This is a genomic window from Providencia sp. LY12 (assembly GCF_057621555.1).
The window spans coordinates 1153428-1211098 of the sequence record NZ_CM172594.1 but is presented as its reverse complement, the minus strand read 5'-3'; the positions used below and the strand labels follow the sequence as shown (position 1 = coordinate 1211098).

The 57671-nt window shown below is 43.2% G+C and carries 43 protein-coding genes, 7 tRNA genes, 3 rRNA genes and 1 other annotated feature (2 of these 54 cut by a window edge); of the genes, 18 read left to right on the top strand and 35 right to left on the bottom strand.

All coding sequences use genetic code 11. The annotated features are described in order from the left end of the window. Window positions 1-825, top strand: the 3' portion of a protein-coding gene (lipA, locus tag ACY3ZI_RS05470) for a lipoyl synthase (RefSeq protein ID WP_036947707.1). 141 nt of this gene lie to the left of the window's left edge; the window shows 825 of its 966 coding nt (coding positions 142-966); the start codon falls outside the window, past its left edge; its stop codon occupies window positions 823-825. Between the two features lie 187 nt (window positions 826-1012). On the opposite strand, the gene cspE is transcribed toward lipA, so the two are convergent. Together cspE and ACY3ZI_RS05460 are read right to left on the bottom strand one after the other, a co-directional pair. Continuing rightward, on the bottom strand, window positions 1013-1222 hold the full coding sequence (gene cspE, locus ACY3ZI_RS05465) for a transcription antiterminator/RNA stability regulator CspE (protein WP_006662336.1): 210 nt from the start codon (window positions 1220-1222) through the stop codon (window positions 1013-1015). A 216-nt stretch (window positions 1223-1438) separates the two neighbouring features. After that, window positions 1439-1897, bottom strand: a complete 459-nt coding sequence (locus ACY3ZI_RS05460; RefSeq protein WP_006660933.1) for a methylated-DNA--[protein]-cysteine S-methyltransferase — start codon at window positions 1895-1897, stop codon at window positions 1439-1441. A 297-nt stretch (window positions 1898-2194) separates the two neighbouring features. Between ACY3ZI_RS05460 and nrdH the strand changes: the two genes are divergently transcribed. The 8 genes from nrdH (at window position 2195) to emrB (ending at window position 11465) form a co-directional block, all read left to right on the top strand. Further along, entirely contained in the window at window positions 2195-2422 is a 228-nt protein-coding gene (gene nrdH / locus ACY3ZI_RS05455) for a glutaredoxin-like protein NrdH (RefSeq protein ID WP_036947709.1), read from the top strand. 11 nt (window positions 2423-2433) lie between these two features. Continuing rightward, entirely contained in the window at window positions 2434-2862 is a 429-nt protein-coding gene (gene nrdI, locus ACY3ZI_RS05450) for a class Ib ribonucleoside-diphosphate reductase assembly flavoprotein NrdI (protein ID WP_036947711.1), read from the top strand. Continuing rightward, window positions 2855-5002: a class 1b ribonucleoside-diphosphate reductase subunit alpha gene (gene nrdE / locus ACY3ZI_RS05445; protein WP_211887933.1), complete on the top strand. Its 2148-nt coding sequence runs from the start codon at window positions 2855-2857 to the stop codon at window positions 5000-5002. The genes nrdI and nrdE overlap by 8 nt, the downstream gene beginning before the upstream one ends. A 13-nt stretch (window positions 5003-5015) precedes the next feature. After that, complete coding sequence (nrdF, locus tag ACY3ZI_RS05440) at window positions 5016-5987, top strand: class 1b ribonucleoside-diphosphate reductase subunit beta (RefSeq protein WP_487376357.1); 972 nt, start codon at window positions 5016-5018, stop codon at window positions 5985-5987. A 143-nt stretch (window positions 5988-6130) separates the two neighbouring features. Then, entirely contained in the window at window positions 6131-7330 is a 1200-nt protein-coding gene (locus ACY3ZI_RS05435; RefSeq protein ID WP_487376355.1) for an MFS transporter, read from the top strand. Window positions 7331-7990: 660 nt separating this feature from the next. Further along, on the top strand, window positions 7991-8506 hold the full coding sequence (mprA, locus tag ACY3ZI_RS05430; protein ID WP_036947719.1) for a transcriptional repressor MprA: 516 nt from the start codon (window positions 7991-7993) through the stop codon (window positions 8504-8506). A gap of 223 nt (window positions 8507-8729) precedes the next feature. Then, the gene (gene emrA, locus ACY3ZI_RS05425; protein ID WP_211887931.1) at window positions 8730-9908 is read left to right on the top strand and encodes a multidrug efflux MFS transporter periplasmic adaptor subunit EmrA; all 1179 of its coding nucleotides are present in this window, start codon (window positions 8730-8732) and stop codon (window positions 9906-9908) included. A 57-nt stretch (window positions 9909-9965) separates the two neighbouring features. After that, on the top strand, window positions 9966-11465 hold the full coding sequence (gene emrB / locus ACY3ZI_RS05420) for a multidrug efflux MFS transporter permease subunit EmrB (protein WP_051422531.1): 1500 nt from the start codon (window positions 9966-9968) through the stop codon (window positions 11463-11465). A gap of 82 nt (window positions 11466-11547) precedes the next feature. On the opposite strand, the gene ACY3ZI_RS05415 is transcribed toward emrB, so the two are convergent. Beyond that, entirely contained in the window at window positions 11548-12681 is a 1134-nt protein-coding gene (locus ACY3ZI_RS05415; RefSeq protein WP_211887930.1) for a tRNA/rRNA methyltransferase, read from the bottom strand. A gap of 173 nt (window positions 12682-12854) precedes the next feature. On the opposite strand from ACY3ZI_RS05415, the gene ACY3ZI_RS05410 reads away from it, so the two are divergent. The 4 genes from ACY3ZI_RS05410 to ACY3ZI_RS05395 all read left to right on the top strand — a co-directional run bounded on the left by ACY3ZI_RS05410 (window position 12855) and on the right by ACY3ZI_RS05395 (window position 18394). Beyond that, entirely contained in the window at window positions 12855-13556 is a 702-nt protein-coding gene (locus tag ACY3ZI_RS05410) for a tRNA-uridine aminocarboxypropyltransferase (protein ID WP_211887929.1), read from the top strand. A gap of 244 nt (window positions 13557-13800) precedes the next feature. Then, entirely contained in the window at window positions 13801-16446 is a 2646-nt protein-coding gene (locus ACY3ZI_RS05405; protein ID WP_249215362.1) for a bifunctional acetate--CoA ligase family protein/GNAT family N-acetyltransferase, read from the top strand. 159 nt (window positions 16447-16605) lie between these two features. Then, on the top strand, window positions 16606-17961 hold the full coding sequence (gene pssA, locus ACY3ZI_RS05400; RefSeq protein ID WP_487376349.1) for a CDP-diacylglycerol--serine O-phosphatidyltransferase: 1356 nt from the start codon (window positions 16606-16608) through the stop codon (window positions 17959-17961). 88 nt (window positions 17962-18049) lie between these two features. Next, window positions 18050-18394, top strand: coding sequence for a YfiM family lipoprotein (locus ACY3ZI_RS05395; protein WP_036947732.1), 345 nt, complete (start codon window positions 18050-18052; stop codon window positions 18392-18394). A gap of 159 nt (window positions 18395-18553) precedes the next feature. Here the strand turns inward: ACY3ZI_RS05395 and ACY3ZI_RS05390 are convergent. The 9 genes from ACY3ZI_RS05390 to rluD all read right to left on the bottom strand — a co-directional run bounded on the left by ACY3ZI_RS05390 (window position 18554) and on the right by rluD (window position 29022). Next, window positions 18554-18630, bottom strand: a tRNA-Asp gene (locus ACY3ZI_RS05390). Window positions 18631-18686: 56 nt separating this feature from the next. Beyond that, window positions 18687-18802: ribosomal RNA gene (rrf, locus tag ACY3ZI_RS05385) — 5S ribosomal RNA — on the bottom strand. A 135-nt stretch (window positions 18803-18937) separates the two neighbouring features. Beyond that, window positions 18938-21843 (bottom strand): 23S ribosomal RNA (locus ACY3ZI_RS05380). Between the two features lie 334 nt (window positions 21844-22177). Beyond that, window positions 22178-22253: transfer RNA gene (locus ACY3ZI_RS05375), tRNA-Ala, on the bottom strand. Between the two features lie 133 nt (window positions 22254-22386). Further along, window positions 22387-22463 (bottom strand) — tRNA-Ile (locus ACY3ZI_RS05370). A 65-nt stretch (window positions 22464-22528) separates the two neighbouring features. Continuing rightward, window positions 22529-24067: ribosomal RNA gene (locus tag ACY3ZI_RS05365) — 16S ribosomal RNA — on the bottom strand. The 16S, 23S and 5S rRNA genes sit together here with 3 tRNA genes alongside, the layout of an rRNA operon. 544 nt (window positions 24068-24611) lie before the next feature. Beyond that, window positions 24612-27185, bottom strand: a complete 2574-nt coding sequence (gene clpB, locus ACY3ZI_RS05360) for an ATP-dependent chaperone ClpB (protein ID WP_036949859.1) — start codon at window positions 27183-27185, stop codon at window positions 24612-24614. Between the two features lie 125 nt (window positions 27186-27310). Then, complete coding sequence (gene yfiH / locus ACY3ZI_RS05355) at window positions 27311-28045, bottom strand: purine nucleoside phosphorylase YfiH (protein ID WP_036949856.1); 735 nt, start codon at window positions 28043-28045, stop codon at window positions 27311-27313. Beyond that, window positions 28045-29022: a 23S rRNA pseudouridine(1911/1915/1917) synthase RluD gene (gene rluD / locus ACY3ZI_RS05350; RefSeq protein WP_036949853.1), complete on the bottom strand. Its 978-nt coding sequence runs from the start codon at window positions 29020-29022 to the stop codon at window positions 28045-28047. The genes yfiH and rluD overlap by 1 nt, the downstream gene beginning before the upstream one ends. 137 nt (window positions 29023-29159) lie before the next feature. Between rluD and bamD the strand changes: the two genes are divergently transcribed. The 3 genes from bamD (at window position 29160) to pheA (ending at window position 32086) form a co-directional block, all read left to right on the top strand. Further along, window positions 29160-29888: an outer membrane protein assembly factor BamD gene (gene bamD / locus ACY3ZI_RS05345; protein ID WP_036949850.1), complete on the top strand. Its 729-nt coding sequence runs from the start codon at window positions 29160-29162 to the stop codon at window positions 29886-29888. Window positions 29889-30270: 382 nt separating this feature from the next. After that, complete coding sequence (gene raiA / locus ACY3ZI_RS05340; protein ID WP_036949847.1) at window positions 30271-30600, top strand: ribosome-associated translation inhibitor RaiA; 330 nt, start codon at window positions 30271-30273, stop codon at window positions 30598-30600. 168 nt (window positions 30601-30768) lie between these two features. Then, window positions 30769-30888 (top strand) — a sequence feature (Phe leader region). A gap of 25 nt (window positions 30889-30913) precedes the next feature. Continuing rightward, the gene (gene pheA, locus ACY3ZI_RS05335; protein WP_154639454.1) at window positions 30914-32086 is read left to right on the top strand and encodes a bifunctional chorismate mutase/prephenate dehydratase; all 1173 of its coding nucleotides are present in this window, start codon (window positions 30914-30916) and stop codon (window positions 32084-32086) included. Between the two features lie 74 nt (window positions 32087-32160). Here the strand turns inward: pheA and ACY3ZI_RS05330 are convergent, their stop codons facing one another. From ACY3ZI_RS05330 to ffh, 8 genes are all read right to left on the bottom strand, one after another. After that, the gene (locus ACY3ZI_RS05330; RefSeq protein ID WP_211886477.1) at window positions 32161-33717 is read right to left on the bottom strand and encodes a methyl-accepting chemotaxis protein; all 1557 of its coding nucleotides are present in this window, start codon (window positions 33715-33717) and stop codon (window positions 32161-32163) included. A 298-nt stretch (window positions 33718-34015) separates the two neighbouring features. Then, entirely contained in the window at window positions 34016-35137 is a 1122-nt protein-coding gene (gene tyrA / locus ACY3ZI_RS05325; protein WP_154604586.1) for a bifunctional chorismate mutase/prephenate dehydrogenase, read from the bottom strand. A 13-nt stretch (window positions 35138-35150) separates the two neighbouring features. Continuing rightward, entirely contained in the window at window positions 35151-36245 is a 1095-nt protein-coding gene (locus ACY3ZI_RS05320) for a 3-deoxy-7-phosphoheptulonate synthase (RefSeq protein ID WP_283092570.1), read from the bottom strand. Between the two features lie 458 nt (window positions 36246-36703). Further along, complete coding sequence (gene rplS / locus ACY3ZI_RS05315; RefSeq protein ID WP_036949834.1) at window positions 36704-37057, bottom strand: 50S ribosomal protein L19; 354 nt, start codon at window positions 37055-37057, stop codon at window positions 36704-36706. Between the two features lie 41 nt (window positions 37058-37098). Then, window positions 37099-37863 carry a tRNA (guanosine(37)-N1)-methyltransferase TrmD gene (gene trmD, locus ACY3ZI_RS05310; protein WP_036949832.1) on the bottom strand — a complete coding sequence of 255 codons (765 nt, stop codon included), beginning with the start codon at window positions 37861-37863 and terminating at the stop codon, window positions 37099-37101. 37 nt (window positions 37864-37900) lie between these two features. Next, window positions 37901-38449, bottom strand: a complete 549-nt coding sequence (gene rimM, locus ACY3ZI_RS05305; protein ID WP_036949830.1) for a ribosome maturation factor RimM — start codon at window positions 38447-38449, stop codon at window positions 37901-37903. A gap of 18 nt (window positions 38450-38467) precedes the next feature. Beyond that, window positions 38468-38716, bottom strand: coding sequence for a 30S ribosomal protein S16 (gene rpsP, locus ACY3ZI_RS05300; protein ID WP_036949828.1), 249 nt, complete (start codon window positions 38714-38716; stop codon window positions 38468-38470). A gap of 137 nt (window positions 38717-38853) precedes the next feature. After that, complete coding sequence (ffh, locus tag ACY3ZI_RS05295) at window positions 38854-40215, bottom strand: signal recognition particle protein (RefSeq protein WP_036949826.1); 1362 nt, start codon at window positions 40213-40215, stop codon at window positions 38854-38856. A gap of 283 nt (window positions 40216-40498) precedes the next feature. Here ffh and ACY3ZI_RS05290 point away from each other — a divergent pair, with 283 nt between their 5' ends. Beyond that, window positions 40499-41290, top strand: a complete 792-nt coding sequence (locus ACY3ZI_RS05290; protein ID WP_108479420.1) for a cytochrome C assembly family protein — start codon at window positions 40499-40501, stop codon at window positions 41288-41290. Between the two features lie 45 nt (window positions 41291-41335). Then, entirely contained in the window at window positions 41336-42622 is a 1287-nt protein-coding gene (locus ACY3ZI_RS05285; protein ID WP_036949821.1) for a CNNM domain-containing protein, read from the top strand. Between the two features lie 84 nt (window positions 42623-42706). Here the strand turns inward: ACY3ZI_RS05285 and luxS are convergent, their stop codons facing one another. The 15 genes from luxS to proB form a co-directional block, all read right to left on the bottom strand. Beyond that, on the bottom strand, window positions 42707-43222 hold the full coding sequence (gene luxS / locus ACY3ZI_RS05280; protein ID WP_036949818.1) for an S-ribosylhomocysteine lyase: 516 nt from the start codon (window positions 43220-43222) through the stop codon (window positions 42707-42709). A gap of 156 nt (window positions 43223-43378) precedes the next feature. After that, window positions 43379-44938 carry a glutamate--cysteine ligase gene (gene gshA, locus ACY3ZI_RS05275; protein WP_211886478.1) on the bottom strand — a complete coding sequence of 520 codons (1560 nt, stop codon included), beginning with the start codon at window positions 44936-44938 and terminating at the stop codon, window positions 43379-43381. A gap of 188 nt (window positions 44939-45126) precedes the next feature. Further along, a tRNA-Arg gene (locus ACY3ZI_RS05270) sits at window positions 45127-45203 on the bottom strand. A 102-nt stretch (window positions 45204-45305) separates the two neighbouring features. Continuing rightward, window positions 45306-45382, bottom strand: a tRNA-Arg gene (locus tag ACY3ZI_RS05265). 179 nt (window positions 45383-45561) lie between these two features. Continuing rightward, a tRNA-Arg gene (locus tag ACY3ZI_RS05260) sits at window positions 45562-45638 on the bottom strand. 11 nt (window positions 45639-45649) lie between these two features. Continuing rightward, window positions 45650-45742: transfer RNA gene (locus ACY3ZI_RS05255), tRNA-Ser, on the bottom strand. 438 nt (window positions 45743-46180) lie between these two features. Beyond that, window positions 46181-46366, bottom strand: coding sequence for a carbon storage regulator CsrA (gene csrA, locus ACY3ZI_RS05250; protein WP_004264815.1), 186 nt, complete (start codon window positions 46364-46366; stop codon window positions 46181-46183). A 225-nt stretch (window positions 46367-46591) separates the two neighbouring features. Continuing rightward, window positions 46592-49219: an alanine--tRNA ligase gene (gene alaS / locus ACY3ZI_RS05245; RefSeq protein ID WP_211886479.1), complete on the bottom strand. Its 2628-nt coding sequence runs from the start codon at window positions 49217-49219 to the stop codon at window positions 46592-46594. Between the two features lie 325 nt (window positions 49220-49544). Then, window positions 49545-50612, bottom strand: a complete 1068-nt coding sequence (recA, locus tag ACY3ZI_RS05240) for a recombinase RecA (protein ID WP_487376331.1) — start codon at window positions 50610-50612, stop codon at window positions 49545-49547. A 92-nt stretch (window positions 50613-50704) separates the two neighbouring features. Beyond that, a complete protein-coding gene (pncC, locus tag ACY3ZI_RS05235) occupies window positions 50705-51220 on the bottom strand; it encodes a nicotinamide-nucleotide amidase (protein WP_165906942.1) in 516 nt (171 codons plus the stop codon). A 14-nt stretch (window positions 51221-51234) separates the two neighbouring features. Next, window positions 51235-52437: a lysophospholipid transporter LplT gene (lplT, locus tag ACY3ZI_RS05230; protein WP_487376328.1), complete on the bottom strand. Its 1203-nt coding sequence runs from the start codon at window positions 52435-52437 to the stop codon at window positions 51235-51237. Between the two features lies 1 nt (window position 52438). Continuing rightward, a complete protein-coding gene (aas, locus tag ACY3ZI_RS05225; RefSeq protein ID WP_487376326.1) occupies window positions 52439-54586 on the bottom strand; it encodes a bifunctional acyl-ACP--phospholipid O-acyltransferase/long-chain-fatty-acid--ACP ligase in 2148 nt (715 codons plus the stop codon). 126 nt (window positions 54587-54712) lie between these two features. Then, a complete protein-coding gene (aroL, locus tag ACY3ZI_RS05220; protein ID WP_036954209.1) occupies window positions 54713-55210 on the bottom strand; it encodes a shikimate kinase AroL in 498 nt (165 codons plus the stop codon). 133 nt (window positions 55211-55343) lie between these two features. Further along, complete coding sequence (proA, locus tag ACY3ZI_RS05215; protein WP_108479427.1) at window positions 55344-56597, bottom strand: glutamate-5-semialdehyde dehydrogenase; 1254 nt, start codon at window positions 56595-56597, stop codon at window positions 55344-55346. Between the two features lie 2 nt (window positions 56598-56599). Next, window positions 56600-57671 carry the 3' portion of a glutamate 5-kinase gene (gene proB, locus ACY3ZI_RS05210; protein ID WP_211886773.1) on the bottom strand. It continues 32 nt past the right edge of the window, so the window shows 1072 of its 1104 coding nt (coding positions 33-1104); its start codon lies off the right edge, out of view; its stop codon occupies window positions 56600-56602.

The window sequence follows — 57671 nt, the reverse complement described above, 5'->3', positions numbered from 1 at the left end:
GATTCTACGCGAATTCAAGGCATTAAAGCCGCAATGCGTAAAAATGGCCTGCACTCAGTCTGCGAAGAAGCTTCCTGCCCTAACCTCTCTGAATGTTTTAACCACGGAACTGCCACCTTTATGATCTTAGGTGCTATCTGTACTCGCCGTTGCCCATTCTGTGACGTTGCCCATGGTCGACCAAATGCCCCTGATGCGAATGAGCCAGAAAAATTAGCGCAAACCATCAAAGACATGGCTCTGCGTTATGTGGTTATTACTTCCGTTGACCGTGATGATTTGCGTGATGGTGGTGCCCAGCACTTTGCTGATTGTATCAGTGCCATCCGTGAAAAAAGCCCGACCATTAAAATTGAAACTCTCGTGCCTGACTTCCGTGGACGTATGGATCGGGCATTAGAAATTCTCACCGCTACGCCACCGGATGTGTTTAACCACAACCTTGAAAACGTACCGCGTATTTACCGCCAAGTTCGCCCTGGTGCTAACTACGAATGGTCACTGAAATTACTGGAAAAATTCAAAGAAGCTCACCCTGAAATTCCAACAAAATCAGGCTTAATGGTAGGCTTAGGGGAAACCAACGAAGAGATCATTGAAGTGATGCGTGATCTGCGTCGTCATGGCGTTACCATGTTAACGTTGGGGCAATACTTGCAGCCAAGCCGCCACCACTTACCCGTTAAACGCTATGTGAGCCCTGCTGAGTTCGATGAAATGAAAGAGGCAGCGATGGATATGGGCTTCACTCACGCAGCCTGTGGCCCGTTTGTACGCTCTTCCTATCATGCCGATCTACAAGCAAAAGGCGAAGAAGTTAAATAATATTAATCTTTTCGTCTAAATAGTGATTAAAAGAAACCCCAATTGTGAATTACTACACATTGGGGTTTTTTATTAGTTACCTAATTTATCACCAATGAAAATTATCATTAGATCAATTTTAGCGATAAAAAAACTCGCGCTAGCAAAGCTAGTGCGAGTTTAGTGCTGTTCGTTTCTAAGTATTTAATTACAAAGAGACAACGTTAGCAGCTGATGGACCTTTCGCGCCTTCAGTGATTTCAAATTCAACTTTTTGGCCTTCTGCTAAGGTTTTGAAACCGTCGCCAGAAATCGCAGAGAAGTGAACAAAAACATCTTTGCTACCATCTTCTGGAGTGATAAAACCAAAACCTTTGGACTCATTGAACCACTTAACGTTACCTTTAACTTTAGACATCAAATATTACCTTTAAAATAAAATAGACACACCATCTGTATCAAGCTCAGTACATCAAATATATAACTGACTTGTCTACAACCTAGATCACGAAAATTGATTTAAATGATAAAAAAATATTATTTATCCACCTATTTCGTCCAGAATACGGGGATAATTCTTAATAATAGTAATTAATACAAAGGTAAGTATTACTCATGGTTAATTTTTTAGCGTTTACTTCTCATGAATAAGTAACCAATCTTTAATATCCAATCCTCCTGTATAACCCACCAGCTTTCCGTCATGTCCTAAGACACGATGGCAAGGCACAATCAAAGATATAGGGTTACGAGAATTGGCCATACCGACGGCTCGACAATAGTTAACCGAGCCCAGTTTTAAGGCGAGATCTTTATAACTCCAGCGCTCACCATAAGGAATTTCGCACAAATGCTTCCAGACTTTTTTCTGAAATTCAGTACCTTGCGGATTCAATGCAACCGAAAACACTTTCCGCTTATGATTAAAATACTCTTTTAGTTCTTTCGCACACTGCTTTGAGAATTCGTTTTTCGACTCTTTCTCCGTTTTTTCATCAACAAAATAGATACTCGTCACACCTTCATCATCAGCCGTAATATGGATCCACGGTTTCGGAAAGTTTTCTGGGGCTACTAAATATTGATGGTACATAACATCTCCTCAAAAGGATTCATTTACCTGATTGTATATACAGTTATAAGGTAAATTATTTCTACTTTGCAATGATATTTTTTCTCAGTGTAGCTAACTGAATCATCTCCCCCTGAATTTTTTTATTTCCAATGTTAATAACAGCATAGACAATAATTCGAATGATTATCATTCAAATAAAGAAATCACTATATATTGTATGGTTGAAATATTTTACGCCTATATATAGGATCAACTCATCTTCAACACACCACCATTACGTAACTACCACGTTCTGAAAATGTTAAGGTGAAAAAAATGACTGAGATTACCATTTATAGTAAACCCAACTGCGTCCAGTGTAATGCAACCTACCAAGCGTTCGAGCGCAAGCAATTACCGTACACCATTATCGACCTTTCTGAAGATAACCAAGCCATTGAGTTCATAAGAAAACTAGGCTATCAGCAGCTTCCTGTCGTCATTGTAGGAGAGCAGCATTGGTCAGGCTTCCGCCCCGATAAAATCAATGCACTGATTGAGTAAGAGAGGTTGAAATGACCACTCAACCGCTAATTTATTTCTCGAGTCGCTCAGGTAATTGCCATCGATTCGTCGAAAAATTACAGCTGCCAGCCACTCGTATTCCCATTGGCCATCTACCTGAAAATGTACTTTTCGCCTCACAACCCTATGTGCTGTTGCTGCCGACCTATGGCGGTGGAACCGCTCATGGCGCTGTGCCTAAAGAAGTGGTGCACTTTCTCAATATCGAGGCAAACCGTGCGTTAATTCGCGGTGTCATCGCTGCGGGTAATACCAACTTTGGTGAGGCTTATGCCATTGCCGGCAACATTGTCGCTCAAAAATGCGCAATTCCCTTCCTCTACCGATTTGAATTATTAGGCACAGAGCGCGATGTGCAATCTGTAAAACATGGATTAAAAACATTCTGGGCTCACACAAAGGAGCAGATCAATGGATAACCCACAGCACAGTCACCTAAATAACAATCGCAATGCGGACTACCACGCGCTCAATGCGATGCTTAATCTTTATGATAGTGTAGGTCGTTTACAGTTGGATAAAGACAAACAAGCTGCTCACCTCTATTTCCGCCAGCATGTAAATCAAAACACGGTCTTTTTTCACGATTTAAAAGAAAAACTCGATTTCTTAGTCAATGAAAATTACTACGAAGAAGAGGTGCTCGCTCAATACGATTTCCCATTTATTAAACAGCTTTTTAAACAAGCCTACGCCCACAAATTTCGCTTTCAAACCTTTTTGGGCGCCTTTAAGTATTACACCAGTTATACCCTAAAAACCTTCGATGGTGAGCGTTATCTTGAGCGTTATGAAGACCGGGTTTGTATGGTTGCACTGGCTTTGGCGCAAGGCTCAAAATCCCTCGCGACACTCTTAGTGGATGAAATCATTAGCGGACGTTTTCAACCTGCCACTCCCACATTCCTTAACGGCGGTAAAAAACAACGCGGCGAGCTTATTTCCTGCTTTTTACTGCGTATAGAAGACAATATGGAGTCCATCGGGCGCTCCGTGAACTCAGCCCTGCAACTGTCCAAGCGCGGAGGTGGTGTCGCTTTCTTGATGAGTAATTTGCGCGAACAAGGCGCACCGATTAAACAGATAGAAAACCAATCGTCCGGCGTGGTTCCAGTGATGAAAATGCTGGAGGATGCCTTTTCCTATGCCAATCAGCTAGGAGCAAGACAAGGTGCAGGCGCAGTGTATCTTCATGCTCATCACCCCGATATCCTGCGATTTTTAGATACTAAACGGGAAAATGCGGATGAAAAAATTCGAATTAAAACGCTTTCACTTGGGGTCGTGATCCCCGATATCACTTTCCAGCTCGCTAAAAACAATGAAGACATGTACCTGTTTTCCCCCTATGACATCCAAAAAGTCTATGGGGTACCGATGTCGGAAATCAGCGTGACAGAAAAATATCATGAAATGGTGAATAACAAAGCCATCAAGAAATTCAAAATTAATGCGAGAGAGTTTTTCCAGACTATCGCCGAAATTCAATTTGAATCTGGCTATCCCTACATTTTGTTTGAGGATACGGCTAACCGCGCCAATCCGATTGCAGGCCGAATCAATATGAGTAACTTGTGCTCTGAGATTTTACAGGTAAACCAACCTAGCCTTTATGAAGAAGATTTAAGCTACCAATATATTGGTAAAGATATTAGCTGTAATTTAGGCTCCATGAACATCGCCAAAACCATGGATTCTCCTGATTTTGCACGCTCAATTGATACTGCCGTTCGCGCCTTAACTGCCGTTTCTGATATGAGCAATATTCGCTCAGTTCCATCCATAGCCAAAGGTAACCAACAATCCCACGCCATTGGCTTAGGGCAAATGAATTTACATGGTTTCTTAGCTCGTGAACATATTCATTATGGTTCTGAAGAAGGGTTAGATTTTACCAATATCTACTTTTACACCGTGGCATACCATGCCTTAAAAACCTCGAACCAATTAGCTATCGAACGCCAACAAGCTTTTGATGGTTTTGAAATGTCCACCTACGCCAGTGGCGAGTATTTTGATAAATATATCAACAAAACATGGTCACCAAAGACCCAAACCGTGCAGGAATTATTCCGACGTTCGGGCATCGAAATACCAACACAAACGGACTGGCAGACATTAAAACAGTCCGTGATGGCACATGGAATTTATAATCAAAACTTGCAAGCTATTCCGCCTACGGGGTCTATCTCTTATATCAATAATGCTACCTCCAGTATTCACCCCGTGGTCGCGCCTATCGAAATTCGTAAAGAAGGTAAGATTGGGCGTGTTTACTACCCAGCCCCTTTTATGACCAATGAGAATCTCAAATACTACCAAGATGCTTATCAGATTGGTCCTGAGAAAATTATTGATACCTATGCCGAAGCCACCCAACACGTCGACCAAGGTTTATCACTAACCCTATTTTTCGATGGCAATGCCACCACCCGTGATATCAATAAAGCCCAAATATACGCATGGCGAAAAGGGATCAAAACCTTGTATTACATTCGATTACGTCAGACAGCACTTGAAGGCACCGAAGTCGAAGGCTGCGTCTCCTGCTCACTGTAAAAGGAAAAAGATAATGACCACCAGCACGCTCAATCGCCCTGTTCAAGCAATAAACTGGAACCGCATCCAGGATGATAAAGATCTCGAAGTGTGGAATCGATTGACCAGTAATTTTTGGCTTCCTGAAAAAATTCCACTATCCAACGATACGGTTTCTTGGAACACGCTGACACCTGCCGAACAGCAACTCACCATCCGCGTTTTTACGGGATTAACCTTGTTGGATACCATCCAAAATACCGTTGGCGCACCGTGTTTGATGGGAGATGCTCAAACGCCTCACGAAGAAGCGGTTCTCTCCAATATCAGCTTTATGGAAGCAGTGCATGCACGCTCTTACAGCTCGATTTTTTCAACACTGTGTTCCACTGCCGATGTTGATGAAGCCTATCGTTGGAGTGAAGAAAACAGTGCGTTGCAAAATAAAGCCAAAATTATTTTGTCTTACTACTGCGATGAGCATCCACTGAAGAAAAAAGTCGCCAGCGTCTTTTTAGAGTCATTTTTGTTTTACTCCGGTTTTTACTTACCCATGTACTGGTCAAGCCGAGGAAAACTCACCAATACCGCCGATTTAATTCGTCTGATCATCCGCGATGAAGCTATTCATGGTTACTATATTGGCTATAAATTTCAAAAAGCCCTTGTCCATTATTCTGAACAAGAACGCAATGAAATTAAGGATTTCACTTTTTCGCTCTTGTTTGATTTATATGAAAATGAAATCAAGTACACCCAAGAGCTGTATGATAGCGTTGGCTGGAGTGAAGATGTGAAAAGCTTCCTTCACTATAATGCGAATAAGGCCTTGATGAATCTGGGCTATGAGGCACTTTTCCCTGACTCAATAACCCAAGTTAGCCCTGAGATTTTGTCGGCACTTTCGCCTGATGCCAACGAAAACCATGACTTTTTCTCCGGTTCAGGTTCATCCTATGTGATTGGTAAAGCAGTCAGTACTGAAGATGATGATTGGCTTTTTTGAATAACATCAACAAAAATATCTCGCATCAATCTTTTGAAAAAAATAATAAAATCACTTAAATCATTAATACTATAAACGGTCATAGTGGGATAGGCTTGATGCCTACCCACAGATCATAAAATAACATTCATATCCGAAGCATAATGAGCATGAAAACACCACAAGCGGAACTGACTACGGGCTTAACGCTCTTAATGGCCATCGCCACTGGGCTGGTCGTTGCCAGTAACTATTACGCACAGCCCCTGTTAGACACTATCGCACTCCAATTCAACCTAACAACCAATATGGCGGGTTTTATTGTGACTGCCGCCCAATTAGGTTACGCCTTTGGGTTACTCTTCCTTGTTCCTCTTGGTGATCTTTTTGAACGCAAAAAATTGATCATCGTGATGACCACCTTGTCAGCCAGTGGTTTATTAATCACCGCGCTTTCTGACAATATTTGGCAAATTCTTCTCGGTACCGCCCTCACAGGGCTATTCTCCGTTGTCGCCCAAGTACTTGTTCCTATGGCAGCTTCTATTGCAAAACCTCATCAACGGGGCAAAGCGGTTGGCACCATTATGAGTGGGTTACTTCTTGGAATCTTACTCGCTCGAACTATCTCCGGTGGCGTGGCAATGATAGGCGGTTGGCGAGCTATTTACTGGGTTGCTTTTGGATTAATGATGCTCCTGATCCTAATTTTGGCGCTTAAATTACCGCGTTATCACCAAAAAACAGATCTTAACTATTTTCAACTCATTGGCTCTATCGGACGTCTGTTTTTTACTACGCCAGTCTTAGCGACTCGCGCACTGCTTGGCGCCCTCACTTTCGCGAACTTTGCGCTATTATGGACCGCGATGGCATTCTTATTAGCCAGCCCACCGTTTAATTATTCTGAGGGTACTATCGGGTTATTTGGTCTGGTTGGTGCAGCTGGCGCATTAATGGCAACCCAAGCAGGACGCTTAGTGGATAAAGGTAAAGGCAAATTAGTCACTACCCTTGGACTAATTCTATTGTTGCTCTCGTGGATCCCAATCGGTCTGGCAAAATATTCACTGATCGCTTTTATTATCGGCATCTTAGTGCTTGACCTTGCCATCCAAGGTGTTCACGTGACTAACCAAAGCACGCTTTATCGTATTATGCCTGAAGCACGAAATCGCTTAACTGCCGGCTATATGACCAGTTATTTTATTGGCGGAGCACTAGGTTCATTACTTTCAGGTTATGCCTATGAACATGCAGGTTGGATGGGCGTAGCGATTTCAGGCGTTGTTATCACAGGTATCAGTTTAATCATTTGGGCAATTGGTGCTCGATTCGATCCAATTATTACCTCTGAACAGTAATCCCTTCATTCATTTTTATCTATAGCAGTCATCTATTTGGCTGCTATAGAACTTACCGCTCATTTAATATCTCATCTATTATTCATGCGTCCATTATTTAACCTATTATTATATCTCTGTGATAATAATCATCATGTTAAATAGCTAACAATGATAAATAATTGGTTCAAGGTATAATTTACCTAGAAAAAGTTAATAAGTGACACAGTTAAGCAAAAAGTATATCTTTATCAAATGGTATACTTCTTACCCACAAAATATTAATTCGGTATTACTCAATACCCTAGATGCCTTTTTAGGGTATTTACCTCAAAAAACAAAAAGATCCTTCTATCTTGTAATTATTGAGTAATAAAAAAAATGGTATTGAGTTAATGCGATGTGATTATATATTGTTTTATATGATTTTATTTGTCGTATAAAACGCAATTATATTTTCATCTATTTACCTACATGATAGTAAGAAAGCAGTGATTGTTAATTGAACTATACTAAATGCGTTAAAACACATTCATAAAATTTATGAATGATGTATCATTGTCAAAATAAAATGGATGAAATTAATTAAGTATAATTGCTAATTCTATCTTTTAATATACCATTTACATGGTTGATTACAGTTGAAATCTTACCAACTGAAACTAATAAGGTATCCAAATAATGGAAAGTTCATTTACACCGACAGAAGAATTACTTAACGCTCGCGTCGCGCAACAAACTTCACAAGAAAATACTATCCCTTACCAAGAAATTTTATTGACGCGCTTGTGCATGCACGTTCATGGAAAACTGTTGGAATCACGTAATAACATGCTAAGAGCTCAAGGTGTCAATGAAACGCTATTTATGGCGCTCATGATCCTTGATACTAAAGATTCTCATAGCATTCAGCCATCTGAACTCAGTGCAGCATTAGGTTCTTCACGGACTAACGCAACACGTATTGCTGATGAATTAGAAAAAAATGGTTGGATTGAGCGTAAAGAAAGCCATAACGACCGTCGCTGCCTACATTTGCACTTAACGGAAAAAGGCTCTGAGTTTCTCAGTGGATTATTACCGCCGCAACATAAAGCATTGATCGATATCTGGTCTTCATTGGATACTGATGAAAAACAGCTGCTCGACAAGCTGATGCGCAAATTATTAGCAAAACTCGATAGCATAAAAGAGTGATAATATTGACCACAGATATTTCATGGTTAATGTTTTTGAGGCATTCTGTGGCTTAAACTGAAAAAAAAACTTTTCACTCACATATATTTCATTATCCTTTCAGTTATATATTGCGATATCCCATCGAGCAACGAAATCATTTGTCGTCTTAGTTTCCAGTAGTTAACACTAACTGCTGGAAACAGCCGTTATTTTTATCCATTGAATATGGGGAACCACCAGTATGAGCGCACGCGAGGATCTGCCTGAAACGCAAACGCCGCCATTAAACAAAAAAAGACAGCGCAGAAATGCACTAATGTTCCTAACCGTTATTTTTATCGCGATAGGTATCGGTTGGACTGCATACTGGTATCTCGTCTTACGCCATTACGAATCAACAGACAACGCTTACGTTGCTGGAAATCAAGTTCAAATCCAAGCGCAAATATCCGGTAGCGTCATGACAGTCAATGTCGATAACACCGATTTTGTGAAAAGTGGAACGGTACTGGTGGAGTTAGATCCTAGAGATGCCGAACTCGCCCTTGAAAAAGCCAAAACTGAACTTGCTAACAGCGTTCGACAATCACAACAGCACATTATCAATAGCCGTCAATTTCAAGCGAATATTGATGTTAAACGCTCTGAACTATCCCGCTTACAAAATGATTTAAAACGCCGCGAAGTCTTAGGTAGCAGCAATTTAATCGGTAAAGAAGAGCTCCAACATGCGAGAGAAGCGGTCATTAGTGCGAAAGGTGCACTTGATGTGGCGATTGAACAGTACAACGCCAATCAAGCCATCGTGCTCAATACGGCTTTAGAAAAGCAACCTCTTGTTGAACAAGCTGCAACGCAGGTACGAAATGCATGGCTTGCCCTGCAACGCACCAAAATTGTCAGCCCAGTGGACGGTTACGTTTCCCGCCGTAGTGTGCAAGTCGGTTCACAAATCACGCCAAATACCCCATTAATGGCAATTGTGCCATCCAGCGGAATGTGGATTGATGCCAACTTTAAAGAGACGCAATTAGCGAGCATGCGCATTGGTCAACCCGCCAAAGTAACCACCGATTTCTACGGCAAAAATGTGGTATTCAACGGTACCGTGGTTGGGCTTGATATGGGGACGGGGAGCGCGTTCTCGTTATTACCTGCTCAAAATGCGAGCGGTAACTGGATCAAAGTAGTTCAACGCCTTCCAGTACGTATCGCCCTCGATGAAACTCAACTTGATGAGTACCCTCTACGTATTGGGCTCTCAACCGAAGTCGAAGTGGATACGGCCAATAAAGACGGCAAAGTGTTATCCAAAGGCCTGCGCGATACGCCGGCTTATCACACAACCGCTTTAGCGGTTGATATGTCTCCTGCTGACAAAATTGTTGCTGAGATTATTCAAAATAACTCTGGCAAATAAGTAAACGGAGACATTAACGTGACAAATGCACCGTTAACAGGTTCAAAACTGGCTTGGATGACCATTGCGTTATCTTTGGCTACTTTCATGCAAGTTTTGGATTCGACCATTGCTAACGTCGCTATCCCCACAATTGCGGGTAACTTGGGTGCATCTAACTCACAAGGCACATGGGTGATCACATCGTTTGGGGTAGCGAATGCTATCTCTATTCCGATCACTGGCTGGTTAGCTCGTCGTATTGGTGAAGTTCGCCTCTTTTTATGGTCTACCGGGCTTTTCGCCCTTACCTCATGGTTGTGTGGGATCTCCAACAGCTTAGAAATGCTGATTTTATTCCGCGTCCTACAAGGTTTGGTTGCAGGTCCACTCATTCCTTTGTCTCAGAGTCTCTTACTCAATAACTATCCACCAGCCAAACGTAGTATGGCTCTTGCACTGTGGTCAATGACCATTGTGGTTGCGCCAATTTGTGGGCCTATTCTTGGTGGCTATATTAGTGACAACTACCACTGGGGCTGGATTTTCTTTATCAACGTTCCTTTTAGTATTGCGATTATTTTTGCCATTATGCGAACGCTTAAAGGACGTGAAACTCAAATCGCGATCAAGCCAATTGATACCGTCGGGCTTGTCTTACTGGTTGTCGGGATTGGTGCATTGCAGATTATGCTCGACCAAGGGAAAGAGCTCGATTGGTTTAACTCTACGGAGATCATCGTTCTGACCGTTATCGCCGTTGTCGCGATAGCCTTCTTAATTGTTTGGGAACTGACTGATGAGCATCCCGTCATCGACCTTTCCCTCTTTAAAGAGCGTAATTTCACCATTGGTTGTTTGGCGCTCAGCTTGGCGTATATGCTCTATTTCGGTACCATTGTCCTATTGCCTCAGTTACTGCAAGAAGTGTACGGTTATACGGCAACATGGGCGGGTTTGGCCTCGGCGCCTGTGGGTCTATTGCCGCTGCTGATCACGCCGATTATTGGTCGCTTTGGTAACCGTATTGATATGCGTTATTTAGTGACATTCAGTTTTATTATGTATGCCGTCTGCTATTACTGGCGAGCTTACACCTTTGAGCCTGGTATGGGATTTGCCGCAGCAGCATGGCCTCAGTTCGTTCAAGGTTTAGCGATAGCCTGCTTCTTTATGCCACTCACGACCATTACATTATCAGGTTTACCACCAGAAAGAATGGCATCAGCGTCCAGCTTATCTAACTTCACGCGAACCTTAGCGGGTGCAATTGGTACCTCCATCACCACCACGTTGTGGACACAGCGTGAAGCAATGCACCATGAAAATCTGACAGAGTTTGTTAACCCGTATAATCCAAATGCTCAACATATGTACAGTGAGTTGGCGCAAATAGGAATGAATGAGCAGCAAAGTGCTGCGTATATTGCGCGCTCAATTACTGAGCAAGGGCTAATTATTTCTGCTAATGAAATTTTCTGGATGTCCGCTGGCGTGTTTATTCTGTTAATGGTGATTGTATGGTTTGCCAAACCACCATTCGGAGCTGGTTCAAAAGATGGTGGCGGAGCTCACTAGCTGGCATATAATCCAAATGAAAAAAAACCATACACAATTTTGCGTATGGTTTTTTTTTAAGCTAGCTCAAGTCAGTAAGTAATTACTTAACTTTATTTTGTGACCACCACTGAGAAAGCATAATCCCTGTTGCGACAGAGACGTTCAGGCTTTCAACTTTACCTGTTCCGCCAATGTACAGGCTCATATCACCCTGATCCCATGTGCTGTCACTTAAACCATCACTCTCTTGACCTAACACCAACACCATTTTCTTCGGTAATTGAACCTTAGCAATGTCCTGACTACCTTTATGGCTTGATGTCGTAACGATGGTATAGCCCGCTTCACGGAATTTATTCAGTGTTGGGGTGAAACCATCCGCATCAATGGCTTTAATATGCTCTGCGCCGCCTTCAGCGGTACGAATTGCCGCACCTGATTCCAGCATTCCTGCATCTTGTAAAATCACACCTTTCACACCAAAGTGAGCGCAGCTACGCATGATCCCACCAAGGTTATGCGGGTTACCAACATCTTCCAGCGCTAAAACACAATCGGTATCGACCGCATTTTCTAAGTAGGTTTCTGCTGCCATACCACCGCGTTTTTTGATGATAAAGCACACACCGCCGTGGTGCTCAGTACCAGACGCTTTTGTTAACTCTTCTTCATCAACAACATGGTACGCTTTACGGTTTGCCGCCATCCATTTTAATGCATCACGAAAACGTGGGGTGACTGACTGCAAGAACCACGCACGGACAATACCATCTGGACGGTTTTTAAACATCGCTTGGCAAGCATTTTCGCCGTAAATACGCGTCTCTTCTTGGCGCTGTTTACGTAACTGCTCAGGATCAATTTGGCTTTTTCCTGAAATACCACCGTGGTCGTTTTCTAATTCATCACTACCCGGTTTTGAAACTGTACGCCATGGTGACTGCTCTCCACGAGGAGCGCTATCGCGATTACTTGAGCGTCTGTCATTGTCAGAACGGCGTTCTGAGCGACCACCTTCTGGACGACCAGAGCGACCTGAACGTTCGTTACGATCATTACGGTCGTTGCGATCATTACGTCCACCTGAACGTTTATCACCGCGTCTATCGTCGCGCTTATCATCACGACCGCCACGGCGTTTATCATTACCTTTATTATTGTCCTGCTCTTCGCTACGGACATACATCACTTTTACTTTGCCGTTTTTACCACTAAAATCATTCGTGTCGTTCATCGCTATCCCCTACTAAGCTATGGCGCGAAGATTACATGAAGTTGCAAAGCTACGCTACCGATCCGCGCTATTATCTCACCGAAAAGTTATTGAATATACTTCTATCGTAGACAAATCGTTTTGCGTACAATATGCCCCTTATTTTTGTCGCAACGAAAAGTGCCTTATCAACCATGAGTCAGAACGCTGTCTATCATCTGCGTCAACAACGCTTAGCCCTTTCTACAAAACCTTTTAAAGCAAGGGGTTGCCGGGTAAAACGCTGTCAATATTGCCTGCTACCCGCACCACAGTGTCTCTGCGAAGAAACGGTTTCTGCACAAGCAAAAAGCCAATTTTGTCTGATTATGTTTGATGGTGAAGTCTTTAAACCGAGCAATACCGGAAAACTCATTGCCGATGTGCTTCCTGATACTCAGGCATATCAATGGTCAAGAACAGATCCTGACAACCAGTTATTAGCTGCACTGCAAGATAAGAGTAGACAGCCTTATCTGATTTTCCCAGAAAGCTACGCGCAAACAGATCGTGTCGTCGTCAATGCACCAACGCTTTCTGACAAACCTGCATTGTTTATTCTGTTAGATGGCACTTGGCCAGAAGCGCGTAAGATGTTCCGCAAAAGCCCTTATTTGGATCAAATTCCAATGTTGTCTATCAATACGAAAGCGAGAACCGACTACCTGCTGCGTACCCCATCGCGGGAAGAGCAACACTGCACCGCGGAGGTGGCTGCTACCGTGCTAGAGCAAGCTGGTGATATTGATGCATCCCAAGCGTTATTTACGCATTTCAATCTGTTTCGCCGTAAATACTTAGAGGGAAAACCGCATCATCCAACCGCTCAAATGCTCTTGTCTCAGCCCCAAGAATAACTCCTTATAGGCATTTTTTACGCTATTTATATGCCTCGCTTTCCAGCAATTTCTATTTTGAAAATCACCTTCACAGCAAAACGTGAGGGTGCTTGTAATATTCAATAAAATTCCCCCGATAAACTGGCGCTTCCCACAATATACGGCACAATATACGACATAGTGTTGCTGTATCGTATAGCGTTGCTTACGAACTCAAAATCAATTGAGCGGGTTTTCGCTCACCACAAAAAGGTTTACCGCCATGGGGTTAGTGAGTCAGCTAGAGTCATTGTTTAGACCAAAATCTATTGTTGTCGTGGGCGCATCAGAAGATCCTAGCCGAGCAGGATCCGTGATGATGAAAAACTTACTCAGCAGCGGTTTCAAAGGCCCTATTCTGCCCGTTAATCCGAACAGAAGCTCCATTCTTGGCGTCCTTGCTTATCCCTCAATTGATAAACTCCCACTCAAGCCTGATCTTGCGGTAATCTGCACTCACTATTCTCGCAATGTTGAATGTCTCCGGCAGCTTGGGGAAGCAGGCTGTAATGTCGTCATTATCTTATCATCCCCTTCTATTCAATTTAATGAACTGAAAAAGGTGGCACAGCAATACCAAATTCGTTTATTGGGTCCGAATAGCTTAGGCTTCTTTGCACCATGGCAAGGGCTAAACGCCAGCTTTTCCCCAATCCCTATTTTGAAAGGTAAACTGGCATTTATTTCACAATCTGCCGCAGTCTCAAATACAGTCTTAGATTGGGCGCGCCATCGCGATATCGGCTTTTCCTATTTTATTGCCCTTGGCGATAGCATTGATATCGATATTGATGACCTACTGGACTATCTTGCACGAGACAGCAAAACCAGTGCTATCTTGCTTTATTTAGAAAATATTAGTGATGCTAGACGCTTTTTATCATCTTCTCGTAGTGCATCCCGTAACAAACCGATCCTCGTTATCAAAAGCGGGCGAACACGCAAAGCGCAAGAGCTTCTCGGTGAAAAACCAAGTTTAGATGCCGCTTATGATGCTGCGATTCAACGGGCAGGTTTGCTGCGCGTCCAAGATACCCACGAAATGTTTTCTGCGGTAGAAACACTAAGTTATATGACTCCGCTACGAGGAGAACGTTTATCGATTATGAGCAACGGCTCAGCACCTGCCGCAATGGCACTCGATGAACTACTGCTACGTAATGGGAAGCTTGCAAAACTCAGTGTAGAAACTGAAAACGAACTGAGCTCTCTATTGCCACTAGATTTATCTACCCAAAACCCGATTGACCTCGGCGATGATTCTACTGTTGATAGGTATCTCAACGTATTAAACAAAATGCTCGATAGTCACGATCATGATGCGTTGCTTTTGATCCATACCCCAAGTGCCATTACACAAAGTAAGTCCATGGCAGAAAAAGTGATCAAAACTATTAAGCAGCATCCTCGGGGCAAATGGTTAACCATCCTCACAAACTGGTGCGGGGAATATTCTTCTCAAGAAGCAAGAAGGCTTTTCAGCGAAGCTGGGATCCCAACTTACAGAACACCCGAAGGTGCAATCACCGCCTATATGCATATGGTGGAATATCGCCGTAACCAAAAACAATTAAAAGAAACCCCTGCGCTGCCTGTCGGAATAACCGCAAATACTCAGCAAGCACATACCTGTATCATGCAAGCCATTGAAAATAACAAGCTGCATTTAGATACCCATGAGGTTCAGCCAATCTTAAAAGCTTATGGCTTAAACAGTTTACCAACATGGATTGCTCATTCCAGCGAACAGGCCGTTGAAATTGCAGAAAAGATTGGCTATCCCGTTGCACTAAAATTACGTTCTCCTGACATTGTGCACAAATCAGAAGTTCAGGGCGTTATGCTCTATTTAAGGAATGCCAAAGAAGTCGCTGAAGCCGCTAATGCCATTATTGAACGAGTCTCGACTAATTATCCACAAGCTCGAATTGAAGGCTTATTAGTACAAAGCATGGCGAATCGCGCAGGCGCTCAGGAGCTACGAATTGCTGTTGAGCTTGACCCTGTTTTTGGTTTATTGATCATGCTTGGTGAAGGAGGCATAGAGTGGCAACAAGAGAGCCAGGCAGCCGTAGCCCTTCCGCCACTAAACTTAGCGCTAGCACGTTACTTGGTCATTAATGCGATCAAAGGACATAAAATTAAAGCCCGTAGTGCTTTAGAGCCATTAGATATTCCGGGGCTAGCTAGCTTATTAGTTCGTGTATCTAACCTAATCATTGATTGTCCTAACATTACCCGGTTGGACATACACCCACTGCTCGCCGCTGGTGATGAATTCACATTACTTGATGTTTCAATGACATTGAACCCAGCAAGTGACAATCCAAATACTCGGCTTGCCATCCGTCCTTATCCTAATGAACTTGAAGAGACCATTAACCTAAAAGATGATTTAACTTGCTTGTTAAGACCGATTCTTCCTGAAGATGAACCACTCTTAAAATCCTTTATTGAGCAAGTCACTAAAGAAGATCTTTATTACCGTTATTTCAGTGAAATCAGTGAATTCACTCATGATGATCTCGCGAATATGACGCAAATCGATTACGACCGAGAAATGGCGTTTGTCGCTGTTAAAAATAGTGATACACAACCCGAAATTATCGGTGTAACTCGTGCAATGGCAGATCCTGATAACCAAGAAGCTGAGTTTGCCGTTTTAGTTCGTTCAGATATGAAAGGTCAAACACTCGGCTATCAATTAATGCAAAAATTGCTCAACTACACCCGCGGACATGGCATTAAGAAACTGACAGCGATCACCATGCCAGAAAACCGTAATATGATCAGTTTAGCAAAAAAATTAGGATTCCAAATTGATGTTCAATTTGAGGATGGTGTCGTAAATCTCACCCTACATCTATAATTATCGTTAGGAATAAACCGTAATCTGTATAGTAAGTAAACCAATGGTCAATTTATTCCTAATGAATGGTGTAAATATGATATCATCGACAGATCATTCGCTTAAATATTTGTATAAAGCGATTTGCTATTAGACTAACAAGAGAAAATTCACACTGTGATGTTGTCAAAACTAAAACAAGCAAAACATCAACAACACTTGGCAAACATGCCTAAATTGTCTCAGTCGGTTGATGATGTTAAAACGCTCTATAAGACGGAAGATTTTCGTGGTGCTCTGCTTGAACAGATCTCGCAAGCTAAAAATACAGTCTACATTACGGCTCTGTATTTAGAAAAAGATGATGCGGGTAAAGACATCCTTCATGCTCTGTATGCCGCTAAACAAGCAAATCCTAATCTAGATATTAAAATTCTAGTTGATTGGCACCGAGCTCAACGCGGTCGAATTGGCGCAGCGGCTAATCTAACTAATGCCGATTGGTATTATGAAGTTTCTCAGCAATACCCTGATGTTGAGATCCCTGTTTTCGGGATCCCCGTAAACACGCGTGAAGCATTAGGGGTACTGCACTTAAAAGGTTTCTTATTTGATGATACGCTTCTGTATAGCGGGGCAAGCATCAATGATGTCTATCTGCATCGTCATGAAAAATACCGCTATGATAGATATCATCTCATCAAAAATAGCCAGCTCACGACAACGATGAAAAAATTCATTGATGATTCTCTTTTATCATCGGATGCTATTCATCTACTCAATACGCCTAATAGACCCAAAACAGCGGAGTTTAAAGCATTAATCAAGCAATTTCGTTTGTCATTAAGAGGCGTTAATTACCAATTTTCAGGTAATGCTTCCAATGATGAACTCGCCGTTACTCCGTTTGTTGGCCTAGGAAAAAAGAACGAGTTAAATCGTACTATCACCCATTTAATGAGCTCAACAGCTGAAAAGCTAACTATCTGTACGCCATATTTTAATTTACCTGCTGTTTTGGTTAGAATTATCAGCAAGTTACTGCGTGATGGAAAGAAAGTTGAAATCATTATTGGTGATAAAACCGCTAACGACTTCTATATTCCACCTGAAGAGCCTTTTAAAATCATCGGTGCTTTGCCTTATCTCTATGAAATAAACTTACGTAAGTTTGTTAGCCGTTTGCAGCGTTTTATTGATAGTGAACAACTGACAGTTCGTTTATGGAAAGATGGTGACAACACCTATCACCTGAAAGGAATGTGGGTTGATAATCAATGGCAGCTGATTACAGGTAATAACCTGAATCCACGGGCTTGGGGATTAGATTTGGAAAATGCGGTATTAATCCACGATCCAAAACAACAGCTCCAAGAACAACGCCAACACGAGCTTGATTGCATCCGAGTCCATACTAAAGTTGTTCATCATTATCGCGAGCTGGATAGCATTCAAACCTACCCTGTTAAAGTGAAAAAACTGATCCGTCGATTACGACGTATCCGAGTTGATCGACTCATTAGTCGAATACTTTAATAATTGACTCTCTAAAGCGCCGCTCATGTGGCGCTTTTTATTATCTAGCGAACTCTAACTTATCAGTTGCTGTAGAGGGCCAAGATATATGCCAAATCTCTCTTATAAAACATTAGCTTTAAGTTGCTCCTTAATAGTCATGACTGGCTGTTCAGGCTTCCATTGGTCAAATGATAATTGGCAGGGAAAAGATAAGGCGCAGCACTTTGCCTTTTCTGCTGCAATGGCTGCTGCTGGTAATGCGTATGCGGATAGGCAGAACATGCAACATCGGCAAGCGGCACAATTCGGTATGTTGTTTTCGATTTCGCTAGGTGCAGCGAAAGAACTTTATGATAGCCGACCAGCAGGTACTGGCTGGAGTTGGCATGATTTTGCTTATGATGTAGCGGGTTCAGTGGCAGGTTATACTCTATATCAAAACTTTAAGTAATATTTGCTCGCTCATAATAAACAAAAAAATCTAGAAGAGATCACTATAGCAGAGTGAGCTGTGTGACGACAGGGAGAAAATATAGTTAGAAATTGCTGTATTACATGTATTGTAGAAAAACAAAAACCCCGTGATTTTCATCACGGGGCTTGCTATAAGTGGCGGAACGGACGGGACTCGAACCCGCGACCCCCTGCGTGACAGGCAGGTATTCTAACCAACTGAACTACCGCTCCACTTATTCTTTTTGCCTTTCAGCAACTTATTGCTTCGCAATAAACTTTAATTTAATGTCTGGCAGTTCCCTACTCTCACATGGGGAGACCCCACACTACCATCGGCGCTACGGCGTTTCACTGCTGAGTTCGGCATGGGGTCAGGTGGGACCACCGCGCTATTGCCGCCAGACAAATTCTGTTTATCCCCGTTACCTTTTGGTAACCAGAATATCAATCTTGAACAAGCTGTGTGTCTACCTTCCGGCTTCTCACTTTCTTTGAAAATCAACTCAATCTCTCATCTCGAAAACACCTTCGGTGTTGTCAGGTTAAGCCTCACGGTTCATTAGTATTGGTTAGCTCAACGTATCGCTACGCTTACACACCCAACCTATCAACGTCTTAGTCTTAAACGTTCCTTTAGGACCCTTAAAGAGTCAGGGAAGACTCATCTCAAGGCAAGTTTCCCGCTTAGATGCTTTCAGCGGTTATCTCTTCCGCACTTAGCTACCGGGCAATGCCATTGGCATGACAACCCGAACACCAGTGGTGCGTCCACTCCGGTCCTCTCGTACTAGGAGCAGCCCCTTTCAATCTTCCAACGCCCACGGCAGATAGGGACCGAACTGTCTCACGACGTTCTAAACCCAGCTCGCGTACCACTTTAAACGGCGAACAGCCGTACCCTTGGGACCTACTTCAGCCCCAGGATGTGATGAGCCGACATCGAGGTGCCAAACACCGCCGTCGATATGAACTCTTGGGCGGTATCAGCCTGTTATCCCCGGAGTACCTTTTATCCGTTGAGCGATGGCCCTTCCATACAGAACCACCGGATCACTAAGACCTACTTTCGTACCTGCTCGAGCCGTCACTCTCGCAGTCAAGCTGGCTTATGCCTTTGCACTAACCGCATGATGTCCGACCATGCTTAGCCAACCTTCGTGCTCCTCCGTTACTCTTTGGGAGGAGACCGCCCCAGTCAAACTACCCACCAGACACTGTCCGCACCCCGGATTACGGGGCTACGTTAGAACATCAAACATTAAAGGGTGGTATTTCAAGGTTGGCTCCACGCAGACTGGCGTCCACGCTTCAAAGCCTCCCACCTATCCTACACATCAAGGCTCAATGTTCAGTGTCAAGCTATAGTAAAGGTTCACGGGGTCTTTCCGTCTTGCCGCGGGTACACTGCATCTTCACAGCGAGTTCAATTTCACTGAGTCTCGGGTGGAGACAGCCTGGCCATCATTACGCCATTCGTGCAGGTCGGAACTTACCCGACAAGGAATTTCGCTACCTTAGGACCGTTATAGTTACGGCCGCCGTTTACTGGGGCTTCGATCAAGAGCTTCTCCTTACGGATAACCCCATCAATTAACCTTCCAGCACCGGGCAGGCGTCACACCGTATACGTCCACTTTCGTGTTTGCACAGTGCTGTGTTTTTAATAAACAGTTGCAGCCAGCTGGTATCTGCGACTGGCTTCAGCTCCATGGGTAAACCACTTCACCTAATGCCAGCGTGCCTTCTCCCGAAGTTACGGCACCATTTTGCCTAGTTCCTTCACCCGAGTTCTCTCAAGCGCCTGAGTATTCTCTACCTGACCACCTGTGTCGGTTTGGGGTACGATTAATGATAATCTAGAGCTTAGAGGCTTTTCCTGGAAGCGGGGTATAAGCTACTTCGCCACCGTAGTGACTCGTCATCAGACCTCAGCATATAGTGAACCGGATTTGCCTAATTCACCTGCCTACATCCTTAAACCGGGACAACCGTCGCCCGGCCAGCCTAACCTTCTCCGTCCCCCCATCGCAATTATCACCAGTACGGGAATATTAACCCGTTTCCCATCGACTACGCATTTCTGCCTCGCCTTAGGGGTCGACTCACCCTGCCCCGATTAACGTTGGACAGGAACCCTTGGTCTTCCGGCGTGCGGGTTTTTCACCCGCATTATCGTTACTTATGTCAGCATTCGCACTTCTGATACCTCCAGCATGCCTCACAGCACACCTTCACAGGCTTACAGAACGCTCCCCTACCCAACAATATTTACATATCGCTGCCGCAGCTTCGGTGCATAGTTTAGCCCCGTTACATCTTCCGCGCAGGCCGACTCGACCAGTGAGCTATTACGCTTTCTTTAAATGATGGCTGCTTCTAAGCCAACATCCTGGCTGTCTGAGCCTTCCCACTTCGTTTCCCACTTAACTATGACTTTGGGACCTTAGCTGGCGGTCTGGGTTGTTTCCCTCTTCACGACGAACGTTAGCACCCGCCGTGTGTCTCCCGTGATAACATTCTTCGGTATTCGTAGTTTGCATCGAGTTGGTAAGTCGGGATGACCCCCTAGTCGAAACAGTGCTCTACCCCCGAAGATGAGTTCACGAGGCGCTACCTAAATAGCTTTCGGGGAGAACCAGCTATCTCCCGGTTTGATTGGCCTTTCACCCCCAGCCACAAGTCATCCGCTAATTTTTCAACATTAGTCGGTTCGGTCCTCCAGTTAGTGTTACCCAACCTTCAACCTGCCCATGGCTAGATCACCGGGTTTCGGGTCTATACCCTGCAACTCATTCGCCCAGTTAAGACTCGGTTTCCCTACGGCTCCCCTATACGGTTAACCTTGCTACAGAATATAAGTCGCTGACCCATTATACAAAAGGTACGCAGTCACACCACAAGGGTGCTCCCACTGCTTGTACGTACACGGTTTCAGGTTCTATTTCACTCCCCTCGCCGGGGTTCTTTTCGCCTTTCCCTCACGGTACTGGTTCACTATCGGTCAATCAGGAGTATTTAGCCTTGGAGGATGGTCCCCCCATATTCAGACAGGATAACACGTGTCCCGCCCTACTCGTCGAGTTCACAACACTAACACCTTCGGATACGGGGCTATCACCCTTTACTGCCGGCCTTTCCAGACCGTTCTCCTGATGCTAATGCTGATTAAGACTCTGGGCTGCTCCCCGTTCGCTCGCCGCTACTAGGGGAATCTCGGTTGATTTCTTTTCCTCGAGGTACTGAGATGTTTCAGTTCCCTCGGTTCGCCTCGTTTGACTATGTATTCATCAAACGATAGTGCAACGAATTGCACTGGGTTTCCCCATTCGGAAATCGTCGGTTATAACGGTTCATATCACCTTACCGACGCTTATCGCAGATTAGCACGTCCTTCATCGCCTCTGATTGCCTAGGCATCCACCGTGTACGCTTAGTCGCTTAACCTCACAACCCGAAGGTGTCTTTTTATCAGACGACACGAAACGTCATGGCTGTGCGTGGTGAACTTCTTCGTTGGGCAGGGTTCGCAATGCTCACGTACTTATGTACGCTGCGCTTGCTGCACGCTGTCCACCTTGAATTTCACACTGCTCGCTCATGCCACTCGCTTGTGTGTTTGAAAAACACGTTCAAGTTGAGATTTTTGAGAGACTCTCACATTGTTTAAGCGATAAACAATGTGCGTTGTTTTCAATTTTCAGCTTGTTCCAGATTGTTAAAGAGCATAATTATTCGCAATAGACTATTTCTAATCTATTCTGAATAATCAGAAAGTTTATGGTGGAGCTAAGCGGGATCGAACCGCTGACCTCCTGCGTGCAAGGCAGGCGCTCTCCCAGCTGAGCTATAGCCCCATAAAGGTAATTCCAGTATCGATTCTCTCACTAAGAAAGAATTTTGAGTTAAATCGAATTTAGGCAAGGCATAACTTGGCGACGTTTACGTCTGGTAAACGAGCTGAGTTATAACGAAGCATCAATTCGATTTTGGTAGGCCTGAGTGGACTTGAACCACCGACCTCACCCTTATCAGGGGTGCGCTCTAACCACCTGAGCTACAAGCCTATTGATACCGTTACTCTATTTCATCAGACAATCTGTGTGAGCACTTCACAAGTACACTTCAATGGTAAGGAGGTGATCCAACCGCAGGTTCCCCTACGGTTACCTTGTTACGACTTCACCCCAGTCATGAATCACAAAGTGGTAAGCGCCCTCCCGAAGGTTAAGCTACCTACTTCTTTTGCAACCCACTCCCATGGTGTGACGGGCGGTGTGTACAAGGCCCGGGAACGTATTCACCGTAGCATTCTGATCTACGATTACTAGCGATTCCGACTTCATGGAGTCGAGTTGCAGACTCCAATCCGGACTACGACGTACTTTATGAGTTCCGCTTGCTCTCGCGAGGTCGCTTCTCTTTGTATACGCCATTGTAGCACGTGTGTAGCCCTACTCGTAAGGGCCATGATGACTTGACGTCATCCCCACCTTCCTCCGGTTTATCACCGGCAGTCTCCTTTGAGTTCCCGACCGAATCGCTGGCAACAAAGGATAAGGGTTGCGCTCGTTGCGGGACTTAACCCAACATTTCACAACACGAGCTGACGACAGCCATGCAGCACCTGTCTCAGAGTTCCCGAAGGCACCAAAGCATCTCTGCTAAGTTCTCTGGATGTCAAGAGTAGGTAAGGTTCTTCGCGTTGCATCGAATTAAACCACATGCTCCACCGCTTGTGCGGGCCCCCGTCAATTCATTTGAGTTTTAACCTTGCGGCCGTACTCCCCAGGCGGTCGATTTAACGCGTTAGCTCCGGAAGCCACTCCTCAAGGGAACAACCTCCAAATCGACATCGTTTACAGCGTGGACTACCAGGGTATCTAATCCTGTTTGCTCCCCACGCTTTCGCACCTGAGCGTCAGTCTTTGTCCAGGGGGCCGCCTTCGCCACCGGTATTCCTCCACATCTCTACGCATTTCACCGCTACACATGGAATTCTACCCCCTCTACAAGACTCTAGCTGACCAGTCTTAGATGCCATTCCCAGGTTAAGCCCGGGGATTTCACATCTAACTTAATCAACCGCCTGCGTGCGCTTTACGCCCAGTAATTCCGATTAACGCTTGCACCCTCCGTATTACCGCGGCTGCTGGCACGGAGTTAGCCGGTGCTTCTTCTGTTGGTAACGTCAATCGTTGATGATATTAGCATCAACGCCTTCCTCCCAACTGAAAGTACTTTACAACCCTAAGGCCTTCTTCATACACGCGGCATGGCTGCATCAGGCTTGCGCCCATTGTGCAATATTCCCCACTGCTGCCTCCCGTAGGAGTCTGGGCCGTGTCTCAGTCCCAGTGTGGCTGATCATCCTCTCAGACCAGCTAGGGATCGTCGCCTTGGTGAGCCATTACCTCACCAACTAGCTAATCCCATATGGGTTCATCCGATAGCGCAAGGACCGAAGTTCCCCTGCTTTGCTCCTAAGAGATTATGCGGTATTAGCTACCGTTTCCAGTAGTTATCCCCCTCTATCGGGCAGATCCCCATACATTACTCACCCGTCCGCCGCTCGTCAGCGAGAAGCAAGCTCCCCCTGTTACCGCTCGACTTGCATGTGTTAGGCCTGCCGCCAGCGTTCAATCTGAGCCATGATCAAACTCTTCAATTAAAAAGCTTGATGCTCAAAGAATGTTACTGTCGTTTGATTTCCGAAGAAACCAAATTACCTATTAGTTCATATATATGAATTAACGTGTTAGTCACTCTTCAAGACTTAAAATCAAATATTTTTTTGATAGTGTCCTGTGAGTGCCCACACAGATTGTCTGATAAATTGTTAAAGAGCGGTGCGACATTTCTTGATAAATTCGACTCAGTTTTTATCAACTTAGGTCGTTGTCGCGAGGTGGCGTATATTACGCTTTCCTCAGTGAGAGTCAAGTATTTTTTTACTTAATCTTTTCAGATTCTCTCGCTGCCGGTTCAGTGTCCATCGCGCTTTGCGTTGGCTTGTTCCCGGTCAGTGGATGCGCATTATAGGGAGTCAGAAAAATCTGGCAAGTGTTTTTTGCAAAATAATTTCCAACTGATTATCCTTTATACTTCACGTGTATTTTTTCAACAAAAAATGCCATTTTGGGCGATATTTATATGAAAAAGGCGACCTTAGGGTCGCCTTTTAACTTACATTTTGATAATAACCGAGCGCTTACTTACTGCTTTGCTACGATTTCATCGTTTTCAACATCCAGAGTAATTGGTTTACCCGGGATTAATCTGCCTGACAGAATTTCTTGTGCCAGTGGGTTTTCAATCTCTTGCTGAATTGCACGTTTCAACGGACGAGCACCAAAGATTGGATCGAAACCAGCTTCACCAATTTTCTCTAATGCAGCCGCCGTTGCAGTGACTTCATAACCATGTTCTTCCAAACGTTTATATAAACGAGCTAACTGAATATTCGCAATATTCGTAATTTGCTCTTTACCTAATGGATGGAATACCACGACTTCATCAATACGGTTAATAAATTCAGGTCTGAAGTTATGAGCGACGACTTCCATCACCATATCTTTCATTTCTGAATAACCGATCATACCAAAACGTTCTTGGATAAGATCGGAACCTAAGTTTGACGTCATGATGATTACGGTGTTACGGAAATCTACCGTTCTACCTTGCCCATCAGTTAAACGACCGTCATCTAATACTTGCAGCAAGATGTTAAATACATCTGGGTGCGCTTTTTCAACTTCGTCCAGCAAAATAACTGAATATGGACGGCGTCTTACCGCTTCAGTTAAATAACCGCCTTCTTCATAACCCACATATCCTGGAGGTGCACCGACTAAACGAGATACAGAGTGTTTCTCCATAAACTCGGACATATCGATACGAACCATGGCGTCGTCACTATCAAACATAAAGTTTGCTAGTGCCTTACATAATTCAGTTTTACCTACCCCTGTAGGGCCTAAGAACATAAACGAACCAATTGGGCGGTTAGGATCCGATAAACCTGCACGACTACGACGGATAGCATTCGACACAGCCACAACCGCTTCATCTTGCCCAATCACACGTTGATGTAATTGTTGCTCCATCCGTAACAGTTTTTCTCTTTCGCTTTCAAGCATTCTTGATACTGGAATACCTGTCCAACGAGCCAGAATTTCTGCGATTTCGACGTCAGTAACTTTATTACGTAAAAGCTTCATGCTTTTACCTTCTGCTTTCGTCGCCACTTCTAACTGTTTTTCTAATTCAGGAATACGCCCATACTGTAACTCAGACATTTTCGCCAAATCACCATTACGACGCGCTTTTTCCATCTCAATACGCGTATTTTCTAATTCAGCTTTGATATGTTGAGTGCCAGTTAATGATGCTTTCTCTGCTTTCCACTCTTCTTCTAATGCAGAATATTCACGCTCTTTTTCCGCCAGCTCTTCTTCTAACATTTCCAGACGTTTTTTACTGGCATCATCAGACTCTTTTTTCAGTGCCTGCTGTTCCAGTTTTAATTGGATAATACGTCTTTCCAATCTATCTAAAGATTCTGGTTTTGAATCCATCTGCATACGTAAGCTAGCGCCCGCTTCATCGATTAAGTCGATAGCTTTGTCTGGCAGCATACGGTCAGTAATGTAACGGTGCGATAACGTCGCTGCCGCCACAATAGCTGGGTCAGTAATTTGCACATGATGGTGCAATTCATAACGTTCTTTCAAACCACGCAAGATAGCAATGGTGTCTTCCACGGATGGTTCTGCAACATATACTTTTTGGAAACGACGCTCTAACGCAGGGTCTTTCTCTATATATTGACGGTATTCATCAAGGGTTGTTGCCCCCACGCAATGCAGTTCACCACGTGCCAGTGCAGGTTTTAACATGTTACCAGCATCCATTGCACCATCAGCTTTACCCGCACCCACCATAGTATGTAATTCATCGATAAACAGAATGACGTTACCTTCTTGTTTAGCGAGGTCATTCAGAACACCTTTCAAACGTTCTTCAAATTCACCACGATATTTCGCCCCTGCAATCAGAGCCCCCATATCCAGTGATAAAACACGTTTGTTTTTCAATCCCTCAGGGACTTCACCATTAACAATACGCTGTGCAAGCCCTTCAACAATCGCCGTTTTACCTACACCAGGCTCACCAATTAATACTGGGTTATTTTTAGTGCGACGTTGTAATACTTGGATGGTACGACGAATTTCTTCATCACGGCCAATCACAGGGTCTAATTTCCCTTGTTCTGCACGTTCGGTTAAATCAACGGTAAATTTTTTCAAAGCTTGGCGCTGGTCTTCAGCGCTTTGGTCATTCACTTTTTCGCCACCACGCATCTGTTCTATTGCCTTTTTCAAATTGTCTTTATTAACACCCGCCGCTTTCAACATATCAGCGAGGGTTGTATTGGCTTCTAAAGCAGCGAGCAGAAATAATTCTGAGGAGATAAAGTCATCCCCATTTTTCTGAGCAAGCTGGTCACATAAGTTCAAATGACGCATTAAGTCACTTGATGGTTGTACATCCCCAGCAACACCTTGCACTTGAGGGAGTCGAGCCAATGCATCTTCAATTTTGTTTTCGAACGTAACTGCGTTCACGCCGAGCGTCGTCAATAATGGACGCACGGTACCACTTTCTTGATTAAACAAAGCACTGAGTAAATGAATTGGTTCAATAAATTGATTTTCGCGCCCAAGGGCTAATGACTGGGCGTCAGCGAGAGCTTGCTGGAATTTATTAGTTAAACGATCCAGACGCATAACACCTCCAATAGAATATGATTAAAATTGCTACTGAAGATAAGATGCGGTCTGTTTTTAAATATTCAAGTTTTAGGCGGGATTATTTTTTCAATATTTGTTAATTTGGAATATTATTCCATGAACTAGTTATTTATCCATATAAGGGATGCCATTCTCCCCGTTCTCCCCTCTCGTCGGTAGGAAAAAAATCTGTTTTCATCACTGACCGTACAAAACTCACCACCATAAATGGCTGAAATGCCCGCGGCTTGTAGCTTTTTACGCGCCAGTAAATAGATGTTTGCCAGAAATTTGTCATTGTGAGGTGTAAACGCATCTGCAAGATCGGCAGATTGACCAGTAAATGCTTGTTTAACTTCTACGCCAACTTCAAATTTTTCAGGGCCAATAGCCGGCCCCATCCACGCCATAATGTCGCTCGGTTGTGCATTAAATGCCGCTAGCGTATTTTCCAATACGCCATTGCAGAGGCCTCGCCATCCGGCATGAGCCGCTGCCACTTCTTTACCATCGCGGCTGCAAAACAATACTGGCAAGCAATCTGCCGTCATGATGGCACACACTTGACCAACTTGGTTGGTATACACCGCATCCGCTTGACGATTTTCAATCTCGCTTCCCATTAAATGCAGAACATGAGTACCATGTACTTGCTCAAGCCACACGGGTTGCTGTGGTAATTGAGCAAGCTTTTCAAGACGATGGCGATTTTCACTGACTGCCTCAGGCAAATCCTCAACATGGTCACCTAAATTTAGGCTATCAAAAGGCGGAAGGCTCACTCCACCTGCACGAGTTGTACTGCATGTTGAAATATTTTTAGGTTGCGGCCAATCAGGGAAAATCAACGTATTCATTACCAGTCCATATCGTCTTTATGAAGTTCAGTGTCAGCTTTCAGTGCTTCAATCAATTTCACCATATCATCAGGTAATGGCGCATGCCATTCCATTTGGATTCCTGTGATTGGGTGATAAAGACGCAGCATTGTTGCGTGTAGCGCTTGTCTATCAAAATTACGCATCACTTCGAGGAACTCTTCTGTTGCTCCTTTCAGTGGACGTGGTCGACCGCCGTATAATGGATCACCGATTAATGGATGGTTGATATGCGCCATATGAACACGGATTTGATGCGTTCTTCCGGTTTCTAAGCGTAGACGTAAGCGCGTATGAGCGCGAAAATGCTCCATGACTCGATAGTGAGTTACCGCAGGCTTGCCCATTGGATGAACAGCCATGTGCGTTCTTTTGGTTGGATGGCGAGAAATTGGCTCTTCGACCATACCGCCTGCTGTCATACGGCCAACAGCGACCGCTTCATATTCACGTGTAATTTCACGGCGTTGCAACGCTTCCACTAAGTGAGTTTGTGCAGGGACCGTTTTAGCGACGACCATCAACCCAGTTGTGTCTTTGTCTAAACGGTGAACAATGCCCGCTCTTGGTACATCCGCGATTTCAGGATAGCGATATAATAATGCGTTTAAAATGGTTCCGTCTGGATTACCCGCCCCCGGATGAACAACTAAATCACGCGGTTTATTAATAATTAGGATATCTTCATCTTCATAAACAACGTCAAGTGGAATATCTTGAGGTTCCCAACGGCTATCTTCTTCAATCAAGGCATCGATGGAAATTTGTTCACCACCTAAAACTTTTTCTTTTGCCTTATTGATAACTTTGCCGTTAACCTGCACTCTATCGTCTAAGATCCATTCTTTTATTCGAGAACGTGAATAATCAGGGAACAATTCAGCCAAAGCTTGATCTAAACGTTGACCAAGCTGTGATTCAGCGATAGTTGCACTTAATTGTACTTGTTGAGCCATAAATTAATCTACTTTTTGGTGTTTGTGTTTTGACGGCGCTGCCGTTTCATTTAAAATGTATGCTATTGTAACTCGAATTTTGCCGGGAGCCTTACGGATAGACTCCCTCGATACAGTCAGAGGATAACCAACACGTGATGATACGTATGAAATATCTGGTGGCAGCTGCCACGTTGAGCCTGGCTCTCGCCGGATGCTCCAGCAATAACGAAGTCAGCCCCGATAGTTCCCCAGCTGAGATTTATAGTACAGGTCAGCAAAAATTACAGGACGGTAACTATAACGCGGCAATTAAACAGTTTGAAGCGTTGGATAACCGCTACCCGTTTGGTCCGTATGCTCAGCAAGTACAGTTAGACCTGATTTACGCCTATTATAAATCAGCAGAGCTACCAATGGCGATAGCTTCAATTGACCGTTTCATGCGTTTAAACCCAACTCATCCCAATATTGACTACGTACTTTACATGCGTGGCTTAACGGCAATGGCGTTAGATGACAGCATGTTACAAGGTTTCTTTGGTATCGATCGCTCTGACAGAGACCCACAACACGCATTGGTTGCGTTCAAAGACTTGAGCCAGTTAGTTCGTTACTATCCGAACAGCCCATATTCCAACGATGCAAGTAAGCGTTTAGTTTACTTAAAAGATCGTTTGGCAAAATTTGATCTCTCTGTCGTTGAATATTACAACAAACGTGGGGCCTATGTCGCGGTTGTTAATCGTGTCCAACAAATGTTACGTGACTATCCAGATACAGAAGCAACGCGTCAAGCGCTCGGATATATGGAAATTGCGTATAAAGAGATGGGCTTAGACAAAGAAGCAAATAAAGTCGGCAGCATTATTGCAGCAAACCAATAAATTGCTTTTAACGCTATCGATTAAAATAAGAACGGCAGCTTCGGCTGCTGTTTTTTTTGATAATTTTAATCGTGATTTGAAATTCAGAGGGTTTGAAGATGAATAAGAATGAGGGATAGTTTTGAACTTTTTCTTTTAAAATTCATAGCCTAAAATTTTACCCAAAAAAAGTACCGGCTATTTACCGTGTCGATAGCCAACTCTCTCAGTCTCCCTCAATATAGTTATTTTGGCAATCCTTTTACCTGCCTTTTTTAGCCAAAATCACACTTCAAGTGGGTACCCCCTTCCCCATAATTTAAGTGTGATCTAGATCAATTTTTTATTCCTAGATATCGGTATTCTGAATTCATCAAAGACGGAAACAATGAGAGGTAACTATATGATAGTTAACATTACTAGCAAACAAATGGACATCACACCAGCAATTCGTGAACACATTGAAAGCCGTCTAGCAAAACTCGATAAATGGCAAGTTTCCTTAATTAGCCCCCATGTGGTGCTATCGAAAGAGCCTCAAGGTTTTATGGTTGATGCCAACATAAAAACCGCTACCGGACAGTTGGTAGCAAGTGCTAAGCATGAAGATATGTACGTTGCAATAAATGACCTTATCAACAAACTCGAAAGACAGTTAAACAAAGTGCAACATAAAGGAGAATCAAGAAGGGCAACTAATAGTGTAAAAGAAGCGAATCTAGAAACGTTGTAATCAGTTGCGTTTAAGTAGTTACGTTATATTTTTATATTATCAATCCACTTATCTTGAAACCTTCCAAACGCGCTCATCATGGGCGCGTTTTTACGTTGCGCGCTATTTTTTGTTGACTTCTCGTTCACTATCATGTCTATTTGAATAACTTCACTCGAAAGGATTTCCCATGAAACTAAATACTGTTTTCTTTTTCTTCTTTAGCCACTCACATTAAGGGGCTTTTGTCGTTCGAGAAAAAAAAGAAGACAATATTTTAAAGCCCCCTACCTAGGGGGCTTTTTTATTCACTGATGTTTGATAGGGTCGCAGAATGGAAAATAGCACTAATTTACTGAAAGTCCGTGAGAAAATTAGCCAGTTAGACAGTGAACTCCTTGGGCTTCTTGCAAAACGTCGAGGCTATGCAATTGAAGTTGCGGAAACCAAAATCGATGATAACCGCCCAATCCGTGACAAAGAGCGCGAACGCCAATTACTCGATGTATTAATTAATAAAGGCACGCCTCTCGGTCTTGATGGTTTTTATATTACACGCTTGTTTCAGATGATCATTGAAGATTCTGTTCTTACCCAGCAAGCTATCCTGCAAAAACATTTAAACCTAACACCTAGTGATACCGCAAGATTTGCATTTTTAGGACCAAAAGGTTCTTATTCCCATGTTGCCGCGCGTCAATATTCAGCGCGTCATTTTGATCAACTGGTTGAATGCAGCTGCCATAAATTCCAAGATATCTTTTCACTCGTTGAAAGTGGTCAAGCAGATTATGGTATTTTACCTATTGAGAATACCAGCTCAGGGGCAATTAATGATGTTTACGATTTACTGCAAAATACATCATTATCCATTGTCGGTGAAATTCGTTTACCGATAAACCATTGCTTGTTGACCACGCCAGGTAGTGAATTAAGCAAGATTGATACTGTATATAGTCACCCTCAGCCATTCCAGCAATGTAGCCAATATTTATCTCAATTCCCTCATTGGAAAATTGAATATTGCGACAGCACATCTACAGCAATGCAAAAAGTGGCAGAACATAATTCCCCTAATGTAGCTGCACTAGGCAGTGAGGCTGGCGGTGCATTGTATGGCTTAACGGTTTTGGAGCATAACTTAGCGAATCAGCAAATTAATATGACTCGCTTTATTGTTGTGGCTCCACGAGCAATTGAAGTAACTGAACAAGTTCCAGCAAAAACCACATTACTGATCACTACAGGTCAACAAGCCGGTGCATTAGTAGATGCTTTAATTATCTTGAAAAATAATAAGATAGTGATGAGTAAATTAGAATCTCGCCCAATTAATGGTAAGCCTTGGGAAGAGATGTTTTATGTAGATGTTCACGCTAACTTGCGTTCAGATAATATGCAACAAGCACTGAAAGAATTAGCAGAAATCACCCGCTCAATTAAAATTCTTGGCTGTTACCCATCTGAAAATATCGTTCCTGTAGAACCAGAAAAAATGGCGCCTTAGTTTTAATTTTGACTCAAAAAAAATAACACAGGTCATTAGCCTGTGTTATTTTTATTAATTACGATTTATGCCAATCACGATTTTTGTATTGTCGCGCTGAGCTTAAAATAATTAACTAAGTTTTGAAGATGGTAAGCTTGGTCATTCAGCGAATCTGCCGCTACGACCGATTCTTCTACCAGTCCCGCATTTTGTTGTGTTGTTAAATCCAATTGCCCCACGGCGCTGTTAATTTGTGAAATACCATCACTTTGCTCCCTGCTAGCTTGACCAATTTCACGCAATAACGCATTCATCTCTTCAACACTAGCGACCATTCCGTGGATCTGCTGGCTAGCTTGTTCAACCAATTCCATACCTTCTTGGGTTTGTGAAGAGGAGTTTTCGATTAATGAACGAATATCACTGGCCGATGCAGCGCTTTTTTGTGCCAGTAATCTCACTTCACCCGCCACTACCGCAAACCCACGACCATGCTCTCCTGCCCTTGCCGCTTCAACGGACGCATTCAAGGCTAAGATATTCGTTTGGAAAGCAATAGAGTCGATTAGGTTAATGATATCCGTCATTTTTTGAGATGAACCATTAATTGCGCGCATTTTATCGGTTAACTGAACCATCATCTGACCATTGTTTTTGACCGTTACAGCGGTATTGTCAGCCAACATTGTCGCTTCATGGGTATGTTCAGTGGTGTTCTGTACCGTGGATGTAATTTGCTCCATCGAACTTGCCGTTTGCTCAACAGAAGCCGCTTGCTCTTCCGTTCTAGCCGCTAAGTTCTGATTACCCGCGACAATTTGCCCTGCTGCCGCAGAAATACTCTCAGATCCATTTTGGACTTCTTGGACAATCTCTAGTAGGTGCCCTTTCATTTCGCTGAGCGATTCAAGTAAGATCCCAGTTTCATCTTTAGATTGCGCTTGAATATCTTGGGTCAAATCACCACTGGCAATTGATTTAGCAAAATCAACCGCTTGCTCTAAAGGTTTAGTGATAATACGCGTGATGTACCACCCCATAACGCAGCCCACAACAATGCTAATAATTGATAAAAATGCTAATAAAACACGATTTGCTTTATAGTCATCTTCCACCTGATAACCCGTTTCTTGCATCAACATATTTTGGATGGCTATCAGGTTTTGGACTTGCTCACGATATTCTCGCTGAATAGCTGATGTTTTTGTCATCATCATTTCAATCGCAGCTTGGCGATTTCCCTGATTCATAAACTCCATCATCTGTTGCTGAGCACTAATAAATTTAGCTCTCACCTCTTGGATATTATCAAGCACTTCACGAGAACGGCTATCAGTTATACTTCGATCCAACTCATCCAACAGATCAGAAATATTTTGGCTAATTTTAACTAGCTCTTCCTTGCGTTTTTCACTCCCTCGGTCATCCAATAAAATCAATTCTTGGATACCAATATAAGAATAAAAGTTATCCATCACCGAGTTTGCATTAGCGGTTATTGGATAACTTTTAAAAATGACGTTCTGAATGCTTTCATTTGCTCGATTCATATTTACTAATGAAAACAGAGAACTTAAAACAATTAGCGTGATGAAAACGCCAAATGCGATAGTTAATTTCAAACTAATTTTGAGGTTCTTAAAAGACATAGGTTTACCACACTTATCATCATTTAATGATTAGTGTTATCGGTCAATGGCAAGGGATCTTTATTAGATAAATCGTTTAATTTATAAATATCGATATTATAAATTGATTAATTTCTAATTAATTGGTGGATAAACCTACTTAAGGAAGAAACTCAATTATAAATTTAGGATAAACTACAGAAATAAGTACAATTACTTATTTATTATAAATATTAATAATAGAAATGCGTTTAGCACTTTTAGCATAAAGATAGCCATTACCCTTTTTCATCGATTTATCGAGTAATGGCTAAAGAGACTATTTACGGTTATCGTTCGCCCGTTGTAATAGAGACTGGCTTTCTTTCATGAAATGATGTGCATCTTCACCAAACCACTGACTGACTTGCTCGAATTGTCGAATAAATTCGGCTTTATCTTTGCGCTCCAGCATTTCAATGGATTGCCCCAAAAGCTGGTAATAACGGCGGATCAATTCAACATTTTCGTCCGAAGACATGATGATATCTGCATACAATTGTGGATCTTGTGCAAACAAACGCCCTACCATTGCCAATTCAAGACGATAAATTGGGGAAGAGAGATCCAACAACTGCTGTAAATCAACCTGCTCTTTCGCTAAATTCTGCCCATAAGTAAACGTCGTAAAGTGGCGTAACGCTTGAATAAAACTCATATTACGATCGTGTTCTTCAGGCTTAATCGCTTTCAAGCGCGCCCCCCAAACTTGCAGCTGCTCCAACAGCCATTGGTAAGACTCCGCTTTTCGCCCATCACAGAATGCAAAAACTTGCTTGGCAACACTGCCAATATCAGGACCAAACATCGGATGTAATCCTAATACAGGGCCTTGATGTACTGACAGCATAGCTTCGAGTGGCTTTTGCTTCACAGAAGCAATATCCACTAAAATTGTTTCTGGATCTAAAGTAGGCAAACGTTTAATGACATCAACAGTGAGGTGGATAGGTACACTAACCATCACCACGCTTGCACCAGAGACTATCGAAGCCGCATTATCCCAATCTTGCTCACCCAGTAATTTAACTTGATAACCAGACAGGGAAAGTAGACGATGAAATAACCGCCCCATTTTCCCATTCCCACCGACGATCACAATCGGACCGGCGGTAGGGTTCAGTGTTTTAAATCCTTTGTCATTTTCGCGCGCATAGGACTCACGCATGATCCGTCGAAGAATATCTTCAATCAGATCAGGCGGGATCCCCATTCGCTCCGCTTCTGCTCGGCGAGCCGCCAACATACTAGATTCACGCTCAGGCACATAAATAGGTAATCCGTGCTGGCTTTTGACTTCACCGACTTCAGCCACTAACTGAAGCCGTTTGGCGAGCAAATCTAATAATGACTTATCAACTTCATCAATCTGTTCCCGTAAATGGGATAATTCAGCAGACATACCAATCCCTTGCTCAGCTCACTTTGCTTAATTTTTGCCCGCGCTGCTCAAGCACTGGTGATAATGCTTGGTGTAATTTACGCAACACAGACTCAGTGTCATCCCAGTTAATGCATGCATCTGTCACTGAAACCCCGTATTTCATATTTTCACGTGGCTGTTCTGATGACTGATTGCCTTCATTAATATGGCTTTCAAGCATAATACCTGTAATTGATTCATTACCATTAACAATTTGCTCGATAATTGAATCAACCACCAGTGGCTGACGACGAAAATCTTTATTTGAGTTACCGTGGCTGCAATCCACCATTAATGATGGTTCGAGCCCCGCTTTTTTCATTTCAGCTTCACAAGCAGCAATACTTTGCTCATCATAATTTGGCGTTTTGCCGCCACGTAAGATCACATGACCATTTTTATTACCGCTAGTGTGCAGCAAGCAAACTTGACCGGATTGGTTGATCCCCATAAAACGATGCGGCATCGCAGCAGCTTTTAATGCGTTGATGGCGGTAGATAAACTTCCATCTGTACCGTTTTTAAAACCAACTGGCATTGATAAGCCGGATGCCATTTCACGGTGAGTTTGGGATTCCGTAGTTCTCGCTCCGATTGCTGACCAACTGAATAAGTCACCTAAGTATTGTGGGTTATTAGGATCTAACGCTTCTGTCGCCAGTGGTAATCCCATATTCACTAAGTTGGTCAATAAATCGCGGGCAATGTGCAGCCCTTTTTCCATTTCAAAGCTGCCATCCATAAATGGATCGCTAATTAAGCCTTTCCAACCCACGGTTGTACGTGGTTTTTCAAAGTACACACGCATCACAATATATAAGCTATCACTTAACTCAGCGGCAAGTTTCTGTAAACGCTCACCGTATTCGATGGCAGCATCTACATCATGAATTGAACAAGGACCACATACCACGAGTAAGCGCGGGTCACGCTGATGAATAATATCAGCAATCACTTTACGCGATGTCGCAATGGCATGCAGGTTGCTGTTACTCAATGGGTATTTTTGCTTCAGACTTTCAGGGGTAATAAGAACCTGCTCGTCTTGAATATTCACGTTATTGAGTACATCTTTTTGCATGATCATTTGATTACCTATTTAGCTTATTATTTATTAGTGATGTTATTTATCGATCTTGTGTTTAGTGCGTGAGAGATAACATATCATGCATCGTAAAGATTTCAATCCAAAACTGTAAAATAATTCAATTCAGTGTACATAAAAAATTACATTTATTTATCTTTTTGAATTTAAATAAAATTGTAGGTTTTAAAGAGAATAAGTTCATATTAAAAAGCAAAAAACGAATAAAAATAGTAAAGATAAGTTTACGAAGTGGGATTTATTGAACGGTATATTCTAAATAGTTCGAGTTGTGGCTAGGCTGCAAAATGAAGACAGCGCAGGGAGCATACATAAGTATGTGACCTGTGTGGCTGAATGAAGCCAACACCGCCACAGCGCGAAATATGACGAATATACGACGAATATAAAAAAGGCCCGCTAATGCGGGCCCTTTAACTTTCGGATGTAGCGAAAGCGTATTACTTGGCGTTCAGACGCTCTTTGATACGAGCTGCCTTACCAGAACGCTCACGCAGGTAGTACAGTTTAGCTCTGCGAACAGCACCACGGCGTTTAACAGCAATGCTATCTACGACTGGAGAGTGAGTTTGGAATACACGCTCAACACCTTCGCCGTTAGAAATTTTACGAACAGTGAATGCAGAATGCAGACCGCGGCTACGGATAGCGATAACCACGCCCTCAAATGCCTGCAGACGTTTTTTAGAGCCTTCTACGACCCATACCTTAACTTCCACGGTATCACCCGGACGGAATGAAGGTACGTCCTGCTTCATCTGCTCTTGTTCAAGTTGTTTAATAATGTTGCTCATAATAACTCTCTTACCCTAGGTAAACTGATATGTTTAGACAATTAATTGTCTGGATTCACTGGTTGCTCAGCCTGAAATTCCCGTTGGAATTCAGCTAGCAACATCCTCTGCTCGTCAGTCAGAGCTAGGCTTTCTAGAAGCTCAGGTCTTCTAAGCCAGGTACGACCGAGTGACTGCTTCATGCGCCAGCTATCGATCTTGGCATGATTTCCTGAAAGTAGAATGTCAGGAACTTGCATGCCGTCTAACACCTCTGGTCGGGTATAGTGAGGACAATCTAACAAGCCATCCGCAAAAGAATCTTCTTGAGCTGAAGCTTGATGACCTAGTACTCCAGGAATAAACCGAGAGACTGAGTCTATCAACACCATAGCAGGGAGCTCCCCGCCACTGAGAACGTAATCACCGATTGACCATTCTTCATCAATTTCGGTTTGAATTATCCGCTCATCAATACCTTCATAACGACCACAAACCAGAATTATCTTCTCGTTTGTTGCCAGTTCACAAACTCCGTCTTGACCGAGTTTGCGACCTTGAGGTGAAAGATAAATCACTTTTGCACCATCACCGGCCTCAGCTTTTGCTGCGTGGATTGCATCTTTTAACGGTTGCACCATCATCAGCATGCCTGGACCACCACCATAGGGGCGATCATCAACAGTTTTGTGTCTATCGTGAGTAAAATCTCGCGGATTCCAACACTCAACCGTTAGCAGGCTATTTTTCACTGCCCGACCAGTTACCCCGTACTCGGTTATTGCGCGGAACATTTCGGGAAACAGGCTAATTACCCCAATCCACATGATTTATCCCACTCATAAAAACCGGTAAACCGGAGATTTAAAAACCAGGATCCCACTCCACTTCAATAGTTTTGGTGGAGAGATCGACTTTCTTGATAACCTGCCCATCAAGAAACGGAACCAACCGCTCCTTGATGCCAAATGCATCTTTTAAATTTGCCTTGATGACGAGAACGTCATTCGATCCCGTTTCCATCATATCAATGACAGTACCAAGGTCGTAACCCTCAGACGTCACTACATGGCAGCCCATAAGGTCTTTCCAGTAGTATTCGTCGTTGTCCAAATCAGGAAGTTGGGTTGAATCAACCGCAATTTCAAAATTGGTCAATAGAGCAGCTGCATCGCGGTCTTCGACCCCTTTGAGCTTGACGATGATATCTTTGTTATGATGTTTCCAATCTTCTATTTCAATATGTTGCCATTGACCAGAACGTTGGATAAACCAAGGTTGATAATCAAAAATACTTTCAGCATGTTCGGTGGAGGAAAAAACTTTGAGCCAACCACGAATACCGTATGCCGCGCCTAATTTGCCCAATACAATTGGGTTCGCAGGAGGCAGTAGTTTAGTTTGCTTGCTCATTGTTACCACCGTGACAGATTAAGCTACTTTTTTAGCTTGTTTGACCAGTTGTGCAACACGGTCAGAAACAGTTGCGCCTAAGCCAACCCAATGCTCAATACGGTCCAGGTCTAAACGCAGTTCTTCTGCTTGACCTGCAGCGATCGGGTTGAAGAAACCGATACGCTCAATGAAACGACCGTCACGCGCATTGCGGCTATCGGTTACAACGATTTGGTAGAACGGACGTTTTTTAGCGCCGCCACGAGATAAACGAATTGTTACCATAACATCCTCATTAGTTAACAAAACAACCAGACTCCATCGAGGGATAGAGTCCGGCTGTCATATAAAAAGCCCGAAAAGTTTACTCACTTTGACGCAAAAATCAATCAAAAGTACACTTTTGTTTCAGGCTTTATTGCTTAACGCCCCGGAAAACCCGGAGGCATCATACCCTTCATACCGCGCATCATCTTGGCGAGACCGCCTTTTTTCATCTTTTTCATCATGCGCTGCATATCATCAAACTGTTTTAAGAGTTTATTAACCTCTTGTACTGTGGTTCCAGAACCCGCAGCAATACGACGCTTACGCGATCCTTTGATAATCTCTGGCTTTTCGCGTTCTTTACGCGTCATGGATTGGATCATCGCTTCCATACGGATGGTAATTTTGTCATCCATTTGGGATTTAACCGCATCCGGTAACTGGGACATACCTGGCATCTTACTCAACATGCTGGTCATTCCGCCCATATTACGCATCTGTTTTAGCTGGTTTAAGAAGTCATTGAAATCAAAGGTATCCCCTGTTTTCAGCTTCTTCGCTAATTTCTCTGCTTCATCACGGTCAACTTTGTGTTCAATCTCTTCAATCAGAGATAACACATCTCCCATACCTAAAATACGTGAAGCCACGCGCTCTGGATGGAATGGTTCAAGGGCATCAGTTTTTTCACCAACCCCTAAGAATTTGATTGGCTTACCTGTAATAGAGCGGATAGATAATGCAGCACCACCACGCGCATCACCGTCAACTTTGGTTAAAACAACCCCTGTTAATGGCAATGCTTCGTTAAAGGCTTTCGCTGTGTTTGCCGCATCTTGCCCCGTCATGGCATCAACCACAAACAAGGTTTCAACTGGATTGATTATACGATGGACTTCCTGGATCTCCTCCATCATCGCTTCATCAACATGTAAACGACCAGCGGTATCCACTAACAATACATCGTAGAATTGTAATTGTGCGTGTTTTAAGGCTTTTTGAACAATTGCCGCTGGCTTTTCTTGGACTTCAGATGGGAAGAAATCAACGCCAACCGCTTGTGCTAAAGTTTCTAACTGTTTGATCGCCGCAGGGCGATAAACGTCGGCAGAAACCACTAAGACTTTTTTCTTTTGCTTTTCTTTTAATAATTTACCCAGTTTTGCAACGCTGGTTGTTTTACCCGCACCTTGCAAACCTGCCATCAACACAACAGCTGGAGGCTGAGCAGATAAATTCAGCTGGTGATTCTCTTCACCCATTGCGCGGGTCAGTTCATTTTGAACAATTTTAATGAACTCTTGACCCGGTGTTAGGCTTTTATTAACGTCTTGACCAACAGCACTTTCTTTGACTTTTTGAATAAATTCACGGACGACTGGCAAAGCAACGTCGGCTTCCAGTAACGCCATGCGAACTTCGCGTAATGTATCTTTAATATTGTCATCAGTCAGACGTCCACGCCCGCTGATATTGCGCAAAGTGCGCGATAGTCTGTCAGTTAAATTATCAAACATGTGTCTTAGCTCAATTCTGTTATGGGCCTATATGTAGCCTTATTTGGTTACTCGCGCGCTGTATTTCAAGGGCAAACTCAAGATAGCCACGGCACAATTCAACGCTGTGTTGGTCGCCGATTGTATCACACTTGATGGGGTTTCGCTGCTTCGTTTAGTTAGCCTAAATGAGCGATTAGTAAAGAATATACAGCGATACGTCATACCAATAGTTGGAGCCTACACTTGCACGGGTTATACTAGTTAATTACTATCCACTTAAAATGAATAACGACACTATACTATGCCCGTATTTGCAGTCATAGCAGTTTGTACATACATGGTCAGTCTGCTGCTGATCGTCCCCGGACAAGTGCGCAAGCAAGCTCTTTATCGTCGATTGGCTATTTTATTAGCTATCGTGGCGATGGTTACTCACGCAATCACGTTGAAATTACAAATTTTTAGTGAAGCCAGCGGGCAAAATCTCACCCTCTTAAATTTAGGCTCCTCTGTCAGCCTCTTAATGTGTTTGATTATGACGGTGGTTTCCTATTTAGGGCGTGCGTGGTACTTAACCCCTATTGTGTATAGTTTCGCGATTATTAACCTGATTTTATCTACAATTATGCCTGGTGAGTTTATTACTCATTTAGAGGCAAGCACTCCATTATTTGTTCATATTGGCTTGGCATTATTAAGCTACGCTACCTTGCTTATCGCGGCGTTATATGCGTTTCAAGTCGCCATTATTGACTACCAACTTAAAAACAAAATTCTGAAATTTAGCCCTGATATGCCGCCAATGATGGTCATTGAACGCAAAATGTTTCACGTCACTCAGGTGGGGGTCATTCTGTTGACCTTAACCCTGTGCACGGGCTTTATTTATATGGATAACATCTTTGATAAAGAGAATATCCACAAATCCGTACTCTCCGTCATTGCTTGGTTTGTTTACGTTATTTTGCTGTGGGGACATTTTCATGGTGGATGGCGAGGCAAACGCGTCCTCTTTTTCCATGTGGGCGGTTCACTTATCCTTACCTTGGCGTTTTTTGGTAATCGATTGATTCAGCAATTAACCATGGCGTAGAGCCATTTTAGCTTTAAACGGCTGTTATAAAAAAGGAACCTTGTTTTGGATGAAGTATCTACTGGTACTCTAATCATCATACTGATTGTTTTAATTTTTTTATCCGCTTATTTTTCAGCGTCAGAAACCAGTATGATGACGTTGAACCGTTATCGGTTAAAACATTTAGCGAAACAAGGTAATCGCTCCGCTATCCGTGTTGAAAAACTGCTACGCCATCCCGACCGCTTACTGGGCTTAGTATTGATTGGTAACAACCTAATCAACATTGTTGCCTCTGCTCTCGCGACCATTATCGGGATCCGCTTATATGGCAATATGGGTGTCGCCATTGCAACTGGCGTGCTCACATTTGTTATTCTGCTATTTGCAGAAGTGATGCCAAAAACCATTGCGGCACTGTATCCAGAACGTATTGCCTTTCCTAGTAGCTTTATTCTTACGCCACTGCAAAAAATCATGCTACCTGTCGTGTGGGCGTTTAATACTATTTCTGCCCTTTTTATGCGTTGCTGTGGGATAAATGTCTCAAATACTCGTAATGATGCGGTCAATAAAGAAGAGTTGCGTACCATTGTTCATGAGTCCAAAAACAAGCTCAGCCGCCGTAATCAAGACATGCTGATTTCGATTCTTGATTTAGACAAAGTCACCGTTGGCGATATTATGCTGCCACGTAATGAAATTGTGGGGATCGATATTAATGATGATTGGAAGTCGATTGTTAGGCAGCTCACTCATTCCCCTCATGGACGTATTGTCCTGTATCGTGATTCTCTTGATGATTTGATTGGTATTTTGCGTGTGCGAGAAGCTTATCGATTGATGGTAGAGAAACGTGAGTTCAACAAGCAGAATTTGATCAAAGCCGCCGATAGTATCTATTTCATTCCCAATAGTACGCCACTCAACGTTCAGTTGGTTAATTTTCAGCATAAAAAAGAGAAGCTTGGCATCATCGTTGATGAGTATGGCGAGATCCAAGGTTTGATCACCGTAGAAGATATTTTGGAAGAAATTGTCGGTGATTTCACAACATCAATGTCGCCTTCTCTAGCTGAAGAAGTCATGCCTCAGAGCGACGGCAGCGTCCTTGTGGATGGAACAGCAAACATTCGTGACCTGAATAAAGCATTTGATTGGAACCTTCCTATTGATGGTCCTAGAACCGTTAATGGGATGGTTTTAGAGGTATTAGGTGATATTCCACAGCCTGAAGAACAAATAGTTGTTGGTCACTATGTTATCGAAGTTTTAGTGATCAGCGATAATATTATCAAGCAGGTAAAAATCACTCCGCTCGGTTTTGACTCACAAGCCCCTGAATTTTAATTGTTCATTTCAATGGAAAAAGCCTTAAAAACCTGACCAATTGATCGGTGATTTTAAGGCTTTTTAGTCTATCTTTTTCAATAATTAAACGTGAAGCTGGGCAAGCTTTTCTTCTGGCAATGCAAGCTCATCGTTTTTATTGACGAGAATATCCTTCGCAAGCACACTGCGAGCAATTTGCTGAGCTTCTTCAAGAGAGTGCATCTTGTAAGTACCACATTGGTACACATTAAGCTCTGGGATCTTATTTTGATCTTGCACATGCAGCACATCCTGCATAGCAGCCTTCCAGGCGTTAGCAACACGCTGTTCATCCGGTTGACCAATCAAGCTCATATAGAAGCCTGTACGGCATCCCATTGGCGAAATATCGATGATTTCAACACCGTTACCATTAAGGTGATCTCGCATAAAACCCGCAAAAAGGTGCTCTAGGGTATGCGTTCCTTTTTCTGTCATTGCTTCTTTATTTGGGACTGTAAAGCGTAAATCGAATACGGTGATAGTGTCCCCATGAGGCGTTGTCATCGTTTTCGCTACACGAACAGCAGGAGCAGCCATACGCGTATGATCCACAGTAAAACTGTCTAATAACGGCATTTCATGACCTCCATAAAAATAAAAAAAATAATTTTGAATAAAATGAAACTAATCCAAAAATGCAGAGTCTTAATATGTGAAAGACGCGCAAATTGTTATCATCCCTAATTCTTTAAAAGATTTTTTGTTTGGCCACCTTGTTGTGGCCATTTTCTTTTAGCGTCCAGCGTGGATCTTAAGATACTCTTCAAAGCTTTCGCTCTGATCCTGCTCCATTCTCTTTTGTTTCTCAATTGAAGCCAAACGCGCCTGTTCAAACTGCTCTTCAGTGATCACTTCATAAGGTTCATTAATTAGCTGCTGATAATATTTTTCAGCTAATTCTAACCCATAGCCACCAATACCTTTTTCCAGCATTTCGTCCATCACCAGCGCTGAATAGGTCAAGTTTGGATCTTCAAACATGGCGACAAACTGATGACACACGTCTTTGTATTTGGCATCACAGCAGGTATCTAAGACTTCAGCCACACGGATCAGATCTTTGAACAGTGTTTGTCCCACTTCAACCAATGGCTTAAGCTCGCTACCACAACCAAAGCCAATCACCTGCTCCGGCTTACGACCTTCAAGGATCACGCGGTTCCAGTTTTTGCGGCAGCAATCCAGCTCTTGAACATTCATTTCCGGGGCATCTGCAAGCACGCACCAAATGAGGAATAAATCCACAAAGCGGGCCTGAGTTTCATTAACTCCAATCGGACTAAATGGGTTGATATCAAGGGAGCGAACTTCAATATATTCGATACCACCACGTAATAATGCATCAGAAGGCGATTCATTGCCTTGTGGTACACGCTTCGGACGAATTGGCGCATATAGCTCATTCTCGATTTGTAACACATTAGTGTTCAGCTGAACGTACTTGCCATCTTTTTTCACGCCCAACTTTTCAAATTCAGCAGAAGGCTTATGAATGGCTTTCTTCAGATTTTCCACATATTCATCAAGGTGGTTAAACGTAATATTTAAATCACTCTGAGATTTATTGGTGTAGCCTAAATCACTCATTCTCAATGAGGTTGCATATGGCAGATAATAAGTACCACACTCAGTTTTATTAAAATTCAGTGAGGTTTCTCTGTTCTTTAAGAAAGAGCCGCAAATAGCGGGAGATGCACCAAATAGGTATGGGATGACCCAACCAAAGCGATAGTAATTCCTGATTAGGCGTAAATAGCCTTCAGAAATTTTTTCCTTTCCGCTTTCTGCGTCTTCAACACCAGCCCACGCTTTCCAAAACTCAATTGGGAATGAGAAGTTATAGTGAACCCCCGCGATGGTTTGCATTAATGCCCCATAGCGGTTTTTTAACCCTTCACGATACAGTGTTTTAAACTGCCCCACATTGGAGCTACCGTATTGCGCCAGCGTGATCTTATCTTCACTTGCAATAAAGCAAGGCATACTTAACGGCCACATTCTTTCATTTTGTAAATGACGTGCCGTATAGCGATGTAGATCTCGCAAAAAAGCCAAGTTGTGGCTAATGCTTTTATCTACAGGAGTAATAAATTCGAGTAAGGATTCCGCAAAATCCGTGGTGATCCATTTATGGGTAAGGGCTTTCCCCAGCTCATCTGGATGTAATGTCTCAGCTAACGCACCTTGAGGTGTCACACGTAGTGTTTCACGCTCAATGCCGCGTTGAATGCCATTGAGAATTTCCGGGTGCGCTTCTAACCATGAGAGCGCTTTTGATACGTCCGGGATCAAATCGACCTCCCGCCTGTGATTTAGTTTTATTTTAATAAGGTGATTACTTTAGCTTAAATCACATAAATTGTCGCTGTCTAGATGTGTGGTTTACCCGATGAGAAAACAGAAAGAAAAGGAAGGAAGGAAGATAGTAAGTTAGGATTTTAGGCAAAAAAAAACTCCTCAAATTGAGGAGTTTTTAATGATGGTGCATCCGGGAGGATTCGAACCTCCGACCGCTCGGTTCGTAGCCGAGTACTCTATCCAGCTGAGCTACGGATGCAAAATTTGTCGATTATCAATCGATGCTGTATGACTACAGCAGTAATTTTGATTTATGAAATTGATGACAGAATTGTTGATACTAACAGAAATGTTTAAGAGATGGTGCATCCGGGAGGATTCGAACCTCCGACCGCTCGGTTCGTAGCCGAGTACTCTATCCAGCTGAGCTACGGATGCATTTTAGTGCAATACGTACTTCTCTCTCAATACTGCTTAATCAAAATCTACTTCAATGTTTATGGTTATGGTTATAAATCTTATTAGCTTTAAGAACCATATTAAATCTAAACTACTTTTGTTTCAGTTCGCTATAAACCAAAACATCACCCTATCAGCTTTGCTTATAAGGTAGAAAATGGTGCATCCGGGAGGATTCGAACCTCCGACCGCTCGGTTCGTAGCCGAGTACTCTATCCAGCTGAGCTACGGATGCAGAGCCTAAAATGGCGGTGAGGGAGGGATTCGAACCCTCGATGCAGCTTTTGACCGCATACTCCCTTAGCAGGGGAGCGCCTTCAGCCTCTCGGCCACCTCACCATATTTTAGTCACATACGATTTGTTTTTGTTTAAACATCTCGTCTCTGTGTGGCGCACATATTACTTTCCTAGACTTAGAAGTCAAACAATTTTTCCAAACTTTTTGCATTCCAATGATCGTTTGCACATTTCACAAGCAAGATGATTAGTTTAACACCGAAAAAGCAATGTTTCCGTGCTTTCTTGCTCTTTTATTATCATCACTTTTAATATAAAAAATTCAGGAAAAAATAGAGAAAGTTGATAACGCGTAGCTTGGCAGCATAAAAATAGTACAAAAAGAAAGGTGGATTCATTCAAAGAGATAGCGCTCAACACCAACATAATGTGCTAAGCCAATTAAAAAATAGAAAGATTAAGGAATTACTAAAGATAAAAAGGGGAAAGACAAGCGCCCATTATTGCTGTGTGATAACTCACTGGACGCTTATTCATTATTATTGATTGTCTGGTTGAGTCTTTTCGGCCTGGATCCGTTGATAAATTTCTTCACGGTGAACAGAAACTTCTTTTGGGGCATTAACACCAATACGTACTTGGTTGCCTTTTACGCCCAATACGGTCACTGTTACCTCATCGCCTATCATGAGTGTTTCACCAACTCGACGAGTCAGAATAAGCATTCTTTGCTCCTTGAAATATTAAAAGAGTCGGGTCTCTAGGTATTCCCCGCTATTGTCCATCACACACCGTGAAAACGTAAAGCAATGACATTCACCTAAAGCATTGATGCCATCAAGGCAATAATTCTAATTATTTACAAGCAAAATATAACACTACCGGCAACATATTAACAATGCTGCAACAGATTAAAGTTACCCCACTAAAATGGGGTAACTTCGCAGCAATTACAGTTTAGAATCAACCCATTGTTCGACACTTTCCATCGCTGTTGGTAATGCGCTTACGTCAGTACCTCCAGCCATCGCCATGTCTGGTCGACCGCCACCTTTACCGCCTACTTGCTGAGCAACATAGGATACCAAATCACCTGCTTTAATTTTAGCAGTCAAATCATTAGTCACACCAACAATTATACTGACTTTATCACCACTTGTGGTTGAAAGCACGATAATCGCCGATTTCAGCTGATTTTTTAGATCATCGACCATTGTTCTCAATAGTTTAGGATCAGTATCGCTTAATTGACTAACTAATAGTTTGATACCTTTAACATCTTTCGCTTTACTACCTAGTGAAGCACTTTCTTGAGAGGCTTGCTGATCTTTTAATTGCAAAATCTCTTTTTCAAGATTTCGTGATTTATCCAATGCAGCTTTAACTTTCTCAACTACGCTATTTGCATCACCTTTTAATAGATGAGCAATCGCAGAAAGTTGTTCTGACTGAGCATGTAAGTGCTCCATTGCAGTTGCGCCAGTTGTCGCTTCGATACGACGAACCCCAGCAGCGGTACCAGACTCACTTAAGATACTGAATAAACCAATATCCCCTGTGCGGCTAGCATGTGTACCACCACATAATTCGATGGAGAAATCCCCCATACTCAGAACACGTACGCGCTCTTCATATTTTTCACCGAATAATGCCATAGCCCCTTTCGCTTTCGCACCCTCTAAATCCATCAACTCAGTTTCAATTTCTGAGTTTTGACGGATCTGGGCATTCACAATATCTTCCACTTGACGCAGTTGCTGTTGTGTCATCGCTTCAAAATGAGAGAAGTCAAAACGGAGATACTTGTCATTTACCAACGAGCCTTTTTGAGAAACGTGCTCGCCTAAGACTTGGCGTAATGCTGCATGTAATAAGTGAGTCGCCGAGTGGTTTAGACGAATAGCATTACGTCTTTCACTATTGACTATAGCTGCAATTCGATGGTTAACAACTAATGAGCCAGATTCAACTTTACCCACATGACCAATTGCTTGGCCATATTTTTGGGTATCAGTAACCGTAAAGTTAGCGCTGTCATTTTTAAGAACACCAGTATCACCAACTTGACCGCCTGATTCTGCGTAGAATGCGGTTTTATCTAGGATGACTAAACCTTCATCTCCCGCTTGCAGGGAATCAACTGGCTGACCATCTTTATATAATGCAGTGATAGTCGCTTGCTGTTCATCATGCTGATAGCCTGAGAATTCACTGTGTTTGTCAACTTTAATCAGTGCGTTATAGTCTGCGCCAAAGCCGCTTGATTCTCTCGCACGACGACGCTGATCTTCCATTGCACGCTCAAAGCCTTCTTCATCCACTTTAAGATTACGCTCGCGACAAACATCAGCCGTTAAATCTAACGGGAATCCATAAGTATCATAGAGACGGAATGCCGTTTCACCGTCTAGCGTATCGCCTTTCAGTGTTACCAGCTCTTCATCTAATAATTGCAGACCACGTTCTAAAGTACGCGCAAACTGTTCTTCTTCCGTTTTTAATACTTTTTCAACTAAAGCTTGTTGACGCTGTAGCTCTTCCGCAGCAGGTCCCATCACTTTAATTAGGGTAGAAACTAATTTATAGAAGAACGTTTCTTTCGCGCCCAGCATGTACCCATGACGTACCGCACGACGAATAATACGACGTAAAACGTAACCACGACCTTCGTTTGATGGAATGACACCATCACTCACTAAGAATGCGCATGAACGAATATGGTCAGCAATAACGCGCAGAGATTTGTTGGACAAGTCAGTTGCACCTGTCGCTTCTGCTGCTGCAGCAATCAGTTCACGGAAAATATCGATTTCATAGTTCGAATTCACGTGTTGCAGAACCGCAGAAATACGTTCCAGCCCCATACCTGTATCTACAGAAGGTTTTGGTAGTGGTTCCATGGTACCGTCAGATTGACGGTTGAACTGCATAAAGACGAGGTTCCAGATTTCAATATAGCGGTCGCCATCTTCTTCTGGACTTCCTGGAGGGCCACCCCAGATGTGATCGCCATGGTCAAAGAAAATTTCGGTACATGGTCCGCAAGGTCCAGTGTCACCCATCTGCCAGAAGTTGTCAGAGGCGTAAGGAGCACCTTTGTTATCACCGATACGAATAATACGCTCAACAGGAACACCAATTTCTTTGTTCCAAATATCGTAAGCTTCATCGTCAGTCGCGTATACAGTAACCCACAGTTTTTCTTTTGGCAGGTTAAACCATTGTTCGCTGGTTAAAAGTTCCCATGCAAAGCGAATAGCGTCGTGCTTAAAGTAATCACCGAAGCTAAAGTTACCTAACATTTCAAAGAATGTGTGGTGGCGAGCTGTATAGCCCACGTTTTCTAAGTCGTTATGTTTACCACCTGCACGTACACAACGTTGTGCGGTTGTCGCTCGGGAATATGCTCGTTTATCCAGACCAAGAAATACATCTTTGAACTGGTTCATCCCTGCGTTAGTGAACAATAGTGTTGGGTCATTATTTGGCACTAGCGAACTGCTGGCTACCACCTGATGACCTTTCGTATGGAAAAAGTCGAGAAACGCTTGACGGATCTCAGCGGTGCTTTTACTCATATTTATCCCGATATCAAGCTGGAAACAGAATTACGAATTGTTGAGATGGAATGTAACATCACCTCTAATCAACTCTCCGATTAAAAAGTGACTGATAAGATAAAGTCTCTTTGTATAGAAGTAAAATATAGATACATCCATTCGCGGCTTTCATTGTAAAGCGTCTGAATATTTTCTGAAAGTATGTTTATACCTCTGGCTAGGGTATTTTTCCACAGAAAAACTGTTCAATAAACTATTATTGTGATAGGCAGAAACAAAAAAGCGCCAATCAATTAAGAATGGCGCTTTTGATATCAATTTATTTCAACACGTTAGCGTTGAATTAAAATTCTTCTGGAACTTCTTCTTCATCAGAATCACTGATGAAATCAGTCGCTGTATTGCCCAATTCACCAGTATGATTTAATAATAAATCACGCAGCTTTTTATCAATTTCTTGTGCGACTTCAGGATGTTCTTTCAGATAAGTTGTCGAGTTCGCTTTACCTTGACCAATTTTGTCACCGTTATAGCTGTACCATGCACCTGCTTTTTCAATCAGCTTATGTTTAACACCTAAGTCAATCAGCTCACCGAAGGTATTGATACCTTCACCATAAAGGATTTGGAATTCAGCTTGTTTAAATGGTGCCGCAACTTTGTTTTTCACGACTTTAACGCGAGTTTCGCTACCAACAATTTCTTCACCGTTTTTCACTGCACCAATACGGCGGATATCTAAACGGACAGAAGCGTAGAATTTCAGTGCGTTACCACCAGTTGTGGTTTCTGGGTTACCAAACATCACACCAATCTTCATACGGATCTGGTTGATGAAAATCAGCAAGGTATTTGAGTTTTTCAAGTTACCCGCTAATTTACGCATTGCTTGGCTCATCATACGCGCCGCAAGACCCATATGAGAATCACCGATTTCGCCTTCAATTTCCGCTTTTGGTGTTAATGCTGCAACGGAGTCAACGATGATCACGTCTACTGCACCAGAGCGAGTTAATGCATCACAGATCTCTAACGCTTGCTCACCAGTATCAGGTTGGGAACACAGCAGGTTATCAATATCAACGCCTAATTTTTTCGCGTAGATAGGGTCAAGTGCGTGCTCAGCATCAATAAATGCACACGTTTTACCACTACGTTGTGCTGCGGCAATAACTTGCAAAGTTAATGTCGTTTTACCTGAAGATTCAGGACCGTAGATTTCAACAATACGCCCTAATGGCAAACCACCCGCACCTAAAGCAACGTCAAGAGATAAAGAACCTGTTGAAATGGTTTCAACATCCATTGTGCGGTCTTCACCAAGACGCATAATGGAGCCTTTACCGAATTGCTTTTCGATTTGACCTAATGCCGCAGCAAGTGCTTTTTGTTTGTTTTCATCAATAGCCATGTTCACTCCCTAAGGCAATGGTGGTAACCATTGCGAATAAAACGATTGAATTCGATTTGTTGGAACTAAGTATACTGTATAATCATACAGTATCAAGAAAATTTTTCAGATATTAACTGTAAAAGCGTTTCTATCGAATAACCTGTTGATTGTAAACGAACTTGATACCTATCACCTTCGAATACTTGATGACGAGTCACAACATCCACAGTACCATTGGACTGCTTTAATGCAAAACCAAACCAAACTGTTCCTACTGGCTTGTCCTTGCTTCCGCCACCCGGTCCGGCAATTCCGCTGACTGACATCGCAAAATCTGCCTGAGCTTCATTTAATGCGCCAAGTGCCATTTCCTGAACCACTTGCTGACTGACTGCACCAAAACGCGTTAATGAGTCGTTCGTTACCCCAATCATTTGGTGCTTGGCTTCATTACTGTAAGTCACAAACCCACGGTTAAAATAAGCTGAGCTACCTGAGATATCCGTCAACACTTTGGCAATCCATCCACCAGTACAGGATTCTGCCGCCGTCACTGTTTTATCAAGTTGCAGTAAACGCTGTCCTAACTGAATACTTAATATTTCGAGTTGCTTCTCATCTATCATTTGGCTATTCACCATTATGCTGTTTTTTTACGAGCGCGATCCCAAATCCACAGCCCTGCAATCGCGATAGCAAACACTACACCAAAACCGACACCCACGCTCACGACTGAGAACCCAACCTTTATCGCCAGAGAATATAACCCTAGCATTAATAGCATGGCACTATTTTCACCGAGATTTTGTACTGCGATGGCATTACCTGCTCCGACCGTTTCTTTACCTTTCTCTTGGAGCAAAGCATTCAGTGGAACCACAAATAATCCACCAAAAATCCCTAATACTATCAATATAAAATATGAAGGAATAATATTGGTTTGCAGTGACAGGAAAACCACCATAACCCCAATCACAATCCCTGCGGGAATACAGCGATAAACCGTTTTTAAGGTGATAAATTTCGCCGCTAACCCTGCTCCCACCACAATACCTACTGCAACCATCGCATTCAAAATGGTCGGGGTTGTATTATCTTGTAATCCTAAGGCCACGGGCACCCATGCCACCAGCAAGAAACGTAATGTCACCCCTGCGCCCCAAAACATGCTGGTACCCACAAGGGAGAATCGGCTTTCTTGGTTTGCCCATAAAATACGACAGGCGGAGAAAAAATCCGCCAGCAACAGTTTGAAATTCCATCCTGTTCCTGGTCTTGCAGCCGCTAAATGTGGAATAAAAAAGTTTACAATGACCGCTAGTGCATACAGTAAAGAGCAGGTTCCCAACGCCAATAATAGGTTAATGTCAGAGAGCATGCCGCCCACCACAGAGCCCACTAAAATCGCAGCTATCGTTGAAGCCTCCATTAAACCGTTAGCTTTTACTAAATTATCGCCTCCGGTCAGCTCGCCCAAAATACCGTATTTTGCAGGAGAATACGCCGCAGCACCGACACCGACTAACCCATAGCATAAGAATGGATTAACCCCTAAACAGATCCCCAATGCCCCAACAAATTTAAATATGTTGGAAAATAGCATCACGCGACCTTTAGAGAATCTATCCGCTATTTGCCCCACAAATGGTGCCAGCACAATATAGGTGAAAACAAACACCATTTGTAGAATTGGATGACTCCATTCTGGGTAAAATTCCGCTTTTAACTGCGCTAATATCGCGAATAATAACGCGTTATCTGCAAATGCAGAAAGAAACTGAGATGCCAAAACGGCTTTCATCCCAGTGCTCATCAGTGGCGTGTTTGGTGTGCTATCCTGCATATTATTCCCCTGTTAACGCCATCTGTTTTAATGTCACGAAATCCGTTTTTCCGCTACCTAATACTGGTAAGGCTTTAACCCAGCGGATATCCCGTGGAACCGCCAATTCGGTTAAACCTTTACTTTTCGCTGCGGCAGATAATGCACCTCGGTCAAGATCCTTATCGGTGGTAAATAGCACCAACGCTTCGCCTTTGCTAGTATCGGGTTTAGTCACAACTCCGTGGTCGCAACTTGGCGAAATCTCTGACACCATTTGTTCAATGCTTTCAAGAGAAACCATTTCGCCAGCGAGTTTAGCAAATCGCTTCACTCGTCCTTTAATAGTGCAGAAGTTTTTACTGTCTAACTCAACAATATCCCCAGTGTCATACCAGCCTGGTTCTATCTCGCCCTGAGCATTCTCCGCTTTTGGCTCCTCTAACACACCCGGTGCTTCAACTCGTAAATAGCCCTTCATAATATTCGGGCCTTTCAGTTGAAGTTTTCCACCGTGTTCAATGCCCGGCAATGGGATAATACGGGCTTCCATACAGGGCAAAATCTGCCCTACAGAGCCTTCTTTCGCCGCCATAGGGACATTAATAGAGACAATCGGCGCACACTCAGTCACGCCATAGCCTTCAAGAATACGAATACCAAATTTTTCGTACCAAATTTTCTTGGTTTTATCCGACAGTTTTTCGGCGCCAGCCACGACATAGCGTACTCTTGCAAAATCATACGGATGGGCAAAGCGGGCGTAATGACCTAAGAATGTTGAAGTTCCAAACAGAACGGTACAATTTCGGTCATACACTAACTCAGGAATAATTCGGTAATGTAGTGGGCTTGGGTATAGGAAAACACGGCTACCCGAAAACAGTGGAATAAATAACCCAACCGTTAATCCAAATGCATGGAATAGCGGAAGCGATGACATAAAACGGTCACGCGGCGTAAAATCGGCAATGGTTTTGATCTGTTCAACGTTCGCCATTAAGCTACGATGACTATGTACTACGCCTTTTGGCGTTCCTTCAGAGCCAGAGGTAAACAATACAATAGCTTCATCATCCACATTTCGAGGAATAATCGCGTTACGTGGTGAAAATAAGTGCTTAATAATCCACCACTTATCTTGCAAGGTAACAGTGTCTTTTAAATCCTCAAGGTAAATCCAAGTGGCTTCAGGTACTTGCTCAGGAATATGGGTCAGCTTCCCTTTTTCCAAAAATTGTCTTGAGGTGAAAACCACTTTCGCCGTCGACGCTTTCAGCGCATTACTGATCCCATGACTTCCCGCCGTGTAGTTCAGCATCGCAGGCACTCGCCCACGTATTAAGCAACCGAAAATTGCTGCCGCGGTCACTGTCGCATTGGGTAGCAATAACCCTACACGCTCATTTTCATGGGTGTAGCGTTCGATAATTCGTCCAACGCCGAGGGATTTTTTCAGTAATCCTTGATAGCTATCCTCTTTAAAGGCGATATCTTCAATACAGCGAGAACGACGCCCATAACGTTCAATACTATCAATAAAGGCTTCGACTAACGTCATTTGTGGGCGGCTTGCCATACGTGCCGCTTTCATGATTTGGTAAAGATGTTCACCTGCTAGTGCACGGCGCTCAACCGCACGAGGTGCATCCGGCATAGGAATGGCTTCAGCAGGTAGGATATGTAACTTGATTTTCGGGAACCACTTTAACGGGATAACCCCTTTTAAGCGCCCAAAATGACTTCGCTCAGCACCATCAATACGAATAGGGACAATTTTTGCCCCTGATTTGGCAGCGACGAAAGCAGCGCCTTCATAGATCTTCATTAAAGAGCCATGAACAGAAATACGGCCTTCTGGGAAAATAACAATGGGGCGACCTTTGTCCACTTCACGAACAAGGTGTCTGAGACCTAATGGATTTTTTGGATCTAATGCAACAACATCGGCATAAGGCTTAAGGCGTTTGATCATCTTAGGCGTCGCCACCGTGCTATACACAGCAAATACAGGTCTTACTGGTAAGAATAACGCAATCAACACACCATCAAGAAAAGAGACATGGTTTGGCGTAATGATACATTTGTCTTGATTGAACTCATTTGGGTTGCCAATGACTTCGACACGAAACAAAAACTTCAGTACTTTTTTTATTATCTTTGCCAACATAATGATTCCCTTTCTTATGATGATAATTTTATCTATTGATTAACAATTAGATACTACAATAATTATCTCGATACCCATGCACCTCATTAAGGGGTTTATTCCTAAAGGCACTGGTATACCTAATATTTATCTCAAATTTGCGATCTGGTTAATGATAGCATCAATGGATTGATTGGCATCAATAACGTGGTGCGCAGTCGATAAATAGATAGGATCACGCTGCTCCATTACCTCTTCAATTTCTTCAAGCAGTGATTTTCCTGTTAAGCTCGGTCGCTGTTCTGCTTGAGGCTCTGCCGCCAGCCGCTGTGCGAGAGTTTCTGGGGTTGAACGTAAATAAATAACCGTTCCATTATCTCGCATAACCTGCTGATTTTCAGAGGCTAAAATAATCCCACCCCCTGTTGAAACAATCGCTTTTTGTGGTTCGATTGAAGCAAGAATTTGGCTTTCAAGCTGACGAAAATAGTCCCAACCTTGTTGCTTGACAATATCAGCGATGCTCATTCCTGCATGTTCAAAAATAAGTTTGTCGGTGTCAATAAACTGGTAACCCGTTTTTTCCGCGAGTTTCTTACCAATTGTTGTTTTTCCTGAGCCTCTAGGCCCAATAATGTAGAACATCGATATTCATCCCATCATCATGATTACTATGATAAATTTGCCATACACATGCTTCTAGCAGGTTAGCCAAAATGGCGAATAGTCTAAAAAAATAAAGCCACACGCAGTGTGGCTCGAAATTATTATGATTAAATTATGGTCGACTTAAAAAATCACCGTAACCAATCCATTTATAAGTAGTCAGAGCATCTAACCCCATAGGTCCACGGGAATGGAGTTTTTGGGTACTCACAGCCACTTCCGCACCGAGTCCAAACTGTCCACCATCGGTAAAACGGGTGCTGGCATTCACGTATACCGCAGCTGAATCCACACGCTGTACAAAGTAATCCGCTTGGCGAATAGATTCCGTTAAGATGGCGTCAGAATGCGCGGTACCATAATGGCGAATATGCTCGATAGCGGCATCAATCCCTGAAACAATTTCAACGTTCAAGTCCAAAGATAACCATTCATCAACTAAGTTTTCCGCTTGAACAGGCACTACTTTAGCCACGCCATCTTTCAAGAATGCCATTGCTTTTTCGCTGGCATGTAATGTCACTTGCTGCTGAGCCATTTTCTCACTTAAACGCGGTAAGAAACTCGCTGCAATATTTTCGTGAACCAACAGTGTTTCCAATGAATTACATGCGCTTGGGCGCTGAACTTTAGCATTAGTAATAACGCTCAGTGCCTTATCAAAATCCACAGAGTCATCTACAAAAGTATGGCAAACACCAATTCCGCCAGTGATCACTGGGATCGTGGATTGTTCACGACATAGTTTATGTAAACCCGCGCCACCACGAGGAATCAGCATATCCACATAGCGATCCAATTTTAATAATTGAGTCACTAATTCACGATCCGGATTATTGATTGCCTGTACTGCATTGGCTGGCAGCCCGCTATTTTTCAGCGCTTGCTGAATAACCTCTACCACAGCAAGATTGGTATTATGCGTCTCTTTTCCACCACGCAGAATGACCGCATTTCCCGTTTTTAAACATAAAGAAGCAACATCCACAGTGACATTAGGACGAGCTTCATAGATAACCCCAATGACCCCTAACGGAACACGGCGACGTTGTAAATTTAACCCGCTATCTAACTCGCTACCATCAAGGACTTGCCCTACCGGATCAGCCAGTTGGCACACTTTTCTGACGTCATCCGCGATGCTTTTTAAGCGCGCTTGGGTCAGCAATAAACGATCTTGTAATGCCTCACTCATACCGCTTTGTTGAGCTTGAGCCATATCCAGCTGGTTAGCCGCTAAAATACTGGCACTCTTTTGCTCTAAGAGGTCAGCAATTTGCTCAAGCGCACTATTTTTTTGTTTGGTATTGAATTGAGCCAACTGCCATGACGCTTCGCGCGCCGCTTTACCCATTTGTTCTAACATAATTAACTCACTATCATATCGTCGCGATGAACGGCTACTGAGCCATGTTCATAGCCAAGGATTTTACCAATATCTTGGGAATGATGACCGGCAATCATTCTGAGCGCATCACTATTATAGTGGCTTACGCCATGTGCCAAATCTTTACCTGCCATATTGCGAATACGGACCACTGCGCCACGGGAGAAATCGCCTTCAATTTTCTTAATGCCTTTTGGCAATAACGAACTACCTTTTTCAGTGATGGCTAATTGTGCACCGTCATCAATGTAGACATCGCCCGCCGCTGGCGCCCCAAAAATCCAGCGTTTACGGTTTTCCATTGGGTTTTTCTGCCCATAAAAACGAGTTCCTACAGGGATATTTTCAATCACTGAATTGATGACATCCGGTTTATTGCCCGCGGCAATGAATACGTCAATCCCAGCACGGCCAGCAACATCAGCCGCCTGTAATTTTGTTGCCATTCCACCGGTGCCTAAGCCCGTTACGCTATCCCCTGCCATACGGCGTAAATCATCATTAATACCGTGAACTTCAGGGATTAATTTTGCGTTCGGATTACTGCGCGGGTCCGCGTCATACAGGCCTTCAATATCGGTTAATAACAGTAATTTATCTGCATCACCAAGGATGGCAGCAAGTGCGGATAAGTTATCGTTATCCCCTACTTTAATTTCTGCCGTCGCCACTGCATCGTTTTCGTTAATCACCGGAATAATGCCGTTATCTAACAGCGCTTGCAGTGTATCTCGTGCATTTAAAAAACGTTCGCGATCTTCAAGATCCGCACGCGTTAATAGCATTTGTCCAATGTGGATCCCATAGATGGAAAAAAGTCTTTCCCATAATTGGATTAAACGACTTTGACCGACCGCCGCCAGCAGCTGTTTAGATGCAATGGTGGCCGGCAGTTCGGGGTAATTGAGATGTTCACGCCCTGCGGCAATTGCGCCAGACGTGACAATAATAATTCGGTGACCCTTTTCATATTGCTGCGCACACTGTCGAACCAACTCAACGATATGAGCTTGATTTAAACGACGTGAGCCCCCTGTTAAGACACTTGTGCCA

Coding starts and splice junctions, on each gene's coding strand:
- cspE (WP_006662336.1), bottom strand. CDS start 1,222: ATGTCTAAAGTTAAAGGTAACGTTAAGTGGTTCAATGAGTCCAAAGGT.
- ACY3ZI_RS05460 (WP_006660933.1), bottom strand. CDS start 1,897: ATGTACCATCAATATTTAGTAGCCCCAGAAAACTTTCCGAAACCGTGG.
- nrdH (WP_036947709.1), top strand. CDS start 2,195: ATGACTGAGATTACCATTTATAGTAAACCCAACTGCGTCCAGTGTAAT.
- nrdI (WP_036947711.1), top strand. CDS start 2,434: ATGACCACTCAACCGCTAATTTATTTCTCGAGTCGCTCAGGTAATTGC.
- nrdE (WP_211887933.1), top strand. CDS start 2,855: ATGGATAACCCACAGCACAGTCACCTAAATAACAATCGCAATGCGGAC.
- nrdF (WP_487376357.1), top strand. CDS start 5,016: ATGACCACCAGCACGCTCAATCGCCCTGTTCAAGCAATAAACTGGAAC.
- ACY3ZI_RS05435 (WP_487376355.1), top strand. CDS start 6,131: ATGAGCATGAAAACACCACAAGCGGAACTGACTACGGGCTTAACGCTC.
- mprA (WP_036947719.1), top strand. CDS start 7,991: ATGGAAAGTTCATTTACACCGACAGAAGAATTACTTAACGCTCGCGTC.
- emrA (WP_211887931.1), top strand. CDS start 8,730: ATGAGCGCACGCGAGGATCTGCCTGAAACGCAAACGCCGCCATTAAAC.
- emrB (WP_051422531.1), top strand. CDS start 9,966: ATGACCATTGCGTTATCTTTGGCTACTTTCATGCAAGTTTTGGATTCG.
- ACY3ZI_RS05415 (WP_211887930.1), bottom strand. CDS start 12,681: ATGAACGACACGAATGATTTTAGTGGTAAAAACGGCAAAGTAAAAGTG.
- ACY3ZI_RS05410 (WP_211887929.1), top strand. CDS start 12,855: ATGAGTCAGAACGCTGTCTATCATCTGCGTCAACAACGCTTAGCCCTT.
- ACY3ZI_RS05405 (WP_249215362.1), top strand. CDS start 13,801: ATGGGGTTAGTGAGTCAGCTAGAGTCATTGTTTAGACCAAAATCTATT.
- pssA (WP_487376349.1), top strand. CDS start 16,606: ATGTTGTCAAAACTAAAACAAGCAAAACATCAACAACACTTGGCAAAC.
- ACY3ZI_RS05395 (WP_036947732.1), top strand. CDS start 18,050: ATGCCAAATCTCTCTTATAAAACATTAGCTTTAAGTTGCTCCTTAATA.
- clpB (WP_036949859.1), bottom strand. CDS start 27,185: ATGCGTCTGGATCGTTTAACTAATAAATTCCAGCAAGCTCTCGCTGAC.
- yfiH (WP_036949856.1), bottom strand. CDS start 28,045: ATGAATACGTTGATTTTCCCTGATTGGCCGCAACCTAAAAATATTTCA.
- rluD (WP_036949853.1), bottom strand. CDS start 29,022: ATGGCTCAACAAGTACAATTAAGTGCAACTATCGCTGAATCACAGCTT.
- bamD (WP_036949850.1), top strand. CDS start 29,160: ATGATACGTATGAAATATCTGGTGGCAGCTGCCACGTTGAGCCTGGCT.
- raiA (WP_036949847.1), top strand. CDS start 30,271: ATGATAGTTAACATTACTAGCAAACAAATGGACATCACACCAGCAATT.
- pheA (WP_154639454.1), top strand. CDS start 30,914: ATGGAAAATAGCACTAATTTACTGAAAGTCCGTGAGAAAATTAGCCAG.
- ACY3ZI_RS05330 (WP_211886477.1), bottom strand. CDS start 33,717: ATGTCTTTTAAGAACCTCAAAATTAGTTTGAAATTAACTATCGCATTT.
- tyrA (WP_154604586.1), bottom strand. CDS start 35,137: ATGTCTGCTGAATTATCCCATTTACGGGAACAGATTGATGAAGTTGAT.
- ACY3ZI_RS05320 (WP_283092570.1), bottom strand. CDS start 36,245: ATGATCATGCAAAAAGATGTACTCAATAACGTGAATATTCAAGACGAG.
- rplS (WP_036949834.1), bottom strand. CDS start 37,057: ATGAGCAACATTATTAAACAACTTGAACAAGAGCAGATGAAGCAGGAC.
- trmD (WP_036949832.1), bottom strand. CDS start 37,863: ATGTGGATTGGGGTAATTAGCCTGTTTCCCGAAATGTTCCGCGCAATA.
- rimM (WP_036949830.1), bottom strand. CDS start 38,449: ATGAGCAAGCAAACTAAACTACTGCCTCCTGCGAACCCAATTGTATTG.
- rpsP (WP_036949828.1), bottom strand. CDS start 38,716: ATGGTAACAATTCGTTTATCTCGTGGCGGCGCTAAAAAACGTCCGTTC.
- ffh (WP_036949826.1), bottom strand. CDS start 40,215: ATGTTTGATAATTTAACTGACAGACTATCGCGCACTTTGCGCAATATC.
- ACY3ZI_RS05290 (WP_108479420.1), top strand. CDS start 40,499: ATGCCCGTATTTGCAGTCATAGCAGTTTGTACATACATGGTCAGTCTG.
- luxS (WP_036949818.1), bottom strand. CDS start 43,222: ATGCCGTTATTAGACAGTTTTACTGTGGATCATACGCGTATGGCTGCT.
- csrA (WP_004264815.1), bottom strand. CDS start 46,366: ATGCTTATTCTGACTCGTCGAGTTGGTGAAACACTCATGATAGGCGAT.
- alaS (WP_211886479.1), bottom strand. CDS start 49,219: ATGAGTAAAAGCACCGCTGAGATCCGTCAAGCGTTTCTCGACTTTTTC.
- recA (WP_487376331.1), bottom strand. CDS start 50,612: ATGGCTATTGATGAAAACAAACAAAAAGCACTTGCTGCGGCATTAGGT.
- pncC (WP_165906942.1), bottom strand. CDS start 51,220: ATGATAGATGAGAAGCAACTCGAAATATTAAGTATTCAGTTAGGACAG.
- lplT (WP_487376328.1), bottom strand. CDS start 52,437: ATGCAGGATAGCACACCAAACACGCCACTGATGAGCACTGGGATGAAA.
- aas (WP_487376326.1), bottom strand. CDS start 54,586: ATGTTGGCAAAGATAATAAAAAAAGTACTGAAGTTTTTGTTTCGTGTC.
- aroL (WP_036954209.1), bottom strand. CDS start 55,210: ATGTTCTACATTATTGGGCCTAGAGGCTCAGGAAAAACAACAATTGGT.
- proA (WP_108479427.1), bottom strand. CDS start 56,597: ATGTTAGAACAAATGGGTAAAGCGGCGCGCGAAGCGTCATGGCAGTTG.